General features: G+C 35.3%; 45 protein-coding genes (1 of these 45 cut by a window edge). 20 read left to right on the plus strand and 25 right to left on the minus strand.

Translation table 11 applies throughout. The annotated features are described in order from the left end of the window. Positions 1 to 29 precede the first annotated feature (29 nt). The 4 genes from BLT04_RS15950 to BLT04_RS15965 are packed head-to-tail and all read left to right on the plus strand — an operon-like array spanning position 30 to position 8,799. A complete protein-coding gene (locus tag BLT04_RS15950; RefSeq protein ID WP_089756793.1) occupies positions 30 to 3,935 on the plus strand; it encodes a response regulator in 3,906 nt (1,301 codons plus the stop codon). 5 nt (positions 3,936 to 3,940) lie between these two features. Continuing rightward, positions 3,941 to 4,297, plus strand: a complete 357-nt coding sequence (locus tag BLT04_RS15955) for a response regulator transcription factor (RefSeq protein ID WP_089756794.1) — start codon at positions 3,941 to 3,943, stop codon at positions 4,295 to 4,297. Between the two features lie 6 nt (positions 4,298 to 4,303). Then, entirely contained in the window at positions 4,304 to 5,371 is a 1,068-nt protein-coding gene (locus tag BLT04_RS15960) for a HEAT repeat domain-containing protein (RefSeq protein WP_139166268.1), read from the plus strand. Next, the gene (locus BLT04_RS15965; RefSeq protein ID WP_089756796.1) at positions 5,365 to 8,799 is read left to right on the plus strand and encodes a sulfatase-like hydrolase/transferase; all 3,435 of its coding nucleotides are present in this window, start codon (positions 5,365 to 5,367) and stop codon (positions 8,797 to 8,799) included. Before BLT04_RS15960 ends, BLT04_RS15965 begins: the two co-directional genes overlap by 7 nt. Positions 8,800 to 8,802: 3 nt before the next feature. Here BLT04_RS15965 and BLT04_RS15970 read toward each other — a convergent pair whose 3' ends face one another. The 8 genes from BLT04_RS15970 to BLT04_RS16005 all read right to left on the minus strand — a co-directional run bounded on the left by BLT04_RS15970 (position 8,803) and on the right by BLT04_RS16005 (position 21,365). Then, on the minus strand, positions 8,803 to 10,038 hold the full coding sequence (locus tag BLT04_RS15970) for a YaiO family outer membrane beta-barrel protein (protein ID WP_089756797.1): 1,236 nt from the start codon (positions 10,036 to 10,038) through the stop codon (positions 8,803 to 8,805). A gap of 205 nt (positions 10,039 to 10,243) precedes the next feature. Continuing rightward, a complete protein-coding gene (locus BLT04_RS15975) occupies positions 10,244 to 12,004 on the minus strand; it encodes a flavin monoamine oxidase family protein (RefSeq protein WP_089756798.1) in 1,761 nt (586 codons plus the stop codon). 25 nt (positions 12,005 to 12,029) lie between these two features. Beyond that, positions 12,030 to 13,217, minus strand: coding sequence for an FAD-dependent oxidoreductase (locus tag BLT04_RS15980; protein ID WP_089756799.1), 1,188 nt, complete (start codon positions 13,215 to 13,217; stop codon positions 12,030 to 12,032). A 478-nt stretch (positions 13,218 to 13,695) separates the two neighbouring features. Then, a complete protein-coding gene (locus BLT04_RS15985; protein WP_139166269.1) occupies positions 13,696 to 14,619 on the minus strand; it encodes a hypothetical protein in 924 nt (307 codons plus the stop codon). Positions 14,620 to 14,668: 49 nt separating this feature from the next. Then, positions 14,669 to 16,243, minus strand: coding sequence for an autotransporter outer membrane beta-barrel domain-containing protein (locus BLT04_RS15990; protein WP_089756801.1), 1,575 nt, complete (start codon positions 16,241 to 16,243; stop codon positions 14,669 to 14,671). Between the two features lie 271 nt (positions 16,244 to 16,514). After that, complete coding sequence (locus BLT04_RS15995; RefSeq protein WP_089756802.1) at positions 16,515 to 17,129, minus strand: response regulator transcription factor; 615 nt, start codon at positions 17,127 to 17,129, stop codon at positions 16,515 to 16,517. Continuing rightward, positions 17,122 to 20,136, minus strand: coding sequence for a sensor histidine kinase (locus BLT04_RS16000; RefSeq protein WP_089756803.1), 3,015 nt, complete (start codon positions 20,134 to 20,136; stop codon positions 17,122 to 17,124). The genes BLT04_RS15995 and BLT04_RS16000 overlap by 8 nt, the downstream gene beginning before the upstream one ends. Positions 20,137 to 20,402: 266 nt before the next feature. After that, complete coding sequence (locus tag BLT04_RS16005) at positions 20,403 to 21,365, minus strand: beta-1,6-N-acetylglucosaminyltransferase (RefSeq protein ID WP_228421987.1); 963 nt, start codon at positions 21,363 to 21,365, stop codon at positions 20,403 to 20,405. Between the two features lie 341 nt (positions 21,366 to 21,706). Between BLT04_RS16005 and BLT04_RS16010 the strand changes: the two genes are divergently transcribed. Continuing rightward, a complete protein-coding gene (locus BLT04_RS16010) occupies positions 21,707 to 21,883 on the plus strand; it encodes a histone H1 (RefSeq protein WP_034684091.1) in 177 nt (58 codons plus the stop codon). 751 nt (positions 21,884 to 22,634) lie between these two features. Beyond that, positions 22,635 to 24,071 carry a hypothetical protein gene (locus BLT04_RS16020; RefSeq protein WP_089756805.1) on the plus strand — a complete coding sequence of 479 codons (1,437 nt, stop codon included), beginning with the start codon at positions 22,635 to 22,637 and terminating at the stop codon, positions 24,069 to 24,071. A 45-nt stretch (positions 24,072 to 24,116) separates the two neighbouring features. Here BLT04_RS16020 and BLT04_RS16025 read toward each other — a convergent pair whose 3' ends face one another. Further along, entirely contained in the window at positions 24,117 to 26,240 is a 2,124-nt protein-coding gene (locus BLT04_RS16025) for a Tex family protein (RefSeq protein ID WP_089756806.1), read from the minus strand. A gap of 186 nt (positions 26,241 to 26,426) precedes the next feature. On the opposite strand from BLT04_RS16025, the gene BLT04_RS16030 reads away from it, so the two are divergent. After that, positions 26,427 to 27,104, plus strand: coding sequence for a YceI family protein (locus BLT04_RS16030; RefSeq protein WP_089756807.1), 678 nt, complete (start codon positions 26,427 to 26,429; stop codon positions 27,102 to 27,104). Positions 27,105 to 27,233: 129 nt separating this feature from the next. Here BLT04_RS16030 and BLT04_RS16035 read toward each other — a convergent pair whose 3' ends face one another. Then, positions 27,234 to 29,630 carry a hypothetical protein gene (locus tag BLT04_RS16035; protein WP_089756808.1) on the minus strand — a complete coding sequence of 799 codons (2,397 nt, stop codon included), beginning with the start codon at positions 29,628 to 29,630 and terminating at the stop codon, positions 27,234 to 27,236. A gap of 82 nt (positions 29,631 to 29,712) precedes the next feature. Between BLT04_RS16035 and BLT04_RS16040 the strand changes: the two genes are divergently transcribed. Beyond that, positions 29,713 to 29,970: a DUF1294 domain-containing protein gene (locus BLT04_RS16040; RefSeq protein ID WP_089756809.1), complete on the plus strand. Its 258-nt coding sequence runs from the start codon at positions 29,713 to 29,715 to the stop codon at positions 29,968 to 29,970. Here BLT04_RS16040 and BLT04_RS18970 read toward each other — a convergent pair. Next, positions 29,962 to 30,216, minus strand: coding sequence for a hypothetical protein (locus tag BLT04_RS18970; protein WP_089756810.1), 255 nt, complete (start codon positions 30,214 to 30,216; stop codon positions 29,962 to 29,964). The genes BLT04_RS16040 and BLT04_RS18970 overlap by 9 nt on opposite strands. Further along, positions 30,186 to 30,416 carry a hypothetical protein gene (locus tag BLT04_RS16050; protein WP_170828493.1) on the minus strand — a complete coding sequence of 77 codons (231 nt, stop codon included), beginning with the start codon at positions 30,414 to 30,416 and terminating at the stop codon, positions 30,186 to 30,188. The genes BLT04_RS18970 and BLT04_RS16050 overlap by 31 nt, the downstream gene beginning before the upstream one ends. Positions 30,417 to 30,684: 268 nt before the next feature. Between BLT04_RS16050 and typA the strand changes: the two genes are divergently transcribed. Both typA and BLT04_RS16060 read left to right on the plus strand, forming a co-directional pair. Then, positions 30,685 to 32,490: a translational GTPase TypA gene (gene typA, locus BLT04_RS16055; protein ID WP_089756812.1), complete on the plus strand. Its 1,806-nt coding sequence runs from the start codon at positions 30,685 to 30,687 to the stop codon at positions 32,488 to 32,490. Positions 32,491 to 32,806: 316 nt separating this feature from the next. After that, positions 32,807 to 34,417 carry a glycoside hydrolase family 10-like protein gene (locus tag BLT04_RS16060; protein WP_089756813.1) on the plus strand — a complete coding sequence of 537 codons (1,611 nt, stop codon included), beginning with the start codon at positions 32,807 to 32,809 and terminating at the stop codon, positions 34,415 to 34,417. A gap of 66 nt (positions 34,418 to 34,483) precedes the next feature. On the opposite strand, the gene BLT04_RS16065 is transcribed toward BLT04_RS16060, so the two are convergent. Further along, a complete protein-coding gene (locus BLT04_RS16065) occupies positions 34,484 to 34,810 on the minus strand; it encodes a winged helix-turn-helix transcriptional regulator (RefSeq protein ID WP_089756814.1) in 327 nt (108 codons plus the stop codon). A gap of 113 nt (positions 34,811 to 34,923) precedes the next feature. Here BLT04_RS16065 and BLT04_RS16070 point away from each other — a divergent pair, with 113 nt between their 5' ends. The 4 genes from BLT04_RS16070 (at position 34,924) to BLT04_RS16085 (ending at position 38,831) form a co-directional block, all read left to right on the plus strand. Next, positions 34,924 to 35,697: an SDR family oxidoreductase gene (locus BLT04_RS16070; protein ID WP_089756815.1), complete on the plus strand. Its 774-nt coding sequence runs from the start codon at positions 34,924 to 34,926 to the stop codon at positions 35,695 to 35,697. Between the two features lie 192 nt (positions 35,698 to 35,889). Continuing rightward, positions 35,890 to 36,441 carry a ferritin gene (locus tag BLT04_RS16075; protein WP_089756816.1) on the plus strand — a complete coding sequence of 184 codons (552 nt, stop codon included), beginning with the start codon at positions 35,890 to 35,892 and terminating at the stop codon, positions 36,439 to 36,441. A gap of 143 nt (positions 36,442 to 36,584) precedes the next feature. Next, a complete protein-coding gene (ychF, locus tag BLT04_RS16080) occupies positions 36,585 to 37,676 on the plus strand; it encodes a redox-regulated ATPase YchF (RefSeq protein ID WP_089756817.1) in 1,092 nt (363 codons plus the stop codon). A gap of 87 nt (positions 37,677 to 37,763) precedes the next feature. Further along, positions 37,764 to 38,831 carry a hypothetical protein gene (locus BLT04_RS16085; RefSeq protein ID WP_089757310.1) on the plus strand — a complete coding sequence of 356 codons (1,068 nt, stop codon included), beginning with the start codon at positions 37,764 to 37,766 and terminating at the stop codon, positions 38,829 to 38,831. Positions 38,832 to 38,887: 56 nt separating this feature from the next. Here BLT04_RS16085 and BLT04_RS18805 read toward each other — a convergent pair whose 3' ends face one another. Beyond that, on the minus strand, positions 38,888 to 39,046 hold the full coding sequence (locus BLT04_RS18805) for a bacteriocin (RefSeq protein ID WP_139166270.1): 159 nt from the start codon (positions 39,044 to 39,046) through the stop codon (positions 38,888 to 38,890). A 504-nt stretch (positions 39,047 to 39,550) separates the two neighbouring features. Here BLT04_RS18805 and BLT04_RS16090 point away from each other — a divergent pair. Both BLT04_RS16090 and BLT04_RS16095 read left to right on the plus strand, forming a co-directional pair. Then, complete coding sequence (locus BLT04_RS16090; RefSeq protein ID WP_089756818.1) at positions 39,551 to 40,489, plus strand: helix-turn-helix domain-containing protein; 939 nt, start codon at positions 39,551 to 39,553, stop codon at positions 40,487 to 40,489. Between the two features lie 88 nt (positions 40,490 to 40,577). Continuing rightward, a complete protein-coding gene (locus BLT04_RS16095) occupies positions 40,578 to 41,342 on the plus strand; it encodes an SDR family NAD(P)-dependent oxidoreductase (protein WP_089756819.1) in 765 nt (254 codons plus the stop codon). 162 nt (positions 41,343 to 41,504) lie between these two features. On the opposite strand, the gene BLT04_RS16100 is transcribed toward BLT04_RS16095, so the two are convergent. The 7 genes from BLT04_RS16100 to BLT04_RS16125 form a co-directional block, all read right to left on the minus strand. Continuing rightward, a complete protein-coding gene (locus BLT04_RS16100; RefSeq protein WP_089756820.1) occupies positions 41,505 to 42,653 on the minus strand; it encodes a methionine aminotransferase in 1,149 nt (382 codons plus the stop codon). Between the two features lie 116 nt (positions 42,654 to 42,769). Next, a complete protein-coding gene (locus BLT04_RS16105) occupies positions 42,770 to 44,011 on the minus strand; it encodes a T9SS type A sorting domain-containing protein (protein WP_089756821.1) in 1,242 nt (413 codons plus the stop codon). Positions 44,012 to 44,105: 94 nt separating this feature from the next. Further along, positions 44,106 to 44,756 carry a hypothetical protein gene (locus BLT04_RS16110; protein ID WP_089756822.1) on the minus strand — a complete coding sequence of 217 codons (651 nt, stop codon included), beginning with the start codon at positions 44,754 to 44,756 and terminating at the stop codon, positions 44,106 to 44,108. 5 nt (positions 44,757 to 44,761) lie between these two features. Next, positions 44,762 to 45,481, minus strand: a complete 720-nt coding sequence (locus BLT04_RS16115; RefSeq protein ID WP_089756823.1) for a hypothetical protein — start codon at positions 45,479 to 45,481, stop codon at positions 44,762 to 44,764. 209 nt (positions 45,482 to 45,690) lie between these two features. After that, positions 45,691 to 45,858, minus strand: coding sequence for a bacteriocin-like protein (locus BLT04_RS18975; RefSeq protein WP_170828494.1), 168 nt, complete (start codon positions 45,856 to 45,858; stop codon positions 45,691 to 45,693). Between the two features lie 131 nt (positions 45,859 to 45,989). Then, complete coding sequence (locus tag BLT04_RS16120) at positions 45,990 to 46,721, minus strand: LytR/AlgR family response regulator transcription factor (RefSeq protein ID WP_089756824.1); 732 nt, start codon at positions 46,719 to 46,721, stop codon at positions 45,990 to 45,992. Then, complete coding sequence (locus tag BLT04_RS16125; protein WP_170828495.1) at positions 46,690 to 49,539, minus strand: sensor histidine kinase; 2,850 nt, start codon at positions 49,537 to 49,539, stop codon at positions 46,690 to 46,692. The genes BLT04_RS16120 and BLT04_RS16125 overlap by 32 nt, the downstream gene beginning before the upstream one ends. A gap of 223 nt (positions 49,540 to 49,762) precedes the next feature. Between BLT04_RS16125 and BLT04_RS16130 the strand changes: the two genes are divergently transcribed. From BLT04_RS16130 to BLT04_RS16145, 4 genes are all read left to right on the plus strand, one after another. Continuing rightward, complete coding sequence (locus BLT04_RS16130; RefSeq protein WP_089756826.1) at positions 49,763 to 51,646, plus strand: DNA topoisomerase IV subunit B; 1,884 nt, start codon at positions 49,763 to 49,765, stop codon at positions 51,644 to 51,646. A gap of 206 nt (positions 51,647 to 51,852) precedes the next feature. Continuing rightward, positions 51,853 to 52,191 (plus strand): hypothetical protein, encoded by a 339-nt coding sequence (locus BLT04_RS16135; RefSeq protein WP_228421988.1) that lies wholly within the window; start codon positions 51,853 to 51,855, stop codon positions 52,189 to 52,191. Further along, positions 52,184 to 54,775, plus strand: coding sequence for a DNA gyrase/topoisomerase IV subunit A (locus BLT04_RS16140; protein WP_089756828.1), 2,592 nt, complete (start codon positions 52,184 to 52,186; stop codon positions 54,773 to 54,775). The genes BLT04_RS16135 and BLT04_RS16140 overlap by 8 nt, the downstream gene beginning before the upstream one ends. A 12-nt stretch (positions 54,776 to 54,787) precedes the next feature. Continuing rightward, the gene (locus BLT04_RS16145; protein ID WP_089756829.1) at positions 54,788 to 55,441 is read left to right on the plus strand and encodes a rhomboid family intramembrane serine protease; all 654 of its coding nucleotides are present in this window, start codon (positions 54,788 to 54,790) and stop codon (positions 55,439 to 55,441) included. A 56-nt stretch (positions 55,442 to 55,497) separates the two neighbouring features. Here the strand turns inward: BLT04_RS16145 and BLT04_RS16150 are convergent, their stop codons facing one another. The 4 genes in view from BLT04_RS16150 to BLT04_RS16165 are tightly spaced (at most 6 nt apart) and all read right to left on the minus strand, a layout consistent with a single transcriptional unit that may run on beyond the window. Continuing rightward, positions 55,498 to 55,857, minus strand: a complete 360-nt coding sequence (locus BLT04_RS16150) for a DUF4180 domain-containing protein (protein WP_089756830.1) — start codon at positions 55,855 to 55,857, stop codon at positions 55,498 to 55,500. A gap of 6 nt (positions 55,858 to 55,863) precedes the next feature. Next, positions 55,864 to 56,769 carry a peptide chain release factor N(5)-glutamine methyltransferase gene (gene prmC, locus BLT04_RS16155; RefSeq protein WP_089756831.1) on the minus strand — a complete coding sequence of 302 codons (906 nt, stop codon included), beginning with the start codon at positions 56,767 to 56,769 and terminating at the stop codon, positions 55,864 to 55,866. Beyond that, complete coding sequence (yaaA, locus tag BLT04_RS16160; RefSeq protein WP_089756832.1) at positions 56,770 to 57,528, minus strand: peroxide stress protein YaaA; 759 nt, start codon at positions 57,526 to 57,528, stop codon at positions 56,770 to 56,772. A 5-nt stretch (positions 57,529 to 57,533) separates the two neighbouring features. Next, on the minus strand, positions 57,534 to 57,671 hold the 3' end of the coding sequence (locus BLT04_RS16165; protein WP_089756833.1) for a CPBP family intramembrane glutamic endopeptidase. It continues 564 nt past the right edge of the window; 138 of the gene's 702 nt are visible here — the last part of the coding sequence; its start codon lies beyond the right edge, outside the window; the stop codon is at positions 57,534 to 57,536.

Below are 57,671 nucleotides of genomic sequence, written 5' to 3' on the forward strand. Positions count from 1 at the left end.
AAATGTTATAATGAAATATTGTTGATTATATGAATAAGTATCCAGTTCCTGACAATGAAAACGAGCGAATTAAAAAGTTGGAACTGCTTAATTTGTTAAATTTACCAAAAGACCCTCAATTAGACGTTTTTGCAGAAACCGCGTGTTTGGTTTCAGGCTGCGAAAATGCTCTTATTGCTATAATGGAAAGCCAGACCCAGACGATACAAAACTGTATAGGGATTTCTTTAGATACGGTAGACCGCCAAAATACGGTTTGTCAATATTCTATCGCGAGCGGCGAGGTTTTGATTATCAATGATACATTACTGGATGAAAGGTCACGCGAAAATCCGCTGATTATAGCCGGAGGCATTCGTTTTTATGCCGGTGTACCGCTAATTGATGATGAAGGATTTGCCCTGGGAACGCTCTGCGTTTTTGATTATGAGCCTAAAATTTTGTCGGACAGCCAGATCTCAACCCTTAAAAAATTGGGCGAAGCCGTTACCAAGCTTTTAATCGGAAAGAGAAAGAACATTCAGGCTGAATATTTCCAGCAGATTTTTGACGTCTCCAATAATCCGATATGCGTGCTTGATAATCAGCTTATTCTGAAGGATATAAATCCCGCTTTTAGATTGGCTTTCGGATTAGATAATGATCATTTAACCAATTTGCAGTTTTTAAATCTTGTCGGAGATCAGGATTATAATTTAAAAGAGAAAATAGATCATCTTCTTCAAAAAGATGAAGAGCTCATTATTACCACATCCACAAAAATCAATGAAAACAGCCGTGTCATCATAGAATGGTATCTGAAACAAAATCAAAATAATTCTGAGATTTTTTGCTTCGGAACCAATATTACCCAGCATATTGAAGAAAAGCTCACGCTGGAAAGTTCTGAACGCCGTTTCAGAAGCTTTTTCGAAAATGCTATCGGTTTAATGAGCATGCATGATATGGAGGGCAATATTCTTGAGGTTAACAAAAAAGGCAGGGAAATTTTAAATTATTCCGATGATGAAGTAAGCGCATTGAATTTAAGAAACCTTGTCCCTGAAAAAAACTGGGAATTACTCGATAGCTACATTCAGCGAATTAACGAAAATAAGGAAGATCTGGGGACAATGATCCTTAAAACAAAGGAAGGCGTAGAACTCATATGGATGTATCACAACCGTGTGGAAATCAATAAGGAAGGTAAGCCATATGTTTTAAGCACAGCACTGAATGTGACTGAAAGAATGACTCTGGAAAAAGATCTTTTGCATACAAAGAAAATACTTGAGCAAACAAGCGCTGTGGCCCAGGTTGGAGGATGGGAAGTCAATTTGAAAAATAATTCCGTATTCTGGTCAAAAACCGCAAAAGAAATACACAAAATAAACCCTGAGTTTCAGCCTGATTTTCAGAATGCGCTGCATTTTTATAAAGAAGAAGACAGGCCGAGGGTCGAATTTTTATTCGACAGGGCGGTAAATCAAGGGATTCCGTATGATGAGGAGTTCCAGCTTGTACGCAATGACGGGGTTACAATCTGGGTAAGAGTAAAAGGAATTCCGGAGTTTGAAAACGGGGTCTGCAGCAGGATTTTTGGAATTATTCAGGATATTGACGAATTCAAAAACCTATATCTTGAGCTGGAGAAAAAAGAAGCAATGATGCAGTCATTTGTGACATATGCTCCCGTTGCGGTGGCCATGTTCGACAGAGATCTCAATTATCTTTCCGTGAGCAGCAGCTGGCAGGACGAGTTTCAAATGAATGATATGAAACTGCAGGGAGAAAATCTCTTTGTTATATCACCGAATGTTCCTGAAGAACGCAAGATAATATACCGGAATGCCTTAAAAGGGAAGGCATATAAAAACGAAAATTTTGTCATTAAGGTTGGCCATAAAGACGAGCTTCAGCACTATAATCTGGAAGTAAGGCCATGGTATCTTTCTGATGAAGTAATCGGCGGAATTATTGTTTCTGTACAGAATATAACCCATATCATAAAAACCAATGAAGAGCTTAAAAATGCTAAAAAAATGGCAGATATTGCAAGCAGGGCAAAATCAGAGTTTTTAGCCAATATGAGCCATGAAATCCGTACTCCTTTGAACGGGGTGATAGGATTTTCTGACCTTCTGCTCAAGACGCCATTGAATGAAATGCAGACGCAATATCTCAACTATATTAATGAATCCGGGGAAAATCTTCTTACAATTATCAATGATATTCTTGATTTTTCTAAGATAGAATCCGGTAAAATGGAACTTTTCATTGAAAAATCCAATATATACGATCTGGTAAGTCAGGTGATCAATGTCATTCTTTATCAGTCCCAGAAAAAGAATATTGAGCTCCTTCTGAATATTGAACCGGGATTGCCAAAAATAGTATGGCTCGATGAATCCAGGCTGAAGCAGATTCTGATCAATCTCTTAGGAAATGCCGTAAAATTTACCGAACATGGAGAAATAGAGCTTAAAGTCGAAAAGCTGCATACAGACGGAGAAAATATATCGCTTCGGTTTGCAGTAAGAGATACAGGAATCGGGATACCGGAAGATAAGCAACAGTCTATATTTAACGCATTTACCCAGGAAAACAGCTCTATCAGCAAAAGATATGGAGGAACAGGACTCGGCCTTACCATTTCAAACAATATTCTGAAATACATGGGAAGCCATCTTCAGCTGAATAGTGCTCAGGATAAAGGATCTGTATTTTTCTTTGACCTGGAAGTGCCTTCCGAAGTGTCCGAAGTAACCAATGATGAAGAAGTGCCCGTACAAAACGTACTTATTGTAGATGATAATGAAGCCAACAGGGTGATTCTGCAGCATATGCTGGCCTATAAAAATATTGATTCAAAATTGGCAGCCAACGGAATGGAAGCATTGCAGATCTTATTGGCCGGAGAACATTTTGATGTTATTTTGATGGATTATCATATGCCTATCATATCGGGATTGGAGACCATAGAGAAAATTAAAGCGCTGTTCCGTCAGCAGAACAAGGTTTCTCCGCTTGTAATTCTTCATACGTCCTCGGAAGAGCATGATGTGATTAATTCTTTCCGGCAGGAAGAAGATTCATATTTTTTATTGAAACCTATAAAATCACAAGAATTATATAAAACCCTTAAACGCGCGGTAGAAGAAAATGAAAAGGCAGCTCCGACGATAGTTTCGCAGGATCAGCAGCCGTTATTGGATATACCAGATCTTAAAGTACTTCTTGTAGATGACAATCCGGTAAATATGGTCCTGAATAATAAAATGATGAAATATCTCATCCCTAATTCAGAGCTTACCGAAGCTGTCAATGGCCTGGAAGCTTTAGAATTATGTAAAGGCAACCATTTTTCTCTTGTTCTGATGGATGTTCAGATGCCTGTAATGGATGGCCTGGAGGCAACAAAAGAAATCCGTTTGCTGCCGGGATATTTGGATGTTCCTATCATAGGAGTTACGGCAGGCACTATTTTGGGCGAAAAGGAAAAATGCCTGGAATCCGGAATGAATGACTTTATTTCCAAACCATTACGGCAGTCTGACCTGCTGGAAATGTTGAAGAAATATCTTCCCCAAGGAGATGCTGAAGCTGCTGTCATAATGGAAAATCATCTCGACATCAATCTTTTAAAGGAACAGATAGGAGAGGATGATGAGGATTTTAAAGCCATGTTCTTAAACTTAGTGATTAACGAGCTCAGCCTGGCAGAAGACAACATCAATAGCGCTGTTGCAGAAAGAAATGTGGAAAAACTGAAAAATATACTTCATAAGCTCAAAGGAACCGCCGGAACCGCAGGATTGGTAAAACTTGCAAAAACCGTTTTGCTTTGGGAGAGCACTGCCGCGCAAAACATGGATTTTTCTTCCATGCAGAAAGAAGTTATTCATGAAATATCAATCGGACTAAATTTAATTAAAGCTTTACTAAATAAAAACTAAAAATTATGTTGATTCTAATCGCTGAAGATGACGAGCTGATTTTAAAAACAATTGAACATAAATTGTTAAAAGAAGGGCATGAGGTTATTTTGACCCGTAACGGGAAAGAAGCCATCGACACCTTAAGAGAAAAGGACGTAGATCTTGCCATTACTGATATTATGATGCCCTTTGCTTCGGGAATAGAAATACTTTCTTCGATAAAGACAATGGGAAAGCAGGTTCCGGTCATTATCCTTTCAAGCATGGGCCAGGAAGAGGTTGTGCTTAATGCTTTTGATCTGGGAGCCTCGGATTTTATTGTAAAACCTTTCAGTCCTAATGAATTGATGCTGAGGATTAAAAGATTTATTCCAAAATAAAACCCTATGCTTTCAACTCCTTCAATACATTTTTTATTTATCGTATTCCTGGGAATATTGTCATTGGTTGTGCTATTCATTGTAATGGTGCTTTTTTACAGCTTTCTCCAGTATCAGAAATCGCTGCGCGCATCAGTTTGGTTAAAAATAATCAATCAGAAGATATCCGAAACCATCGTTTATGATGAAAAGGAGGTGCTTTCAGATGCAGATTTTTATAAATTCTCTAAAATTCCTTCTTTCCGGAATTTATTTCTTCAAAAGCTGATTGATTCTGAAAAAAAATTTTCCGGAACGGCAAAAGATAAAATAAAAGATCTCTTCCGGCAGTACGATCTTCACCACGAAGCGAAAAAAAAGCTGTATCAGAAAAAAGCGTACCTCATCGCCGGCGGTATAGAGGAGCTTACGGTCATGGATTCTAAAGAAGATGCAACAAAAATTTCCACTTTTTTATCCCATCCGTCTTCACAGGTTTATCAGGAAGCCCAATATGCTATGGTAAGCTTAAAAGGGTTTGAAGGGCTCGATTTTCTGAATACTGCTAAGCATACGATATCAGAATGGCAGCAGCTCAGGCTACTGCTATCTATTACAAGCATACCCGAAAACTCCGAAGAGAAAATAAAAGACTGGCTTCAGAGTAAAAATGATTCGGTTATTATTTTTACTTTAAAGCTGTTGCGAAAATTTCAGCTGTTATATTTTTACTCTGCAACGATGGATTTGATGGAGCATCCTTCTGATGAGGTAAGAATTCAGGCTGTGCAAACCCTTCTTTCTCTGGAAAATCCGGCAACGATTGATTCTTTTATTGAAAAATATCCTGACCAGCCTGTTGAGGTTCAGTCTGAAATTCTTAAGGCCGTAAAAGCTTCAAAAGACCGGATCAGTACAGATTTACTTAAGAAAGAGCTTATGGATAATAGCGTTCCCGGGATTAAAGTTGTGGCTGCAGAAGGGCTTATCGCATTGGGACATCAGGAATATTTAGTACAGTTGGCACAGGATGACAGCTCATCCGAAGAGCTGATTCAAATTATTAAACATGCACTTTTGGAAAAAGTATGGTAGAATTTTCACATATTGTTTATGAAATTATCATATGGCTGTTCCTGCTGTACGGAACTGCTGTAGCGCTTATATATGGTTGGATTGGGATTTACGCGCTGGGAGCCGTGATACGCTATAAAAAAGAAAATACATTTACCGATTACAGCATTATAGCAGCAGATCCTAATGCTCCGGTTTTCAGTCTTATTGCTCCGGCGTATAATGAAGGAATGACCATTGTGGAGAACGTAAGGTCTTTGCTTTCATTATATTACCACAATCTTGAAATTATTATTGTAAATGATGGCAGTAAAGATGATTCTTTACAGAAATTAATAGATGCTTATGAATTGGAATGTGTGCATTTCTTTGTACAGGGGAAAATTGAAACCAATAAAATAAGAGGAATCTATAAAAGTAAAAATCCGGCGTTTAAAAAACTTATCATTGTAGATAAGGAAAATGGCGGGAAAGCCGATGCCCTGAATGTAGGGATCAATGTATCTTCCGGTGAATATCTGGTTTGTATTGATGTAGACTGTATTCTGGAACAGGATTCAATTCTTAAGCTTGCAAAACCTTTTTTGCAGCAGACCGACAAAAAAATCATTGCCTGTGGCGGAGTTATACGCCTTGCCAACAACTGCGTTATTGAAGATGGAAAAGTCGTAAGTGTAAACATGCCCAGAACATTGCTCGGCAAGATTCAGGCGCTTGAATATATAAGGGCTTTTGTTTTGGGACGGATGGCCTGGTCAAGAGCCTCAGGATTAATTTTAATATCCGGTGCATTTGGAGTTTTTGACCGTAAAATTGTTTTAGCATGCGGCGGGTACGACAGAAATACAGTAGGAGAGGATATGGAGCTCGTGGTGCGTATGCGAAAATACATGGAAGAGCAGAAAACGCCCTATGAAGTATGCACAATTCCTGACCCATTATGCTGGACCGAGGTTCCTGAAAGCAAAGATATCCTTAAAAAACAAAGAAACCGGTGGATGAGGGGAACCATGGAAACCCTATGGAAACACCGAAAATTAATGTTTAACCCGAAATACGGCAAATTAGGCATGGTAAGTCTTCCCTATTGGTTCTTTTTTGAATTTCTGGGGCCGTTGGTAGAATTTCTGGGCTATATCGTTTTTATTGCCTTTCTTTTGCTGGGAATTATCAACTGGTCGTTTTTTGTCATCCTTTTTGCGCTGGTAATCTCGCTGGGATTTCTGTATTCCATTTATTCCATATTGGTCGATCTTGTAAGCTATCAGGTTTATACCAAAAGGAAAGATTTTCTTACTTTAATCGGAACTGCTTTTTCAGAACCTTTTTATTTTCACCCTATTGTGGTAAAAGCAGGCGTCAACGGATTTATTGATTATTTTAAAAAATCCCATGGATGGGGAGAAATGAAAAGGCAGGGCTTTAACCAAAGTACGGAAAATTTGCCTTTCAAAACGAGAATATCCGCCATTCTTCAAAACGGACTCAAAAAATGGGGAATGCTTTCTGTTGTTTTCTTGCTGTTGTTTTTAGTGGGAATTACTGCCGAATGGCTCTGGTACAGATATTCTCTTCCGGGCCTCGATATGGATGCTGTTCTGGCAAATCTTTTCTTTCAAAATCTCTTATTCACCTGTAAGCTGATATTCGGGCTGGGAATTATTTACCTCATCATTAATTTTATAAAAGAAAGCTGGGCAAAAACAATAGGCATCACCGCATTTGCTTTTGTTGTCATGATGCAGTATATTCTGTTTTTATATTTTTCGGTAACCCAAAATACATTGGGAGCCGATATTTTGTACTATACGAAGGATGAGATAAAACAGATTTTAGCGTCGAGCGGAATGCTTAGCTTCCAGAATATTGCTCTGCTGATAATCCTGGCGGGAGCCACAATAATTCCCTTATGGATTGCCGGAAAATCTGGTTTTAAGTCAGTATATGTTACAATAATATTCTTCTGTCTCGGTCTGCTGGCATTTTTTGTTCCGGAAAACAGCATGGAATTTAATGAATCAAAATACTCCAATACGCTGACACAGACTGCAGGGCAAAGTAAATGGGACTATTTCTTTACCTCCAATGAGGATAATTTTATTAATGATTATCCGGAAATCAGAGATATATTTGAAAGTACTGAATTGTCTGCAACGAATGCAGAAACAATCGATCAGGCATTTCCTTTCTGGAGAAAAGAAACTACGCCGGATTTTCTGGGACCTTATTTTAATCAGTCTTCAAAAGCTCCTAACCTCGTTTTGGTTGTGCTTGAAGGATTTGGGCATGCTTATACCTCGCCTAAAGGATATGTTGGAAATTTTACACCTTTTCTAGACTCCTTGTCTCAAAAGAGCCTGTTCTGGGAAAATAATCTGAGCTCGGCCGGAAGAACTTTCGGGTCTCTGCCTTCGCTTACGGGATCTCTTCCTTTTGGAAAAAACGGATTCCTGGAAATTGATAAAACACCGGAAAATTTTAATCTCTTCAATATATTAAAAGCAAACGGATTTGAGACGGGCTTTTATTATGGAGGAAATGTTTCATTTGACAGATTTAAAGAATTCCTGGATTATAGTAATGTAGACCATATTGTCGATCAGTCATCATTTGGAAAGCAATACAAAAGGCTTCCCGCCAATAACGGTGAAAGCTGGGGATATGAAGATCAGGCGGTTTTCAATAAAATGCTTGAACCCAAAACAGTGTCAGAAAGACCTTATTTTAATATGGTTTTAACGCTTTCCACCCATAATCCTTTTCTGATCAATAACCCATCGTATTATGAAAAGCTTTACAACGAGAAAATGAAGTCGAACGTGTTATCGGCTGAACAGAAAAAATGGGCTTCTACATTTAAAAACCAGTTGGTTTCGGTTGTTAATGCTGATGATGCTCTGAAAAAGTTCTTTGAAAATTACCGTAAACGCAAGGATTTTGAAAACACCATTTTCATCATAACGGGTGATCACAGCATGCCGGAAATTACCTTACAGTCGCACATTGACAGGTTCCATGTTCCATTGCTGATTTATTCACCTTTACTTAAAGAAGCTAAACGTTTTAAGAAAATAACAAGCCATTTTGATGTGGCGCCTTCTATTCTGGCATATTACAGAAATAATTATAAAATAAAAACTCCGTCGACCGTTGCATGGCTGGGAAGAGGCTTTTCCAGTGATACGGAAATCGGTAAGGCAGATATTCCGGTGATGCAGAGCAAGGACAAGATGATTGATTTTATTTCAGGGAATTATTACCTTCATGACGGGCAATTATTCATTATTAATAGCTCAGAATCAGATGCTTATCGTGATGATGCGGTTTTTAAAAGACTTAATCAAAAATTTAACCAGTTCAAAACCATGAATTCAAGTTTTTACGCCACCAAAAAGCTGATGCCGGATTCGGTGATGATTAACTTTAAGAAAAAATTCAGATCAAAATAATATTTAGAATTTTCTGGTGTAGCCCAATGTGACATCAAATTGATTGCCTTTCGTATTAGGAAGGTATTCCTGATTGTAATACATAGTTCCCAAAGAAAAAGCATTCTTTTTTACGGAAAAATTATATTCTGCACCTATTTTAAATGTTTTAAGCTTATAGGTTTCATTTTCCAGCAGGTTATTGCGGTTTTCTTCCGGGCTGATTCCGGTTCCGATTTGAAAAGCAATATAATCCTGTGCGCTTTTGGTATAATATCGTATTGTTCCTGTGTAGGAATGCGAAATATTTTTGTTGTCAGGAGTAATATAGGTGCGAAGATTAAACCAGAAATTTTTGTAATATTTGCCTACAGATGCCGTGTACATCCAGATATTGCTACTGAAATAAAGCTGTCGGTAGCCGATTTCCGCTTCAAAGCTGTGGGGAAGATTGGCATTCAGGGAAATTCCCGTGCGGTATTTTGGAAACAAGCCTACATCCCCGGAATAGGCTCCGCCCACATATAAATAAAACATTTTAGATAATCTCGGATAGGCTTCAAGCTCAATCTGGGTGCCGTTCTGGGCAAATTTGTTGGCGTAATTTCCTCTGAGAATTACAGAGCCAATGGGAGTTACTCTTTTATAGCTTACCCCTACAATATGCCAGTCATCATCAAACTGCTTGTCAAAATGGGAATAATTATAGGTAATGCTTACGGCATTTTTTGAGGTTAATTCATTTATTTTAACGGCAAGACTGTTTGCTTCAGTATTCTTTGGATTAATGGCTAAAGTAGCTTTAATCGCTTTCTCAGATTCTTCAAACTGATTGTCGGCATACAAGACCTTTGCTTTTAGCAGCCATAATGCTTCAGACTGAGGATGGTAAGATAAGCCTTTATTCAGTATTTCAATGGATTTGGCATATTGGTCGTTCCAGTACTCGAGAGAGGCATATGCCAGGAAATAATCCTCATCCTGAACATCTCTTTTTGCAAGCCCTTCAAAAACGGCTCTTGCAGAATCAATATCCTTATTCCATGTATATAATCTTCCTAAAAAAACTGAAATATCGGTATAGTTGGGAGATTTTTCTAGAGCTTGCTGAGTCAGCGCAATTGAGGTTGTATAGTCTTTATTTTCAAATGCGGCTGTTCTGGCTTTCTGGAATAGTTCTTCAGCAGACAGATTTTGTTGTCCAAATATTTGTAACGGAAAAAACACCAATAGAGCCAAAGATCTAAAATATATTTTCATGAAGTGGTTAATTAATTTTTAAACTGAATATTATTATGTCTTATAGCAAATATATAGAACTTTTAAAATGTAAAAGAGCTAATTGCTAAGTTTTTTTTGAAAAAACGGCCTTGAATGCGGTAAATAATAAACAACAGCACCACTCATGATGCTGTTGTTTAATTTTATATTCATTTGAATTATTTAGATGATATCTGAATTTATTTTACCATCCCAGATAATAATCCGGGCTCAGCCAGATCGGGCGATGCATTCCAAAATATTCCTGAAGCATTTTTTCGGCTTCACAAAAAGCGCCTTCCACCCAGCCCTGCTGATCAGAATAAGCTTCTCCGCAAATATGGATCTGCTCATCGGCAACTGGCTTTCTCATGTATGGCATTACGTTTTTAACAGAATAGCCTGCTTTCCAGGCGTGGTATCCTGCTCCGAAAGGATCTTCTGTCCAATCTTTGAAATATGTTACATAAGGTTCAGGAATCGTTACCTGATCTCCGTGAAGCTCCCGAAGCTGATTCATCAATTCGTCAACCATTAATTTGGTAGCCTGAACATCATCCAGTTCATGTAATTCTTTCAAGGATGCTGATTTTGCAGGTTTTACTTCAAAAAGTACCTTATCATCAGTAAGGGCTTTCCAGAAAGTCTCAGTTTCCATATCTCCGTAGCTTCCCAGCAGCATTGAGTTGTCGGTATGCTCGTCTGTCCCGAAATAATAGCACTGTCTCATCGGTAAATCGGTGATCGAGTGCCCGGAATCAATTCCCAGCTCTTTCCACCAAGGATATGGGAAGCCCATTAATATTTTAAACGCCGGCTCCATAATGACAGAACGGATATTGTAATTCAGGGTTGAATTTTCATTAATATTAAAGAAGAAATTATTCTGATCCAAAAGCTCCAGAGATTTTCTCGGCATTGCAAGAACGATCGAGTTCGCATATACTTTCCATTGTGTATTGGTTTTCAGGTTAAGAAAAGTAAGCTCGTACTTATGAGTATCTGTCAGAGGATGTGCTTTTGTGAAGGTAAGTAATTTATTTTCAGACCAGATGGTCGCTCCTTCATGCTCCATATAAGCATTTGCAAGCGCATACGCGATGCTGTCATACCCTTCTTCAATGGTTTTATAAATCGTTCCTGCAGAGAAATCTCCCACCATATAAGGAAAAGCCTCCGCGGAATTCCAGTTGATGGTGTTTGAATAATATCCACCTGCATTGGCTAAAAACTCATAGCCTTCTTGTGAAACCTGATCTTTGATTAAGTTCCAGAAACCAAGGTCGTTTACTTTACGTTTGTCGTAAGGCGAATTCGGGAAATTATAAACCAGCTTAGGCTTGATATCATCCCAATCTCTGCTATCCAATTCAAATGAATAATCATAGATTGTTTTTCCTCTTTTTATTTTTTTTCCGTATTTCTCTGCAACCCAGGGATCTGCCATTAAAACATCATAAATAACTTTATTAAATAACTGATCTGAGCTAAAACCGAAATCATCATCATTTAAATAATATCTTGTGGTAAGCTTTTTACCTTCTGCCTGGGCAACATTCCATGCATCCTGTTTGCAGCGGTCTTTTCTAAGGTACATCAATAATTTTGAAGAATCACCCATGGGAAAAGGAATCGGCGTCATTTGATCTGTTAAAACGGGGATACGTTTATTGGGATCTTCCGGCGGCGCATATCCTTCAATTAATGTGGTTACAATTTGCTGAGAAGTCAGATACCGCATGCCTCCCAATTCTCCCCAGAAATCCATTCCCGGCATAACAACAGAGTCCAGCCTTCCGCCCAGCTTACTGTTCATATCAAAAACCTGTACATCGCCGGCTTTAAATTTTTTATCAGTTACTAAACGATAAGCCGTATATAATCCGGAAGTTCCGGCACCGATAATAGCGACTTCAATTTTTAAATCAGGATGTTTTCCCGGATTTAAAGGCGTGTTTTTGTTCATGGTATTTTTAGTTTTAATTTAGTTTTTAAAGTGCTTTAAAATATTTTCTTCCTAATTGGAAAGGCGTAATATCAAAGTTTGTATGCCCGTCCAATACAAGATCGGTCATTACTTTTCCCAGAAACGGAGTGAATTTTGCGGCCCAGCCCGTAGCATACAATACGATATTTTTATGATTCGGAACATAATTTGGGGCAAAATCGATCAATAATTCTTTGTTCGCGATTTTACTTAAAGCGATAAGGCATGTCGAGGTATATTCAGGTTCTGTATTTAGGCCTGTCATGTGATTTTTTATCCATTCGGAAGTATATTCAAGTTCCTGCTGATTGGGAATTAATGTTCTGTCGCTCGGTTCTTCCAAAGGAGTGATTACAAAATCCGGCGCCACACGAATGTATTCCGGATGATCCCAGTCAACGGAAGGAAAACCGTAAAACTGATTTCCGTTTTCACCGATTGCATTTTGAAATACAAACCATGTCGGATATTGAATATTCGGATCTGTCTTTTTAAAATAAGCCGAAGACATATTCCAATAGGTTGCTTCAATTTTAAAATCCAGTAAATTGATCACACTGTTGATGTACGGACCGGGAATGATGGCCAGCTTTTTAGTGATATAGCTTCCATTGGGAGTAATAATTTCAAAAAGATCGCCCATTTGCTCGATTTTAAGAACAGGTGAATTTTCTTCCAGATCAACGGTTTCCGATTTTTTACAAAGATCTAAAAGTGTTTCAATAGTTGCTTTAAAATTAATGCTGGCGCCGTCCGGCTGAAATAATCCTGTGTATGTTTCGGGAAGGTTTCTGAAATGGTATTTTTCTTCGATTTCTTTGGAAGTAAGGGTGGTGTAGGGTACATTTAATGCTTTTAAAGCCTGCTCTGCTTCCGCAATATTTCCTTCAGTGGAATGTACATTCGGGTCTCCAAACCAAAGGGTTCCGACTTTATCCAACAATTGAGTATCAGTTTGCTTTTGAAGTTCGTCCCAGTAAGGCTCTGCATCCAGGGCCATTTGCACCATATATTCTTGAGGATACGGAATCCGGAATTGCCGGGAAACCCCTGCTGAGCTTCCCAATTGATTCACAAAGGTGAATTGTTCCAGAACTAAGGTTTTTGCATTGCGTTTGCCGAGATGATACGCTGTTGCCAGGCCGATTGCTCCTCCACCAATGACGATTACGTCGTAGTTTTCTTGAGTCATGTGTTATAGTTTTTAGCTTTTATGGTTGATTGGAATAGGCATACAGAACGCTACAATGTGTTTGTTTGTCAATTATTTATGTAAATGTTCCAGTCGTCCAAAAAATGAATATTTTAAGGTTAATGTTAAATGCTTTTTCGCGGTATAATCATGAATTTTCCCGGAAAATTGTTTTTTAATAAGCATTTCAAAGGAACAAAGAAGAATGCAGATGTTTTACCGTATAAATGACCAATTCCCGGATTGAGTAGAAATACTTATTAATAAAATATTTGAAAACGGAGATGATATTTTGATAATTATTTCATTAACAATGGTTTACTGAAAATAAAAAACCACTTCTGAAAGGAAATGGTTTTATTGGATGATCAATATTAATCTAAATTAGAATCCTCCTGTTTTTGTTTGGGAACGTTTTCTTTCTCATCATCTGTAAATTTTTAATGAGAACAGGAGGATTAACTAATTATATTTAAGTTTAATTTGCAATTTTATATCCGTAGAGCGAGCTTACGACCACCTGATAGACACTGCCGCTGCTTACTGCCGCTACGGAGGCCATGCTTACGGTTTCTCCGGCATTCAGATAAGTAATGCACGAAACATTTACACCGACAAGAGTTCCCGGGTTTGGCTGAAAAGACTGCACCAGTACGTTATTCGGAGTGGTGCTGAAATTTTTAATCAGATAAAGCACAGCAAAATTAAATGTTGGAGTTCCTGAAATCAGGCTGTTATCAAATTGGGTAGAGCCGTAGAACATATAATATCCGTTTGTGGGAGCCGTAAAACGACCGTTTGATGTATTTAATGCATTTCCGGTGTTTATCACAGTTCCCTGCGGATAATTGATTTCGGAACCAATGTATGGGCCTGTAGTCGCAGGAAGAGTCTGCCTCGTGGTAGTGCTTACCGTAGAAAACGCATAAGTGGATGCCGCTGCAGGAAGACTGTCCGAGCTTGAAAGTAAGATAAGCTCCCACGTTGTTCCCGTAGTTGTTCCTTTACTGATAAAAAAAGCATAATATCCCGGAGGTACATTCACAGACGAAACACCCGCTCCGCTTTGATTATCAATGAGCTCTGTTCCGCTTGCAGCTACTGAAAGAGTTGCTGTTCCTGTATTTTTAAAATGGTAAGTTCTTCCGATAAAATTTCCGGATCCGTTTATGGCCGCGGGTAAAGTTAATGTACCGTTGGTTGTGCCATTATAAGCCACATAATAATCATTGATCCCAACATTTCCGCTTGCCGAAGCCTGCCTGTATGTAGCGGCAAATGAACCGCTTACGGTAAGATTGCTTCCGGGATCTGAAGTATTGATACCGACATTACCTGCCTGTGAATAAAATAATACACTGCTTAAAGTAGCAATTAAGGCTAAAAGTGAATTTTTTTTCATAAGATAAATTAATTGTGAAAAAGATTTTTTACGATTGAAATCCACACCATTAATTCTGGAATTTTACAAATTGTAAATAAAATCCAGGGTTACCTATATTGAATCCTACCGGTACAGTGGCATTGGTTTTTACAGCTAAAACGGGATAAGTGCCGGGAGCTGAAAAATAAAGTACACGATTTTGATCTCGCGGAGACATCATTTGAACGTCTGCAACATTACAATAGGTTCTCCAAATATCACCAATTCCGTTAATATAAAATCCAAAGTCATTACAATTTGATTGTATAGTAATTCCACTACGGAAAAAATACCAGCCTTTTGCAGGAATAGTTACTGAGATCCCTGTTGCAAGACCGCCTCCCTGAACTCCAGTAAAAGGGTTAACCAATGTCCCGGTATAAGAAGTCCAGTTATTTGCAAATGCTGTTGTAGTCGTAGAAGACCATGTGGCAAGACCGTTGGCATCACTTGTCAGTACGTAACCCAGCTGCTGTGTGCCGTCTTTTATCTGTAACGCGCCGTTTGTCGTGCCGTTATCGATGACAAGCTTGGAGCTTGCTGCTCCTGCAGGAACTGTATTTGTGCCCACCAGAATTTTTCCGCTGCCATTTACACTAAGGTTATTTCCTGCGTTATTAATATCCGTTGCCTGCGAAAGTGTACCTCCCAACTTTACATCAGTGCCTGTCATTGTAAGACCGTTGCTTGAGGTGATATTATTGTTAATTACTGTCGTTCCGCTGCCGTTACCCCCTGAAAGCTCGGTGATAGACATGAAACCGATACCTGGATTTAACTGTGCTGTTCCTGCACCTCCTAATCGTACTTTTACAGAGGTATCAACAGTCGGCCGGTAAATCGCATAGGCTTCAGGCTGTCCGCCAATTGTTGTTGCAGGATAATTATTTATTGCATCCACAACGCCGGTAGTGCTTGTAGGAAGGACCGAGTTATTTGAGGCATCAACCCATTCATAAATGAAAAAACCGCCTGCTAATGAGAAATCCGTAGCATGCAGCTGGCAGCGCAAAACATATGTTTTACCCGCTTTCAGATTAAAAACTCCTGCATTATAGGTAATATTATTGGCGATAAGCACCGATCCGAAAGTCACATCTGATCCTGTAGACACAGTTTGGGCCGCATTGGGCTTCACGATAATATAGTCGCCTGTGGAAGAAGAGCCTAAAGAAACAATTTCCCAGGTAGAATTTGCTCCGGTAAGGCCTGTATTGATTAATTGAATACTTTGATTTGCCGGAACAAAAACACTGGCGCTTCCGTTGATTGTTTCGGGCGTTGCAGAATTTACCGTTACTGTGAAGTTTGTATTATTCTTAATAGTATACATTCTTCCTTTAAAATTTCCTGTTCCGCTAATGGCTGCCGGAAGATTAAAAACAGCATTCGAAGTGCCATTGTATGATACGTGGAAATTTGATGAGTTCAAATTGTAGGATGCTGCATTTACCGCAGTATAATTTGCAGCTACAGATCCGTTGATATCCATTGTAGAACCTGGATTTGGAGTATTTACTCCTACATTCCCAACTTGAGCAGAAGCGAAGCAAGAACTGAAAATTCCTACTGCCATCCATACTTTTGTAAAATTTTTAGACATTTATTTTGGTTTTTAAATAGCTTAGTTTCTTTATTCAGTTAATTATTTCAGAGATATAAACAATGCACAAGCATTTTTTTAATAGATAGATAGTATTTCGTATGTTTTATTGCGAAATTATCATATAATTAATGAATATTTAGGTGTGTTTTTAATTATAATGTAAAATTATAGAATTGTTTCTACAAAAAATAATGTATTTTGTAGAATAAAATAAAGGTCTTTGTAGAAAATTTTCTACAACGTGTGAATTATACTGTAAATAAGAAAATCAAGCTATATAAGTTTCATACAGCTTAATAAGATCAGGCAGATTGCTGGTTTTTAATTTGGTGTAAATTCTCTTTTTATAGGTGCTTATTGTGGGCATCTGTATTCCCATTTTATTTGAAATCTCAAGATTGCCGTAGCCTTTTACCATTAAAATAAAAATTTCATATTCGCGTGCCGACAAATTTTTAATGGAGTCTAAAGGTGATTCCTGAAACAATTGCGCCACAATATTGGGAGGATAATAAAACCCCTCAGAAAATATTTTATTCACGGCTTCCGATATTTCTTCGGATTTACTGAGTTTACTGACATATCCGTTGGCTCCTTCTTTTATATATTGTACGGCAATTTCCTCTTCATAAGCAGAAAACATCAAAATTTTTATGGCGGGATCTAATGCTTTGATTTCAGAAATCATTTTTTTGTTCTTGCTTTCCGGCATATTGATATCCAAAATAATAAGATCATATTTTTCTCTGGAAATTTTCTCCAAAGCTTCCGGATAATCTTCTGCCAGATCTATGGCAACATCTTTAATTTTTGATTCTAAAATTAAGCTTGTCCCTACCAGTACAATATCGTGGTCATCGGCAATGAGAATTTTTTTAATCATTTTTTTTATTTACTAAAATCAGTTTGAAGGATGTTCCTTGTAATGTATTTTTTTCGAAAATAATTTTTCCGCCTATCATTTGCAGCAATTGCAGGACAAGATGAAGCCCCATCCCATATTTTTGCAATAATAGTTTTTCGTTCTCAATATTATCCTGAAGCCTTGTATAATATTCTATTTTATTTTCATCCATACCAATTCCCGTATCTTTTATAAGTAAAGTAATTTTTTCTCCTTCTGTAATGCTTTCAATGGTTATAATGCCGTTATTGGTAAATTTTACCGAATTATCAATTAAATTATGAATAATTGCCGACAAAATATTTTTACTGATCCAGACGGATAATGTTGGGTCTACATTATTGATAATTTCGGTATTGTTGGTTTCTGCTATGGTGTTAAAAAGTATTTTTTTCTCCTCAATCAACGAATGTAATGAATAAAGTTCTTTTTTATCAGACTGGTAATGCGAATAAATATCTGCATATTCTTTTAAAGTAATGGTGAAATTATAAAGTTGATCTGAAGATTTATAAATCGAATTAACAATTTTTTCCTGCTGTTTTTCATTAAAATCATTTTTATTGAGAAGCTCTTTTGCGGTCATGGCAATAAATTTTACAGGGGTCGTGATATCATGCGTAATGGTTCCGATGAGTTTTTTCTGCTGCTCGATTTCTTTGTGAAGCTTTATTTTTGTAATTTCTAATTTTTCTACCGTATCAGAAAGGCTTTTGGTGCGTGAGCTTACAATTTTTTCCAGTTCGTGGTTTTTCTTTTCCAGAAAATGTATCCGCCATCTTACCACAAGATAGAGGAGAATTATTAGTAAAGATAAAGTGAATATTTTAAACCATAAAGTCTGATAAAAATAAGGAGGAATAACAATATTTATTCTTTTATAGATATATTTTCCGTTATCTGCGATTAGCATTCTTACAATAAATGAATGATCTCCATAGCCGAGATTTGAGATTGAAAATTTTCCGTCTTTTCCGACAGCTTCCCATTTTGAACCTGCATTTCCCGTTAATTTTGCTTCTATCACAAGATTGTCAGAATTTGAATAATAAGGAACATCCACGAATATATCTGCACGGCCAAAATCCTGCTTTAAGTGTAAAACTTTGTTAAACCGACTTTCATTATTGTCAATAATTGCTCTCTCAACATACATATTTTCAGGATAATACGTATTTACTTTTAAAGGATCAAAGAAAATAAGACCATTTAAAGAAGGCAGCACAAATTCTCCGTTTTTTAAAATACCGCCGCAAATATTACTTCCTCCGTTAAACTCATTCGTATTAAAACCGGAATCTTTTGAAAAGCGGTAATAATTCACCTTTATTTTTTTATTTTGTGCATACTGTAAAAGCTGATTTTCAGGAACCCTGTACAGTCCGTTATTGGTGGGAATCCAGAAGAAGCCGTTTACGTCTTCCAAAATGGTATGTGATGAAGAAATATTATTGTTTATATCATAAGGCATTTTGATAAGGTGGTCGTTTTTCAACAGATAAAAGCCTTTTCCTAAGGTCATTACCCAGAAATTACCGTCTTTTGATTTGATGATATTTCTGATAGACACTTCATTTTTGCCTGTTATATTATAAATTTTATTGGTTTGTAATGATACTTTATACAGCGCTTTTACCGTGCCTACGAGGATGTTATTTTGGTCAAGCCTTATCAATTTTGTCGGCTCACTGTCAAAAAAGAATTTTTTTTCCGGAAATTTAAAAGATTGGTCTTTATATAGGGTAAGAATGCCGTTAAATTCTGGGGTGCTGTTGTTTTTAGGTGTGCAAAACAATCCATAATATTTACTTTTATCAAAAAAGAAATCCCTTAAAAAATTATCTTTTATGGAAATATTTTTTCGATATGAAGTTAATTTTTGATAGATCATCAGATCATAATCTTTCACCATCATCATATTTCCTTGATGATCATAATCCATAAAGAAAGGACTGGGATTGTTAAAATTTTTACTGCCTGCAAAACCGGTTCTGTCATAGATTTCACCAAACGGAGTGATAACGGAAGAATCGCTGAAGGGCAAAAGCGCATAAAAGTTAGATTCAGATTTTGAAGGTGGCCTTGTTACGGCCGTGAAATCAGACAGGCTGATAATTTGTAATCCGCCAATGCTGCTTCCCAGATAGATCTTTTTATAATATTTATCATAATAAGCACTGATAAAATTTTCATTTTTATCTTTATTTAAATGAAAAAGTCTGGTGATTTTTAATTCATCCATCACATATTCGCAAATATAGATTGTGTTTTGATTCACAATAAAAACCTGATTATTGATCTGGCTCCAGAGAATTTTACTTCTCGTATCCGTTAATAAAGGTAAATTATAAGATTTTTTAATTTTTCCGGCTTCTATTTTTACTACTTTTTTAGACTTAAAATCAATGTAAAACAGCATTTGATTGATTGCGAAAATTCTTGGGACATTTTTATAAATAGGTGTGATTTTTAAATTTTCCTTTACCTTGGATCGGTTATCAAAATAGGTTAAATCATTTTCTTTAATATAGTATCTGCCTTTTTTAAAATTCATGTAAAAATTTATCCCCGGCGATGTAGAATAATTGAAATTAGAGGAATACAGAAAATAATTAATATTATCCTTAACCGTAAAATTGGTGAAATTTTTTAAGTTTCTTATAATTTTCGGAAATTTGCCGTGCAATAAGATTGTTTTTCCGTAATCACCTGTGGTATAAATACTATCTTTCTCGGGATGCCCATAAAAATAGGTGAAACGTTGCGTGGTCAGGGCAAAGTTTTTATAGACTAAAAATTTCGTTCCGTCATATCTCACAATTCCGTTTTCGGTGGTAAGCCAGATAAAGCCGTATTTATCTTTTATAATATCTTTTACACTGTTTTGAGGAAGCCCGTTATCGGTATTAAACAACTGGATGCTGTATTGCTGGCTGTAAATAAGAGAAAAAAGACAGAGAAAAAAGACAGAGGCATATTTTTGCACGAATCTATGTATTAGTATTGCCACAAAGTTATTATCTAATATATAATAAAAAAATATTTGATAAGCGTTTTTTTGGTTTACATGAATAATATACAGATTTTTGAGTTTTGATATTAATTAAAAAATATCCTCAAAAAAGGGATGTTTTTGTGTTTTTAGAATCGAATCTCATACAAATTCTGCCTGTAATAGGAAACATGTGACGTATAAAAATCGAAAATACAAAGCCTGAATTTCAAGCTTTTTGTACTTAAATGTTCTTATTTTTAATTTAAATGATTAAAGGTTTTATTGAGACTTTTAATATCAATTATTTTTGCAAAAGTTTTAAAAGGCTGATCATATTGAGTTTTAATATTGTCAATTATTTTATCATCAACATTGTCGTCAAACTTTCGGGCAAAAAGATGATTTCCTGTCTGGAGGAATTTTAAATCAGTTTCTGTGAACGTTTTTGGGCGCAATTTAATGTCTCCATCCGGAATCCAGATAATAGCTCTTTTATCATCGTTAATCAAAATACCATTAAAAGAAGTATTCATCAGCACTGTCTGAAAGAAAGATTCATCAGCAATTAGGGTATTAAGGTAATATTCTTCAAATTTTTTCACTTCTATATTATTGGTGATAAATTCGCAACAGCTTCTTGTTAAGATCATCCATTGTCCTCCGATGTAAGGAGTTACGTTTTTCATAAAATCTCTTTTATGGGTTTTATCTGAAATTCTGTCTCCGGTTTCCTCAAAATAATTTTCAATCCTGTTCATTGTTTCCGGTCTTTTTTTCTCCTGATCGACAACTTTTATATAATTTTTTCCGTTGTTTTGGGATAAGAATTCCCGGATGATTTTTTGTGATTTTAAAGGGTAATCCTGCCCACTCAGATTAATAAAATAGTCCCATCTGGTGTCCATTTCCAATAAATATTTCATGCCGTCCAATTCAGCCTGCACCATGCTGTAACCGCCCCAAATTACATTTTCACTTTTAAGAATATGTGCATTCGGATAATTTTTCAGGAAATCGGTGACTTCTTCTCCGATCTGTTCGCTGGCTTTTTTGTCAATATGGATAAGATAAAAATTGGAAGGTTCATAAATAGCTTTAAAAAGCTTTTTGAATTGATCGGGCAAGCGGTGTACCAGAATTAAATAAGCAATATTAATAGATTTTATGGGAATATTTCCGATGATGTGCTCATCACTTTCGCCCGTGTAAACATTTTTCAATTTTTTTTATTTTAAATTATTAATGTTTACAACTCATTTTATAAAGTATTAATAGACATTTTTATAAATATACAAAAATTAAACAATATTATTATGATTAATTGTTTTATAGAATTAAATTAATACATAAATTATAAATGAATGGAATGTTTCTTTAATGAGATTAAATATAAATAAAAATAATTTCTGTATTGATTAAATTATACAAAGAAATCGCTGTTTTAAATTATTGTTAAAAGGAAGAATAAAAGATTAAATTTAATTAATTATTACATTTTTTTTTGATCAGATTAGGCTGGAATAACCATAAAACCTATATTTGCAGCCTAAATTTTAAAATAATGAAAGAACTAATTGAAAAAATCAACGCAGAATTTGAGGCGTTCACAACTGAGGCAAACCAACAAGCAGAAAAAGGAAACAAAGCTGCAGGAACAAGAGCTCGTAAATCAGCTTTAGAACTTAGCAAATTGTTCAAAGATTTCAGAAAAGTATCTGTTGAAGAATCTAAAAAATAATTTTATTTAAACCGGCTTTTACAGTCGGTTTTTTTATTCTTTCAATTCTATCAGAAATTCAAATAATAAAGTATAAGGCTTAAAAAATATCTTGATGTTCTCTTAATTCATCTTAACCTCTTGCATTTTCTTAATGGTTAAGTAATTTTTTAATCAAAACCTTGATTGTAATTCTACATCTGCCATATAAATTCTGATATCTGCGTATTCCTTTCCTTTTTTTTCCAAATTCCTTTATCTTTAGCCCAATCAATGATGATAAAGGCCAGGCTACAAAATGGCCCGAAGTAAAGCAGCCGAGAAGAGATTCTAAGGATTTTAAGTAAACTTTTTTTGAAGCCATTTGATTTTGTTTTAGTTATATTTTTTATTTGAAGCTTTTTCCCGCTTTCCATTGCAATCTTTTTTTGCAAAAAAGGATTTCCATTGCAATCGGGGCTAGGGTCGTTGTCGGCTATTTAAATATTTTAAAAATATTAACAAAGTTTGTCATCCTGAAAGAATCCACGAACCTTTCCATATCATTTTTAATACGATAGAGGTTTTACAGAATAATTGTTGAGTTATATTCTAAAATTTCTGAAAAAATAGGGAATAAATTATTAAGCATAAAAATTCTTAATAAAGCTGTAATAATTCCAAAATGATAATGAATACTAAAAAATAATACGTCAAGTTTCGTCGCTATAGGCAGTTACATTTGTTTAATAAAATTCTTGCAAGAATCCTAACTTTTTAAATTTTAGAAATTATGAGCAACACATTAGATTTATTAGAAACAAATGACTTTCCTACACAAGGTATTACAGATTCGTTTGTTACATTGATTGATAGCCAAACCAAAGAATTGGTAAACTTCGTAAAACTTTCTCCAACACCGATTCCAAGCCCCACTATAGATGGTGTTATGTATTTACAGGAAAATACTACTAACCAAGTGTATAAAAGAGTGTATAATGGCGTTATTAATCCCGAATGGTTTGGTTCAGGAAAAACCGATGCAGAACTTCAGACGGCAATTAATGCTGCTGTTGACAATGATACTATTATTATTAGAGGTTTATACAGATGCGCCCATCAAATTATCATTAATAAGCCATTAACACTTTTGGGGCAGAATTATATAAACGGAAATGATACTGGATATGAAAACTCACGTATTTATTTTGGGGACTTTGAAGATACTTTAGCAACGGCATGTATTGAATCTAACAACAATTTAAATATTAAAAATTTAGTTGTTGTTGGAAGTAATATTGAAGGAAAAATAGGTTTAAAATTAAACAATGTTTCACTTACTCTTGATTCTGTCACAATACAGAGCTTTGAAACAGGAGTTGAAGTCACAGGTGGATATTACAATAAATTTGTTAATTCCGCCATTGTCTATTGCCCGACCTGTCTGGTTTTAAATAATTGTTATAATACAAATGCTACATCGTTATCAGTAAGTGCAGGATACGAGTCTGGTGATACAAATACCAAAGGAATAGTGTTAAATGATGGTAGTAATTTAAATATGTTCGGAGGAAGCATTGAAGGATTTTCCGAATCAGGAATTAATCTTTCCGCATCGAGAGCTTCATTTTATGGAACTTACTTTGAAGGAATATATGATGAAGTAAATATAAATTCCTGTATTACAGTTGAGGATGATCATTGTAGGGTAAATGCAGTCAATTGTCATGTTTACCTGGCTTTTGGCAAAGCAAATACATTCGTTTATATCCCATCAACAGTTACTTCGGCGCATATACATTCTAAAAATAATTATTTTGAATACGAGCCTGTAAGTGATTGGTATACTTCTGTGTATAGGTTTGCTGCTACAGATTTTACAAGCTATAGCATTGATATTTCAGGAGACAATTATAAGAATGATTTGGTGAATACCGGATCTTCATATATTTCAATTACTTCTGCCTTACTTGAAAAAGGAAATGGGATTGTTCAGCTTATCTATCCTTCAGGTCATGAATTAGCAGGCATACATCTTACTAATTTGAATACGATTTCTCCGTATCAATATAATGACGATATTTTAAAGCTTCAAAATGGAACAATAACTACTTTTAGGAATAATGGCGGTTTAGATGATGATCCATTGCATCTTCATTTTGGAAGCTATGGTTACAATCCTTACACGGTTATTATGGAAAATGGGGAATGGAAAAAAATTCCTAATTAAAATATAGAACTGAAAAAGCCTCAATTTATTGAGGCTTTATTTTTATCATAAAATCATACTTAATTGCACTCTTTTTCTCGCTTCATCAACCTCGGTTACCCTTACCTGAACGTGCTGATGTAGTTTTACGACTTCATTGACATCAGAAACAAAACCCTCTTTTAGCTGGGAAATATGCACCAATCCGCTTTCTTTAATTCCCAGATCAACGAAACATCCGAAAGCCGTAATATTATTAACAATTCCGGGAAGAATCATTCCGATTTTTAAGTCTGTGATCTTTTTGACGTTAGGATCAAATTCAAAAACTTTGGCTGCTTTTCGGGGATCTAATCCGGGTTTTTCAAGCTCTTTTAAAATATCCTTTATTCCTAAAATCCCAATATCTTCGGTGATATATTTTTCAGGTTTAATTAATGCGATTTTCTCTTTGTTGGCAATTAATTCATTGGTTTTAATTCCTAAGTCTTTCGCCATTTTTTCTACAATTCCATAGGCTTCAGGATGTACGGCTGAATTATCCAAAGGGTTTTTAGCATTATTAATTCTCACAAACGCTGCCGCCTGCTGAAATGCTTTTTCGCCCAGTCTCGGTACTTTTTTAAGCTGTTTTCTATCCTCAAAAGCTCCGTTTTCAGCACGATAGTTTACAATATTTTCAGCCATTTTCTCACCGATTCCTGAAACGTAGCTTAAAAGGGATTTGCTGGCTGTATTTAAATTAATTCCAACTGAATTTACACATTTCATCACCGTAGAATCCAGTTCGTTTTTCAATTGAGTCTGATCTACGTCGTGCTGATATTGTCCGACACCGATTGATTTAGGATCTATTTTCACCAATTCAGCCAGAGGATCGGCGAGCCTTCTCCCGATGGAAACCGCACCACGAACGGTCACGTCATATTTCGGGAATTCTTCTCTCGCGATCTTGCTTGCCGAATAAACAGATGCGCCGGCTTCAGAAACTACAAAAACCTGCAACGGCTTGTCAAACGCAATTTTTTTAATGAAAAACTCGGTTTCACGGCTTGCGGTTCCGTTTCCGATGGAAATTGCTTCAATATTATAAGCATTGACCATAGAACGGATTTTTTTCATCGCCATTCCTGTTTCATTTTGCGGAGCATGAGGGTAGATCGTTTCATTGTTTAATAAATCACCCTTTTCATCAAGACAAACTATTTTACAGCCACTTTTGTAGCCGGGATCGATCGCTAGAATTCGTTTTTCACCTAAAGGAGGAGCAAGTAATAATTGAGTTAGGTTTTCAGAGAAAATTTCGATGGCTTTTTTATCGGCTTTTTCTTTGGCTTCCTGTAAAGTTTCATTTGAAATGGCCGGTTCCAATAATCTTTTATAGCTGTCTTTTATGGCTAATGAAATCTGTTCTGCCGATTCGTTATTTGACTTAATAACTGCATTTTCTATAAAATCGATAGCCTCTGCCTTGTCAATATCTATGCTGGTCTTTACAAAACCTTCGGATTCAGCTCTTAACATGGCTAAAAGCCTGTGAGAAGGCGTTCTGTTTAAGCTTTCTTCCCATTCAAAATATTGGGAGAATTTTTGAGCATCTTCTTCCTCTTTTTTTGATTTAACAACTTTAGAAGAAATAACTGCTTTACGCTGAAATAGCCGGCGAAGATTTTTTCTGACATACATATTTTCGTTGATCCATTCTGCCATGATGTCCCTTGCGCCCTGAAGAGCTTCATCTTCGCTTGAAACGGCGTCATTTACATATTTTGAGGCCAGAGACTGCAGATCCTGAGCTTTCTGGCTCATAATGATTTTTGCTAAAGGTTCCAGGCCTTTTTCTTTTGCGGCATCGGCTTTGGTTTTTTTACGTTTTTTGAAAGGTAAATATAAATCTTCAAGCTCTTGAATGTCAAAGCTTTCTTCGATCCTTTGTTTTAATTCCGGACTTAAGGCGTTTTGTTCTTCAATAGATTTTAAGATCGTTTCTTTACGTTTTACAATTTCTTCAAACTGTTTATTAAGCTTTGCAATGTGTTCGATTTGTGTTTCATCCAGATTTCCGGTTTTATCTTTTCTGTAACGTGATATAAAAGGAATAGTGCAGTCTTCAGACAAAAGCTGTAGAGTTGCGTTAATACTTTTCTCGGAAATATTTGTTGTTTTCCGGATGAATTGGATAGTGTTCATTCGATATTTTTTGAACGGCTAAAATAGGAATTTTTAATCCCGATATAAAGAATAAGGAATGCTATATTTAGTGAAAAGAAAATAATAAATACTGTTAATTTTCATTTCTTGATATATGATAAGATGATAACCAGCTGGCTTTTTCTATCTTAGCAGATCAAAACATTAAAAAATAGACAATTAATTATGAAAAAAATTAGCGTAATTGCATTAGTGGGCGTAAGTCTTCTTACAGCATCTTGTAATAAAGAAAAATCTGCGGAATCAGCTGCTACAAGCACTGAAAAGACTGTTGCAGAAAGCAAAGGTGAAGTTTTAGCAGTAGATAATGCAACTTCTGTAGTAAACTGGAAGGCTTTCCACAAAGGAGGAATGGCGCCACGTTGGGGAACTTTAAGTGTAAAATCAGGAGATCTAAGTGTTGAAAACGGCCAGGTTACAGCGGGTAACTTCACTATTGATATGAATTCTATTAAAGTGAATCCGGCTTCAGTAACTGAAAAAGACAAAAAGCCTGAAGAGCTGGAAACTCATTTAAAAAGCGCTGATTTTTTTGATGTAGCAAAAAATCCTACTTCAGATTTTAAAATTACAAGCGTAACAGATCTGGCGGAAGCACCAAAAGATGCCGTTGCAGGAGCAAATAAAACAGTAAGTGGAAATCTTACACTGTCAGGAAAAACTGTAAACGTAACTTTCCCTGCAAAAGTGGATGTTGTTGAAAATTCGGCTTCTGTTCAGGCTAAATTTACGGTAAACAGAGCAGATTGGGGAATAAAATTCGGTACTTCCGAAGCAGATCCTGCAGAATGGATGATTAGCAAAGATATTGAAATTGCTATCGATGTAAAGGCTAAAAAATAATTGTTAGAATTTATATAAAAGAAGCTGCTTTTCAATTGAAGGCAGCTTTTTTTAATGATGTCAGTTTTAATTAATAAAAAACAGCATGGCTAAGAATAGCTATGCTGTTTTTAATATTATTTTTAAATTCTATTTAAGAATTTCATCATAATACAACGGAACATCGTTATTTCTGTCGTAGCCTACAATAATTACTTTATAACTTTTTGCGTCATCATTATTGAAAAACTCTACGTTAGTCGATTTATCTGATTCTACCTGTAGATAAGGATTCCAGTAAAGAGTGGTTCGGGTATCATTCGTAATACCTTTAAAGCTTTCTTCATCATACATTGGAGAAGTAAAAGGGTCTTCTTTGTCATAACCTGTCAGGCTTATTTGTCTTAAAAGTGATGGTTTGCTTGTATCTGTTGTCGCGCCGCCGCCTCTGCGGGTATAGATAACGATTGCCCCTGTTCCGCCTCCAAAGTTTCCGGCAAAAGCACCTTTAATGACTTTTACCATTGCGATATCCGATATAGAAATACCTGAAATTTGATTGGCATCTGATTGCATTTCGTCAAGATATAAATTGATATTATCACCCCTTAAAGTAGGAGTATAAGTCCCGTTTTTTAATTGCAGCTGTAATCCTGCGACTCTTCCCTGTAGCCATTGTAAAACATTGGTAGAACCCATGGCCTGTGGATTATTAACAAAATCAAAAACTTCTTCATTTGCACTTCTAAACAAAGCACTGCTCAGCTCACTGTTTAATTTTTTAGTGCTGTTTTTCCTTTCCCCTTTAATTTTAACCTCTTCAATCATATGAACTTTTTCATTAATGAATTTCTGATTATTAATTGTTGATACGGAGCGGGAAACCTCTGCAGGTATTGGATCCTGAGCTGTACGATCGGCAAGTTTAAACTGGCTCATCGGTAAACTTTTTCTATAAGGAATAAACTCAAAATTAGGTTGAAAGAAGACTGAAGATTCATTTTTAAGTTCTTTTTGATCAGAATTTAACTGATAAGAGAATTTCATGGTGTCTTCAAATAATAAATTGTTTAAAACAAAAAATCCGTTATTATCTGTTTTTACCTGAAAAAAATTTGTTCCGCCCGATCCTTTATCAAATAGAAGATTGAGGTCTGTATTGGGAGCCGGTTGTCCTTTGATATTTACTTTTCCCTTGTAGGAAAGATAACTTACAGGGTTGTATTTTATTATTGGATATGTTCCGGACATGATGGATTTCCATTCAAATCGTTTCCATTTTTCGGAGATTAAAAGTGCATCTAAAGCATCTACATTTCTATTTTTTATAAAATATTGTGAAGGATTGACGATTTTAGATGTGATGTCACCTGTAAGCCATAATGAGCTTAACAGATTCTGCTCATCTTCTGAGCTTTCCGCGTTAGAATCGAGAACCAAAATAGTGTAATCCGAATAATTCGGGTCTTTTGTAATGGTAAACGAATTTTTTCCGCGAGGTGCATTATTTATAGATAAATTTTGTAAAGAGGGCTGTTTTATCTGCAATAGTTGTGGCTGAACGAAGGAAAGCCTTTGTGCCACTACGTTTTCTTTATCATCAAAAACGGTTAGCTGTAATATTCCATTAATCAGCTGAGCATTTGGAATTGAATACGATGTTTCGTTGGCTATTTTATTGATACGGGCTTTGTACACAAGCTGATTGTTGATCGTTCCAAGTACTTTATATGATGCAGATTCGGGTAAGTTTTTATATTTTAAAGTATATTTGATATTGTCGGGATTGCTTGTCACCTGCATGCTGATCCCTGAACCTGCAACTTCAGGGAGATCAATGTTCTGCTTCTGAGCTTTATCATCCTGTATAATAAGCTGATATTTTTTACCAGCTTTCGGAATCATGCTGAATGAACCTACATTTTGATCCAGTCCTTTGAAAGTGGTAATATTTATACCCGGATTTTCAATATCAACGACAGATCCGTTCCAGTTTGACGGCAAAACGCCTTTTGATTGTAAACGCACGGCAAATTTTGTACTAATTCCGTCAATAAAAGTTCCGCCTTCAGGATATGCCGCAGCATTCCACATAGAAGTGTTATCAATAATTAATTTTTGTGGAGACGAAGGATTATAGATTGCAATAGGCTTTACCAACTGAAAATCTTCGCTGAAATTTGCCATCCAGGTCGTATAAGCTCTGATGTAATAAATATCTTCTTTCAGGCTTGCGGGTAAAGCGATGCTTCCGCTTCCTTCCCCGTTAAGCAAGGGAATAATTTTTTTACTGATCTGCTTTTTATTACTGTCATACAATTCGATAAATAATGAAGTAGAAATGGTTGACGGGTTATATCCTTCAAATACGAAAGATTTAAACCAAAGATTTTCTCCGGCTACAAAATTATTTTTGTTAAACAGCAAATGAATTTTTTCCTGAGGATATTTTTCTTCAAACGTTTTAAGGGCCTGCTCGGCTTTTTCCTGTGAATTAAAATGGTTAAATGCGGCAAAGGCAAATAATAGTATTAGTTTTTTTGACATAATTAAGTAAAAATTTGTGTTTTGAAATTTTAAAGCGGTAAAATTACATTTTTATTATTTTCTGACAATTAAATTTTATGGGATGATATATTGTTTTCTGTTAACAAACCTTTTTGCATTCATAATTTTCGGTTATGACAAATTTTTAGCTAAAAATCATAAGAGAAGAATCTCTGAAAATATTTTATTATTCATTACATTTTTGGGTGGCACGATAGGTTCAGTATTAGGAATGCTGATTTTCAGGCATAAAGTTTCTAAGCGGTCATTTTTGTTAAAATTTGGTTTTGTGATTTTAATTCAGGTTATTTTGATTTGCTTTTTTGAAGTCTTAAAATAAAATGCCTCTCAAAAAAAGAGGCACTGTTTTCTTTGAAATTAATTTATTTCCAAAAGCTGAAAGTAGTAGCACTAACTGCTCTTCGATATAAGTATTTGTCGGATTATATGGAATAAAAGCTTGAACAATAACCGGAATGCTATTGTAATGTTTAATTCTCTCATTTTTTACTAATCCGATAAAGTTTCCCACATATCTTGGATCGGGAAATGCATTTACGCTTTCAAATTCTGATTTTCCATACAAAATTTAGAAGGCGGAATCAGAGTGTAATTCGGATTAGGGCCTAAAGTAGAATTCATAAAATAATAAATTCCCCAATCCGTATATCCTGAAAATTTATTTCCTTTAATTTCAAGATTAATAAAGTCTTCTGGCGAAGCATCTCCTACAACTAATTCCGTCACACATAGAGTCCGTAATTGGGTTTCCATTATAAGTTTCATTTGTTTCTAAAAATTTGTCCATTCTCCCGTGAACGGATCATTTAATTCGATTGTTGCCATTTTTTTTAAATTTTTTAAATTAATAATTGTGATTATCCTTGCAAGAACTATAAAGCAAAAGTACAGGCAGACAGCGACAGAACCCGACGTATTAAATTATTTTTCAGGGAATTAATTTAATTTACTCATTATGAATTTGTTAATTAATAAAACTTGTTGCTGATTATTTCATTAAAAATCACTAATTTTGCACCCGTAAAAATCTTTTATGCAAAACATTAGAAATATTGCGATTATCGCACACGTTGACCACGGGAAAACGACTTTGGTTGACAAGATCATTCACGCTACCAATATTTTCAGAGAAAATCAGGAAAGCGGAGAATTAATTATGGATAACAATGACCTTGAGAGAGAAAGAGGGATCACGATCTTATCTAAAAATATTTCTGTTACTTATAAAGACGTTAAAATTAACGTAATCGATACTCCCGGTCACGCCGATTTTGGTGGGGAAGTAGAGAGAGTTTTAAAAATGGCTGATGGTGTAATCTTGTTGGTGGATGCCTTCGAAGGGCCGATGCCTCAGACAAGATTCGTACTTCAAAAAGCGTTGGAATTAGGCTTAAGACCATTGGTTGTTATCAATAAAGTGGATAAGCCAAACTGTCGTCCGGACGAAGTTCACGATCAGGTATTTGATTTGTTCTTTAACCTAGAAGCGACTGAAGAGCAGTTGGATTTCCCAACTTTCTACGGATCTTCTAAACAAGGTTGGTTCAACACTTCATTAGAGCAGACAGACAATATTTTCCCATTATTAGATGGTATTTTACAATATGTTCCGGAACCGAAAGTTGAAGAAGGAAACTTGCAGATGCAGATCGTTTCTTTGGATTATTCTTCTTTCTTAGGAAGAATCGCTATCGGAAAAGTAATCAGAGGAGAGATCAAAGAGTCTCAATGGATCGGGTTAGCTCAGGCAGACGGTAAAATCCTTAAAGGAAAAGTAAAAGAATTGTACGTTTTTGAAGGATTAGGAAAGAAAAAAGTTACAGAAGTAAAAGCAGGTGATATCTGTGCTGTTGTAGGTTTTGACGCTTTCCAGATCGGTGATTCTTTCGTAGATCTTGAAAATCCTGAACCGTTGCCAAGAACGGCTATTGATGAGCCTACGTTGAATATGACGTTCTCAATCAACAATTCACCTTTCTTCGGAAAAGATGGTAAATATGTGACTTCTAATCACTTGAAAGAGAGATTGACAAAAGAATTAGAGAAAAACTTAGCATTAAGAGTTGAGCAGACTGATGATGCAAACACTTTCCTTGTTTTCGGTAGAGGTATTCTTCACTTGTCAGTTTTAATTGAAACAATGAGAAGAGAAGGTTACGAAATGACCATCGGGCAGCCACAGGTTATCTTAAGAGAAATCGACGGAGAAAAATGTGAGCCTTACGAATCTTTAGTGGTAGATGTTCCTGAAGAATATGCTTCAAGAGTTATCGACTTGGCTACTCAGAGAAAAGGTGACCTGCACATTATGGAAACTAAAGGGGAGATGCAGCATATGGAATTCGAAATTCCTTCAAGAGGTTTGATCGGATTGCGTTCTCAGATGTTGACGGCTACTGCAGGTGAAGCTATTATGGCACACCGTTTCACAGAATACAAGCCTTTTAAAGGTGCGATTCCTGGAAGAAGTAATGGAGTATTGATCAGCAAAACTCAAGGTCCTGCTACAGAATATTCTATCGCGAAATTACAGGATAGAGGTAAGTTCTATGTTGATCCGGGTGAGGAGATTTATGCAGGTATGGTTATCGGTGAACAAAACAAGCCGGGTGACTTAGTTGTAAACATCGTTGAAGCAAAACAATTGAACAACATGCGTGCTTCCGGAAAAGATAAAGATACTGGAGTTGCTCCAAAAATCTTATTCTCTCTTGAAGAATGTATGGAATATATCCAGGCTGATGAGGCCATCGAGGTAACTCCTAACTTCATCCGTATGAGAAAGAAAATCCTTTCTGAAGAAGAAAGAAAAAGAATGGAAAGAGGAGCGAAAGCCTAATCAGATTCTTTTATATAAATTAAAGCCTCGATTTTTCGGGGCTTTTTATTTTTACGCTCAAAAGCATCAATAGGAGCGGACTTTAGTCCGGTTTCAATAGTAAAACTAATAATTTGGCTTTAGCCAAAACTTTAAAATAGTATAAATTTAAAATATCTTTTAGGCCTTAGCTAATTAAAAAAGATAGTAGCCAAAAAATCTTTGTGTATTTTGCGTTAAAAATAATTACGATTTAAATCAGATATACATTAAAATTCGATTTTATTATTGTAATTTTTAAAAACGGAAAAAATAATTTAATGTAGTTTTGCAGACTATGAAAGTGAATAAAATAAAGCTGGTTTTTTTATTGGGGATTTTTGCGTCTTACAGCAGTTCGTGCTCTGTTCAGAACAATGTTGTAAAATCTGTTCCCACGAAAAGTACAACAAAGCCAAACAACAATATATCAAATCCAAAAGAACCTGTTGCAGTTACAAAACCTGTTGTAACTCCGCCAACCGAAGATATTTTTAAAGTTAACCTTCCCGAGATAAAAAGAGAATTTCGTGGTGCGTGGGTTGCGAGCGTAGCAAATATCAACTGGCCTTCAAGAAATAATTTAACGGTTGATCAACAGAAAGCTGAGGCGATTAGCATGTTGGATATGTTAAAAGATAACAACTTTAATGCAGTAATTTTCCAGGTCAGACCTTCTGCAGATGCTTTGTACACAAGCAATATTGAACCTTGGTCATATTTCCTGACGGGTGAAACAGGAAGAGCACCTTATCCAAATTACGATCCTCTGCAATTTTGGATTGACGAATCTCACAAAAGAGGCCTTGAGCTTCATGTTTGGTTAAATCCTTACCGCGCGCATCACACAAACGGCGGCTCTCCAAACAGTTTATCGATGGCAAATAAGCTTTCCGATATTGTTATTAAGTTAAAAAACGGAATGTATTGGTTTGATCCCGCCGATCCGAAAACGCAAGGCCATGTTTCCAATGTTGTGAAAGATATTGTGAAAAGATATGATATTGATGCAGTACATTTTGATGATTATTTTTATCCGTATGCAACTTACAACAAAGGGGCAGATTTTCCTGATAATGCAACATGGAACGCTTATGTAAATAATGGTGGAACACTTTCCAGAGGAGATTGGAGAAGAGATAACGTCAATAAATTTGTTGAAAGAATCTATAAAGAAATTCACGCAGAAAAAAACAACGTACGATTCGGGATCAGCCCGTTCGGAATCTGGAAACCCGGTTTTCCGGAAGGAATTGTTGGTTCATCTCAATATGATGAATTATTTGCTGACGCCAAATTATGGCTAAATAAAGGCTGGGTAGACTATTTTTCTCCACAATTATACTGGCCGATTGAGTCTAAAGGGCAAAGTTTTGGAGCTTTGTTAAGCTGGTGGAAATCAGAAAACACAATGAACCGTCATTTATGGCCCGGTTTAAATACCGTTGAGGTTAAATCATCCGACCGGCCGGCAGAAATTAAAAATCAGATCGAACTTTCAAGACAGATTTTAGGAAATGATGCAGGAGAAGTTCATTGGAGTATTGCAGGTTTAACAAAAAATTCAAACATGCTTCCTAGTTTGAAAAACGGACCCTATAAAGAAAAAGCATTAGTCCCGAAAAGTCCGTGGATAAAGGCTGTTCCGTTGCAAACACCGACTTTATTTACAAACGATAACGGAAGTTTTGTTCAGGCAAGCTGGAGCAGTAAAAATATAAAAGATGTCTTCCAATGGGTGCTTTTCACGCAATATAACGAAGTTTGGGAAACCGAAATTTTAACTTTAGAAAATCTTTCAAAAGATATTCCCAAATTCAAAGACGGAAAAACATTAAATGCCATCGCCATTAAAGCAATCGACAGATTAGGAAACGAAAGCGATTATATGGCTAAAAAGGTAAAATAATCATTTTGCCGTTGATGGATAAATATGAATTCTGTATCTCAATGGAACAAAATTATTTGCGTAATATCAGATTACGTATTCAACACCCCATTTATGCAGTTCGTTGATAATAGGCTCCAATTTTTCACCTTTTGTTGTTAAGGTATATTCAACTGTTGGCGGAACTGTTGCAAATACCTTTCGAATAACAATACCGTTGGCTTCCATATTCTTCAGCTCTTTCACCAGCATCCGGGTACTGATGTTGGGAATAAGCCGTTCTAATTCGCTGAAACGTTTTTTACCCGTAAATAATGCATATATGATGGACATCGACCATTTTCCGCCAATAACTCCTAAGATTTCCTGAAGAGCACATTTTTCTTCGGTTTGCTGCAATTTTTTTTTGGCCATAACTAGCTGATTATGTTTAATACTTTACTTTATGTTATTACTATACGTTGGTGTAACTACTTGCAAAAGTAAAGTATTGTGGTTTACTTTGCAATACATTTAAAGAAAAAATTATGAATAATGTATCAAAAGGAAAAGTCGCTCTGGTAACGGGAGGTACAAAGGGCATTGGTAAAGCAATTGCCGATCAGTTAAGTAATGCCGGTATTCAGGTAATAATAACAGCGCGTACTGCTCCCGGTGAAAGTACGGCGGGACAATATTTCATTCCGGCAGATTTGGCTCAACCTGAAAGTGCGGAAACAATTGCCGGAGAAATTTTGGGAAAATATGGAAGAATAGATATCATCATCAATAATACAGGAGCCAATTTGAGTCCGGGTGGAGGATTCAGTACCCTTTCGGATGAGCACTGGAATAATGATTGGCAAACGAATTTTATGTCGGCTGTTCGTATTAACAAAGCATTATTGCCTGCCATGATCGAGCAAAAAAGTGGGGTAATCGTCAATATTTCTACCGGAGCCGCAAAACTGCCGCTTTGGGAAATGACAATGTCATATTCTTCAGCAAAAGCAGCCTTAAACGCTTACAGCAAAGCATTGGCGAATGAAGTTGCTACATATGGAATACGCGTAAATGTAGTTTCGCCCGGTTTGGTAAAAACACCTCTAATGTCAGAATTCATTGAAAACCTTGCGAAGTCATCAGCCGTCACATCAGACGAAGTCCATAAATCTGTTATAGATAAGCTAAACGTACCAATAGGCAGAATGGCAGAACCTGAAGAAATTGCCAATCTTGTAACCTTCCTGGTTTCTCCGGAAGCAAAATATATTACAGGGGTTAATTATTCAGTTGATGGTGGGGCTTTACCAACTATATAGAGTAATCTTGTTTAATTAAGAATACTAGAGCATAAGTTTTACCTATCAGTTTAGAATAACTATAAATTATTAGGCTAAAATAATGTAATTCAATAAATTATAAATACAATTAACTTTTATAGTTAAATTTAAAAACTTCTCGGAATCATTTTTGCATCATCATTTCATAATCACACAAAAAAAATATACATTATGAATACTAAAAGACTTTCCGATACTATGGAAAAAGCATTAAGTGATCAGATGAATAAAGAAATTCACGCATCACACGTTTTTCTATCTTACGGAATCTGGGCCGATGATAAAGGATATCAGGGAATTGCAAACTTCCTTTACAGACACGCTCAGGAAGAAAGAAACCATTCTATAAAATTCATGGAATATGTTCTTAACAGAGGGGGGAAACCAAAAGTAGATGCCATTCCGGCACCGCCTCAGGACCCGGAATCACTTTCTGCTTGTTTTGATGGTGTTTTTAAACATGAAGTAGACAATACAACATCAATTTACAGGTTAGTAGATCTTGCTTTGGAAGAAAAAGACTGGGCAACCTGGAATTTTATGCAATGGTTTGTTCAGGAGCAAATCGAAGAGGAAACTTTAGCCTCAAATTTAATTGACAAGTTAAAAATTGCCGGTGGTGACCGCGCTACAGACGAATCTTTATTCACTTTGGATAAAACGCTGCAAAATGCACCGAATGACGTTCCCCTGGCTCAGGATGCGACCGGTGATAATCCTTAAACTTAAATTTATAGTATTAAAAATAATAAAATCTGTCAAAAAACTGGCAGATTTTTTTTATTATGAAACTCACTCCAAAATCACTATCTTTGCACACCTTTAACAAGCAATAGTGAAAGCTATTTCTAAAAAGCTAAGAAAATATGAAATGTGGAATCGTAGGCTTACCGAATGTTGGTAAATCAACTCTTTTTAACTGTCTGAGCAATGCAAAAGCTCAATCGGCAAACTATCCTTTTTGTACCATCGAACCAAATTTGGGAACAGTTTCTGTACCGGATCATAGATTGTTTGAACTGGAAAAATTAGTAAATCCCGAAAGAGTTTTACCGGCTGTTGTTGAGATCGTCGACATCGCAGGTTTGGTAAAAGGAGCAAGCAAAGGAGAAGGTTTAGGAAACCAATTCTTAGCAAATATCCGTGAGTGTGAAGCGATTATCCATGTTTTAAGATGTTTTGATAACGGAAATATTATTCACGTTGAAGGTTCGGTTGATCCAATGAGAGATAAGGAAATTATCGATATTGAGCTTCAGCTGAAAGATTTGGAAACTGTTGGAAAAGCCGTTGAAAAAGCCAAAAAATTCATCAAATCAGGAAAGAAAGATGATATTTTGACCTATGAAACACTTAAAAGTCTTGAAACATTTATCGAAGACGGAAAAAATGCAAGAGAATTTCCTATGGATGATTTTGCAAAATCAATAATTGGTGATGTTCAGCTTTTAACCAATAAACCGGTTCTTTACGTTTGTAATGTTGATGAAAATTCAATCAAAAACGGAAACGACTGGATTGCCAAGATCGAAGAAATGGCTAAAAATGAAGGCGCAGAAGTTGTAGTTTTGGCAGCTCAGATCGAAGCAGATATCAATGAGTTAGAAACTTTCGAAGAAAGACAGATCTTCCTTGAAGAGCTTGGTCTTGAAGAGCCGGGAGTTAACCGTTTGATCAGAAAAGCTTACGATTTATTGAAGCTTCAAACCTATTTCACGGCAGGTGTGAAAGAAGTAAGAGCCTGGACAATCGGACAGGGCTGGACTGCTCCTCAGGCTGCAGGGGTGATCCATACAGACTTTGAAAAAGGCTTCATCCGTGCTGAAGTTATTAAATACAATGACTATGTGAACTATGGTTCTGAAATTAAAGTGAAAGAAGCCGGAAAATTATCTGTGGAAGGTAAAGAATATATCGTTCAGGACGGTGATATTATGCACTTCAGATTCAACGTATAAGAGAATATTAAAGTTAGTTATAATAGAAAAACGCTTCCGATGTATTTTGGGAGCGTTTTTTGCATTCATATGGGAAACTTTTTAATTATGAAATTTTTTTATTTTCTTGTTTTTGCTTTTTTTCTTTCGTGTACCAAAAGTGTGGAAGACAGATGTTTTATTAAAGACGGAGATAAGTATTTTGAACCTTATATTGAGCAAAAGCCTTTTACCGTAAATCAGATAATTGAGAATAAACCTGATTATCTTGAAGTTATTAATTTGAAAAAATTCAGACGCTTCAAACAAGATAGTTTATATTTTCATGATTCTAAATGGGAAAACTATGAGGAAATTATGAAGGATTATGTCATTTTTAAAGAAAAGTTTTCAGGTCAGTTTATGTGTTTTGGAAGACAAACAGATGGTAAAATTCAATATTCTTTAGGTAAAAATAATTTAGGCTATTGGCTGTTAAAGATTGAAAATAATCAACCTTCTGCCTATTTTTTAGGATTAAGCTTTAGCCACTATTATATTAATGAAATTCAGAGTGAGCCAATTATTAAAGATGGTTTTCTGCAGGTTGAAGGGAGTTTGGTGGAAATTATAAAAGTGGCAGGACTTCCAGGTTATGATGATTATTCAGCAATTGGAGAAGGAAAATTATTTAAACTTAATTTAAAAGATCTAATAAAAGATTCTGATAATGATGGTTATAATGATATTTTTGAAGAAAGCTTTGGTTTAAACCCAAAAAGCAAAGATTCTGATGGCGACAAAATCAATGATTTTGACGACATGAATCCAATGTTTAAGTCTGAAAAAAATAAGTTTAGCGAGCTTTATCAAAAATTATTGCCTGATTATGCTGCAGCACCTGATTTCAAAAAAATGCATTATGAGTTTGAGGTTTTTGAAAGTGAGTGCGATTATTTTCATCAAGTAAATCCTGACTATAGAATATTATTTGCTTCAGAAAAAGAAAGTGAACAAACTGATTATATAAAAGTAACTGATGTTTTTCATCATGGAATTTCGAAGATCAAAAGGGATGAAAAATATCCCGAAAGGTTTTACATTTCTAAATGGGGCAGTAGTTTTGTAAATGATTATGCAGCAGAATACAAAAACGGAAAATGGGAATTAGAAATGATTGGTGGTACAGTTTCCTGAAAAAACACCGCTCAAAAACTGGGCGGCATTTCTTGAAAATATATTACGATCGGATGTTAAGGCAATTCTGGTCTGCATTGCAATTGTGCGCAGCCCATTGAGATTATTCTGCAGCCGCCGGTTCTGGCGTCGATGCAGTCCATGAGACCACCTTTGATGGTTCTCAATTCTTTTTTGTTTAATTTTTTTCCTTTTGGGGCATTTTGATTTTTCATAGTGCTTGATTTTTAGTGAGTTAGTTTATAACTAAGATATAAAAATTATTTAAAATAAATCACAATTAATGGAAAAATTTGAATGTAATAAATAATACCTGACTTTTTAATCAAAAAAATACCGCTCAAAAAACTGGCGGTATATTACTTATGTTTAATGAATAATTATAATGGTCTGCAATTCACCTGTCCACAAGATTTGGAGATTGTTATACATCCATATTCATTAAGAACAGGGCAAGGAGGATCAATTGTTGGGCAAATAAGGCAATTGATTAACCCTCCTTTAATTGATCGTAATTGTTTGTTGTTTAATTTTTTTCCGTTGCTTAAAACTTGATTTTTCATAGTGAATAATTTTTATTGATTTGACTAATGCTAAAATAAAAAAAAAATAATTAATATATATCACAAGTTCGAGAAAAAATATTTCATTATTTCAGAATACAATGATTGACAACCAAATAATTTATTCCGTATATTTGAATTGTACAAATTTCAGGTATGGAAAAAATTACCCGCACATCTTTAGATGATTTTTATAGAGAAATATCCGCAAAGCTTGGGAAAGATATAGAAAGTATTTTTCCTAAAGGATTGCATAAGGATATTGGGCATTTCAACGTTTTTGATATTGCTCAGACTCTTGATAAAGTAAAACGAACTTCCGAAATGCCTTATAATAGAAGAAAATACTATAAAATAAGCCTTATCAGAGGAAAAAACAGAGCAGAATATGCAGATCGCATTATCCAGATTAAGAAGAATGCTTTGTTATTTGCCACTCCGAAAGTTCCTTACAACTGGGTCCCAGAAGATGCCGATCAGTCAGGGAGTTTCTGTGTTTTTACAGATGAATTTTTCATTAAAAATAAGAGCCAGAATATGTTGGAAGATCTTCCGCTGTTTCAGCCGGGAGGATATCCTGTTTTTGAAATTGATGATGAGCTGGCTGATGAAATCGAAATTTTATTTTCAAAAATTAAAAAAGAAATTGATTCCGATTATCTTTTTAAATATGATCTGATCAGAAATTATGTATTGGAATTGATTCATTACGGGCAAAAATTACAGCCTGCCGCCAATATTTCGACATCACAAAATGCTTCAATGAGAGTCGTTTCTTTATTTGTAGAACTGCTTGAAAGACAGTTTCCTATCGAATCTCCCGACCAAAGGTTACAAATGAAAGTGGCGAAAGATTATGCAGACCGATTGTCAATTCATGTGAATTATTTGAATAAAAATTTAAAGGAAAACACAGGAAAAACAACAACGGAATTGATCGCCGACAGAATAATTCAGGAAGCAAAAATTTTATTAAAACAGACAAAATGGAATGTCTCTGAAATTTCATATGCATTAGGATTTGAAGAAATTGCCCATTTTTCTAACTTCTTTAAAAAGAAAACTTCATTGGCCCCGCTGGAATTTCGAGCATGATTTGAATTTTGCAAATTTCAGTTTGATTAAAGCAAACACTTCATTGTAAAAAAGTCTGAACTTTGTCTCATCAAAAACAAATAAAAAAATGGATACAAGAACAAAAATCGCATTAGTTACAGGCGGAAGCCGTGGATTGGGAAGAAATTCTGCTATAAAAATTGCTGAAAAAGGCCTTGACGTAATTATTACGTATAAAAGCAATAAAGAAGAAGCCGATAAAGTGGTTGAGGAAATTCAGGCGTTGGGAAGAAAGGCTATTGCTTATCAATTAGACACAAAAGATATTAAAAGCTTTGATGCTTTCGTGAAAAATGTAGGCGATCATCTGGAAGAAAATACAGGAAGCCGAAATATCGATTATCTTGTGAATAATGCAGGTACAGCTTTATATTCGCCAATTTCAGAAGTTACGGAAGAGCAGCTGGATGATGTTGTTGACATTCATTTCAAAGGGGTATTTTTCTTAACGCAAAAATTTATACCATTTATGAATGACGGCGGCGGAATCGTTAATATTTCTTCAGGACTGGCAAGATTTGCTTTACCGGGATCATCGGTTTATGGTTCAATAAAAGCAGGTGTTGAAATGTTGACAAAGTACATGGCGAAAGAATTGGGCTCAAGAAAAATCAAAGCCAACGTTGTTGCGCCGGGTGCCATAGAAACAGATTTCGGAGGCGGAAGAACAAGGGATGATAAACATATGAATGAAATGGTAGCGAGTATAACTGCTTTAGGAAGAGCAGGTTTACCGGATGATATCGGTGGAGTTGTGGCGTTTTTATGTACCGAAGATGCCCGATGGATTAACGGACAAAGAATTGAAGCTTCCGGCGGAATGTTTTTATAACACGATGTTGAAAAACTCAGCATGATTTCGCGCAAGTTTTAAAATTTTTAGAGAACAAAATTTATTTTTAGCTGACAGATCCAGTCTTGACTTTTTGTTTCTTTTGTGTTAAGACAAAAGAAAAGATAATAAAAAAGCAGTAGAACTTCTACTGCTTTTATTTTATAATTTCGACAAATTCTCAATCGCTCTTTCCAGTGTTTCCTGTTTTTTCGCAAAACACAGTCGGATCACATTTTCATTTAATTTATTTTTATAAAAAGATGAAAACGGAACGCTGGCAACTTTATGATTGACAGTCAATTCACTGGCGAACTCAAAATCATTTTTATCGGAAATTTTATCATACTTCAAAGCCTGGAAATATGTTCCTTCACAATCTAACAGTTCAAAAGAAGTATTGGCTAGTCCTTTTCGTAAAAAGTCTCTTTTTTCCTGAAAAAATTGGCTTAAACTGTTGTAATGATCATCATTTTTCATGTATTCACCCAACGCCAGCTGAATCGGAGTGTTTACTGAAAAAACATTGAACTGATGAATTTTTCTGAATTCGTCGGTCAACATTTTCGGAGCTGCACAATATCCCACTTTCCAGCCTGTAACGTGGAAAAGTTTCCCAAAAGAGGCAACGAGAAGACTTCTGTCTTTCAATTCAGGATATTTGCAGATACTTATATGCTGTTTTCCGTCAAAAATAATATTTTCATAGACTTCATCACTTAAAATAAGAATGGAAGTTTTTTCTACAATTTTAATTAATTCCTGAATATCATTCTCTTTTAAAATCTTTCCTGAAGGGTTGTTGGGATTGTTTAGAATAATCATTTTAGTTTGAGCTGAAACTAAATTTTTCACCGCATTCCAATCGATTTCATAATCTGGAGCTTTCATTTCAAAACGCTTTACAATTCCTCCGAAAAGCTCTACTGTAGGCTCATAGCAGTCATAAGCAGGTTCAAAAATAATCACTTCATCATCTTTTTTAACGAAAGTCGCAATGGCTGTAAAAATCGCCTGGGTTCCGCCTGCGGTAATCGTTATTTCAGAATCAGGATTGTAAATTGCCTGGTGAGAATTTTCAATTTTTCTTGCAATTTCTTCCTTTAAACCTATCATTCCGCCCATTGGAGCATATTGATTGAAGCCTTTTTTGATAAAATGATCGACAAGATCCATTAATTCGGAATCGGGCATAAAATCCGGAAATCCCTGTGATAAATTGATGGCTTCATTTTCGTTCGCCAATTGCGTCATCTGGCTGAAAATGGTGGTTCCTACATTAGAAAGTTTAGATAATGGAAGTTGTATCATTAAAGTGAAAATTTTACTTATATCGAATTTAGGTTATTTTTATAATGAAAAAAAATAATTCCATAAAAAAGACTATCCTTAACGGATAGCCTTTACTAATTTTAATTCTACGTTGATTATTTTGAAATCAGCAATTTCTGAGAAGAAGTTTTACCGTCTGATTTTATTTCAACAATATAGGCGCCCTGTACAAGGCCTTCAGTATTAAGCTTAATGCTTTGGCGGCCTGTTTCTACTGTTTCGGTTTGATTGATCACCACTTTTCCGGAAACATCGATCACTCTGATGGCAACTGAACCTTTTTTAGAAAGATTGGTCTGTACATCGACATAGCTTTTTGCGGGATTCGGAACCAAAAGATATTCTTTAACACTGTTTGAGCTTAATTCGCCTCTTGCAGCTTCAGAAATAGCTTTCAAAGGAGACGTCAAATTGCTTGTGTTTTTACCCTGTCCACTTTCGGCCGGCTTAGGAATACAGATGACAAGGCAGGTTGTACATTTTGGTTTTCCGTTTTCAAATTGAGTTACACACACTTTGTAAGTTCCAGGGTTTGTGTACACATGAGAGGTCAAAACGTCTGATGTTGCACCATCTCCCCATTCAACTTTATATAAGCTTGGCGAGTTTGTGCTTTCCAAAAATACCTGTCCGATTGTAAATCCGCCGGAAGTGCTTGTCGTTGTCTGAAGCTTGAAGTTTGAATTACAGTCATTACAGTTATTGCATGGTTTTACACAGATATTATCAAAATAAACCACTTCCTGTTGTGTAGAAGTCATATCCGGGCTTACTGACAATGTAGTGGAATTCATCATAATCTGGTCAAAAATCACAGGATTTGGGCTAGCCATCGTCCATGCGCCTTCAGAATTGCTGGGTAGGGGGCCGCCGTTTGCAAATTCGATAGGAGCTTTCACACGCACCCAGCCACTACCCGGAGTTACCGTGATATTGGCGACAAATGTTGTGCTGTTTGTACCGTCAGAAAGGGTAATATTCGGGTGATAAGGCATGCCGTAGCCGCTGTCATTTTCAAGGTAAAAATCAAAATAAAGACATTGTCCTTTGAATTTTTCACCTAGATTTCTATAATCTTTGTTGTTTTCGTACCATGAACCTCCGGATTGGTCTTTTAAAATGAGAAATTGCGACCCGTCAAATGTGTTGGCAGTTCCGAATCCTGCGCTTACATTGTCATTTGGGGGCGGAGCCGGAGCCCAGTTTCCTGCCGGGTTAACGGGATCGTTAAAATCTGAACATGGTGCCTGCTGTGCATTGAATAGTAAGCTGCCCATAAATAAGGACATTGCTAAAAAATACATTCTTACCATAATGTTGAAGTTGATTTTATACATCAAAAATCAATAAAAACTTTAATTAATACTCAGTTAGTTTGGTTTTGGCTTTCGCCGGTTGATTATTAGTTTTTCCAAAATGTTTGGAAATGGTTTATTTTATCCACTCAAAAATCTTTGTGGCTGTATTGTTTTTTTCAAAGCCATCTACGGGAAAATAAGTCAGCGTATCTTTTTTTAAGATTTGTTTTGCCATTCCGATGAGACTTTTTTTACGTTCAGACATGATTTCTATATTGCTTTTTTTAAGTTCTATTACGATGTATTCCGAACAGTAATAGGCTTTATTATTTTCATCAAAACTGTAATCAAAAAGAATATTTTCTTTTTCTGATTGTTCTAAAGTTTTTTTTATTGTATTAAATTTTTCAGTATCAATATTCTTAAGCTGCCATAGAGAAAGATAATTTAGGTCTTCAGGTTTAATAAATTCATCAATGCTTTCAGTATAAAGATTATTGTTTTTTTGATTTTTATCTACATATACGTGATAGATTTTCAGTGTATTATTTTCCATAAAACCAATTCCCAAATGAGAAGCATATTTATTCTTTATATTGTAATCTTTAGCCAGGTTTCCCAGCTTTCCGGTGGTTCCTCTTTGTATTAAATAAATGGTTTGCTCTTTAAAATCTAGGTTTTTAATTCTCGTATTTAAAGAAGAGCTTTTTCGGAAAGAGAAAATTACTATTATGAGGAAAAACCCCATAATAGTAATAAGATATCTGAATTGTTTGCGATTCATGATTTTTATTTGGCACCGACAATTGCACCGACAATAATTCCGCCGACAACGCCCACACCGGCACCGACAAGTGCGCCAACAGGTCCAAATGCCAATCCTCCGACAATACCTCCGCCTGCCATTCCGATCATCCCGCCTGTGATCCAGGCTGGTTGTTTATTCGTAGCAATCGGGCTTATCGCGTAATTGCCTTGTTCAACGTTAAATTTAAAATCATTTAAATTCTTGATCATTGCTTTTTCGGTGGCTGGTAAATTGGCAAACTGTTGATTGATTTCAATATGAGAGATAGACCCACTGTTATTGATTGTTATTGCTAATGATTTTGCCGCGTCTGAAATATTTACCTGCTGGATTGCCTGCTCAAAAGGCATTTGCATCATACTCATTATTTTGTCGATAATAGCATTCATTTGATCCAGCGTTAATCTTTCACTAGGATCGATTTGTGCTTTGTCATAAAAAATAGTAAGATCAGTCTGCGTTAAAACATAAGATGATCCTGCCTGAGAAACTCTTTGCTGCATAAATGCAAATGCAGCATTGATCGGCTGCGGATTAACGAAATAATTTCCGCTGACAAAAGTTGGCGAAGTTTTTAAAACACTTAAAGTAGAGGATGTACTATTATCCTGCTGTGCATTTAAAGTATCTTCACTGCAAGAATAAAATAATGATTGTGAGGTTATTAACCCAATAACGGTTAAGAATGTTTTTGTTTTCATGGGAATTGATATTTTATGTTGGTATTATAAAAGTATCCCGATATTTAACATCACGTTATTGTGAATTAGCAAGTGTGAAGATTTTATTAATAAGTGTTCATTCATATCTCTTAAATGTGATTTAGGTGATTTTATTTAATTTTTGAAATAAAAAAACCTCACAAAATCTGTGAGGCCCTAAATAATATTTTAAAAAAATGTCTTGAGTTTTAATTTACGTTTGGCTTTACGGGTTTTAAAATATCCCACATCTGGCAAACGCTCACGCAGGTTTGGGCTAATAGAAATTCGCCCGCATAATCGGTGCCACAATAGCAGGAATAGCCGCCACTTACTGATTTCATTTCGTTTCTGGATAATTTTTTTAGATTTTTCATAATAATTTTAAATTAATTGTTGTTCATTACTTTGAATAATCAAAAATATAATCAATACAACTTTGCTCCTATAACAGATAAGTAAGTGTGGAGAATTAGCTAATAAGTGTAATCATGCTTTTAGAATATTTTTAATCTAAATGTTCAATTTTATATAAAAAATCAGTCTTTTTCCTTACAGAAACGTCTAAAATAGAATTGTCTGTCATAATTACCTGTCCGCCTTTTCCTTTAATATATTCTTTTAAATGACTAAGATTGATCAGATGTTTATGATGAATTCTGAAGAAATTATATTCTGAAAGATGTTCTTCAAATTCATGTAACGTCTTGGACACCATTATCTTGGTTTTATCAGCCAGATGAAAGGTTGTATAGCTGGAATCTGCTTCACAACGGACGATATCGGTAATATTTGTCAGTTTAAAACCCTGTAAAGTCGGTAAGCTGATTTTATTGTTATTTGTCGAATTTGTAGAATGATTTTTACTTCTTTTAATATTTTCCAACGCTTTATTTACGGCGGTAATAAAATCAATTTTTTTGATCGGTTTTAAAAGATAATCGGTCGCTCCATTTTTAATGGCCTGAATTGCAAAGTGCTCAAAAGCAGTAATAAAGATGATTTGAGAGTCAATTTCCCTCAACCTTGACAAAAGATCGAAAGCGGTTCCGTCTTTTAGCTGTATGTCTAAAAATAAGATATCCGGCGTATTTTTTGTCAGATAAATATAAGCTTCTTCGACGCTTGAAGCCTGAAATGCATTCTGAATTTGGGGAAATTCATTTTTCAATAGCAGCGAAATGTAATCTCTGCCGTCCTGTTCGTCATCAATGATGCAAACCTGTGCTTTTGTTCTCATAAGGCGTAATGTAAATTTTAATTTGAGTTCCTGGTTGGTTTAGTTTTTCTGAAAGGTTATTTATTTCTAGAATAATTTTAGTTTCGAAGAGTTGTTTAAATGTTTCTATTCTTTTTTGTGAAAGTTTTACTCCAAAAGAGTTTGTTTTTAGAATAGATTCAGGTTTGTTGTCTATTCCGACACCATTATCTTCAATGGTTATGCAAAGTGTTGATTCATTGTAAGTAAAAGAAATGTCGATCTGTCCTTTTCGGTCTTTTAAACCCGCAACACCATGTTTTATAGCGTTTTCCACAAAAGGTTGTATTAATAATGAAGGGATCTTCCAAAGAGGGTTTACGTCATCCGAAACAGTAATTTTATAATCAAAAACATCTTTTAACCGTAATTTTTCCATATTTAAGTATAAAGAAAGATATTCTACTTCTTCACGTATCGGCATAAAAGTCTTCTCAGAATAATACAGCGTTTTTCTGATCATCTGAGAAAAAATATCAAGATAATTTTCGGTTTCCGGATAGTCTTTTTTATACAATAAAAACTGGATGGAATTAAGACAATTATAAATAAAATGCGGATTGATCTGCGCCTTAATAGCCTGCAATTCAAGTTCTGCAATTTTTTTCTCGTAATACAGAGTTTCTAATTTTTTATTGCGTTTTTTCTGGAAATAAACGGTAATAATCAGCCATATCAAAAAGATTCCCAGAAGTGCTGCAAATGCTCTGAATATCCAGGTCTGCCAGAATTTAGGCTTGATTTCAAAAGCTGCCTCCGTTGCTGTAAAAGACTGTTTTCCATTGTAACCGATTCCATAAACTTTAAAAATATATTTCCCGTGCGGAATAGAATTGAAAATGATTTTGGAAGAAGAGCTCAACTGCCAGTCATCATCCAGCCCTTCGATTTTATATTTGTAATTTATTTTTCCTTGTGAGGTGTAATCGGGAAAGCTTAGATTAAAAATAACTTCATTGTTAGGATTTTGTGCTACAAGTCTTGCTTTCAGGTTAAAATATTCTTTATTACCAATTATAATTGAATTAATAGTGACTTTTTTATTAATAAATTTCTGTTGATTGAGTAGTTTGCTGATAGAAAGAATTCCTAAACCCTTTGAGGTTCCTACGAAAATACGGTCTTTTTTAATCACACATCCGGCCACCACATTAGAAGGAAGACCATCGGATTGTGTAAAATTATTAATAAGAAAATTTTTCTCTTTAATTTCAATTCTGCTTAAACCTGAATTGGTGCTTGCCCAGAAAATATTTTCATTCTGAACATCTATTTTCTTAATCTGGCTTGTGGATAAACCATCATTCTCAGTGATTTTTTTTAAAATTTTTTCTTTATTGAAAATTATAATTCCGTTAAGATTTGTGGCACCAACGAATAGGTTTTCCTTTAATTTTTTTAGGTCAGTAAAATAATAACCTTCTAGAAATAATTTTCTCTTTTTTGTTATAGTATTAAACTTATAGAGATCTTTAAAAGTTCCGACAAACAGGCTGTCTTTATGATAGGAAAGAGCCGTATAAACTCTTTCCCGGGGTAGGATTTCTTTAAATGTATTCTTTACAAAATTATAGACGGTTAAATTTTCTGATGTACAGAATAATACAGAATTGTCAGAATAAGGAATAATATTCTTTAAATTGAATGCTTTTATGGAATTAATTTGTTTGGTGATTGTATTATAGCGGAAAATCCCTCTGCTTAAGCCAAAAATTATGATATTCCCTTTAGCAAATATCGCTTTATGCTCAATTTTCCTGTTTTTCTCAAGGATGATATCCGTAATGTTTTTAGAATGAAAAATACCTCCTTTCGCTTCATTATATCCTAAGATAATGTTGTTGTTAAGACTTGAAATTGCGGTAATATAAGATGAATTATTCTTAATGGGTAATTGTATATAATTCCTGAAAAACTTATCTGTAATAAAATAAATTCCGTTGTTTCTGGTAGAAAACCAAATATTATTATCTTTATCTGCAAGAATGTCATTAATAATAAAATTATCTAAAAGCTTAACCGGGGACGAAAAATTTACGTTTTCAGATAAAGGCTGGTCAAAATACAGCACGCCTCCGTTTTCGAGGCAGACCCACAATCTGTTATTTTTGTCAAAAATAAGCTGATGAATTCCTTCACGAATAGATAAAGATTGAATTTTCCTAAAATCTGAATTGTTTTCTATCTTATAAATATCAATTTTTCCATTGTTTCTGCAGGCAAAAAAATGATCTTTTTTATACACATACGTACCCTCTTTAATTTGAATATTACAGGATGTTTTCTTTTTGGTGAGAATATTGTAAACCTCCAGATTTCCATTTTTATCAGCGCTATAAAGTGTGTTTTTTTCGGGATCAAATGCAATGATATAATGGTCTTCTTTACTTAGTAATAATGGGATATTGTGGACATTACCGTTCTTATAAATGTAAATATTTTTGGGATTAAAACGGGTGTATAAAAAGACAGAATCTTTTTTTGCAATGGCAACCGGATTTTGCCCGAACTGGATTATTTCTTTAAGCTTTTTATTAATATCGGAATTAATGATCTTTCCATTTTTCAGGTAGGCAAAATCACTTAAAAACGGGACGATAAAAATTTCTCCGTTGGATAGAGGATTACAGGAAAGAACGTCAAGATTCTTAAGTCCGTCTTTTTTGGTATATTGCTTAAACTCTTTTCCGTCGAATCTGAAGAATCCGTTATCGCTTCCGATCCAGATAAAGCCGTTGTTATCCTGGCTCAACTGGTAAGTGTACGAGCTGTTGAGTCCGTTTTCTTCACTATAATTCACCAATCCTGGGATTTGTGTTAAAAACCTGGAAATAGGAAATAAAATAAATGAAAATATAAAAAATAGAGTTAGTTTTTTCACATAATATTGAATAACAATGTAAATATAAAGTTTCGTTGATAATAATACAATACATAGTGATAAATATTGAGAAAAAATGAAAAGGAAAAATTCGGATATTTTTGTTCAAATTCGTATTTTTGTATGTTTTCTGAAATAGTATATGTCACAAGAAATAAATCCGGTATATTCCGAAGATAATATCAGAACCCTCGATTGGCAGGAGCACATCCGTTTACGCCCCGGTATGTACATCGGGAAGTTGGGGGATGGATCGTCTGCTGACGATGGTATTTATATTTTGCTTAAAGAGATTCTAGACAACTCGATTGATGAGTTTAGAATGAAATCCGGCAAAAGAATTGAGATAAAAGTAGACGACGGTAAAGTTACCATTCGTGACTTTGGCCGTGGGATTCCGTTGGGAAAAGTGGTTGACGCTGTTTCCAAAATGAATACCGGAGGAAAATACGACAGTAAAGCCTTTAAAAAATCTGTAGGGTTAAACGGGGTCGGTACAAAAGCCGTAAATGCTTTGGCGGAGTATTTCCGTGTAAGGTCTTTCCGTGAAGGAAGGATGAAAATTGCCGAGTTTTCACGCGGTATTATTACCGAAGATCATGTGGAAAAAGAAACTTCGGAGAGAAACGGAACCGAGATTTCCTTTGTTCCCGATGGAGAAATTTTTCTTAATTTTAAATACCGCAAAGAATATATAGAAAGGATGCTGCGTAATTACGCCTATCTGAATCCTGGGTTGAAAATTCTTTTTAACGGGGAAACATTTTATTCTGAAAACGGGCTTAAAGACCTATTAGAAGAAGAAATGGAAAGCGAAATTCTGTATCCGATCGTTCATTTGAAAGATCTTGATATCGAATTGGCGATCACTCATTCAGATAAATCCCAGACAGAAACTTATTTTTCTTTCGTAAATGGACAAAATACGACACAGGGAGGAACACATTTAAATGCTTTCCGTGAAGCTTATGTGAAAACCATCCGTGAGTTTTTTAATAAAAATTTTGATGCTGCAGATATAAGAAAATCGATCATCGCAGCGATTTCCATTAACGTAGAAGAGCCGGTTTTTGAATCTCAAACGAAAACAAAATTAGGCTCAAACGATATGGGACCCAACGGGCCGACGGTAAGAACTTTTATCATTGATTTCTTAAAAAGTAAATTAGATAATTTTTTGCACCAGAATCCTGAGATTGCAGATGCTGTTCAACGAAAAATTTTAATTTCGGAAAGAGAAAGAAAAGAACTTTCAGGAATCCAGAAATTAGCCAGAGAAAGAGCCAAAAAAGTATCTTTACACAATAAAAAGCTTCGTGACTGCAGACAGCATTATAATGATCAGAAGGCTGAAAGAAAAGGAGATACGCAGATTTTTATTACTGAAGGAGATTCGGCATCCGGTTCAATCACCAAATCAAGAGATGTAGAAACGCAGGCCGTATTTTCATTAAAAGGTAAACCTCTAAACTGTTATGGCTTAACAAAGAAAGTGGTGTATGAAAATGAAGAATTCAATTTATTACAGGCAGCGTTAAATATTGAAGAAAGTTTAGAAGATCTAAGATATAATCAGGTAATTATTGCGACTGATGCCGATGTCGACGGGATGCACATTCGTCTGTTGATGATTACGTTTTTCCTTCAATTTTTCCCGGATCTGATCAAAAACGGCCACCTTTATATTCTTCAGACCCCTTTATTTAGGGTAAGGAATAAAAAAGAAACGAGATACTGTTATTCTGAAGCAGAAAGGGTGAAAGCACTGAATGAGTTGGGAAAGAATCCTGAAATTACAAGATTTAAAGGGTTAGGAGAGATTTCGCCTGATGAGTTTAAACATTTTATCGGCAAAGATATTCGTCTTGAGCCGGTTGTGGTAGGTAAAGATCTGACGATTGAGCAGCTTTTAGAGTTTTACATGGGAAAAAATACACCGGACAGACAAGTTTTTATTCTTGAAAACCTGGTAGTTGAAGATACGGATATTGATAAAAAAGAAATATTGAGTGAAGCAGAAGAATAAATTTTAAATAAAAAAACAACACAAACACAAACACAAACACAAAAAAAATTATGAGACTAAGTAACCGCAACAAGGCATCTGTTTATAATTTTATAAATACTTTGTTGATAATGTTCGTAATAGGGGGCATTGCATGCTTTTTTTTAGAAGAATACAGGTTTAATGTACTGGGCAGGGAAAGCTATTTATTTATAATAATTCCCATTTTGTTATTGACTCTTTTTTATCTTAACGGAAGACAGATTTTCGAGTATGATAGTGACGGAGAGGCACTTAACTTTAAAAACAGAAACATTATCCCTTTTTTAGACAGACCGCTGCATGATGAGTTCCCTAAATACAAATTGATAAAATATGAAGTTGTACATATACTTTTTGTCAAAAGATTATACGTTACTATTTCGAGCAAAAATACGGGTTCTACCATGTTGAAGTATGAAGTTTCGTATTTAACAAAAAAAGAAATAACAGATTTAAGATTCTCTTTAAATAAAGTCGTGAAAACTAATAACGATAAAAAAGAACAAAGATTAAAAAATGACTGAAGAACACTCGCATGAAGGTGAGAGCTTGAAAAAAGTTTCCGGGCTGTACAAAGACTGGTTTTTGGACTACGCTTCTTATGTAATTTTAGACAGGGCAATTCCTTCCGTTTATGATGGTTTTAAGCCCGTTCAGCGAAGAATTATGCATTCCATGCGAGAGCTGGAGGATGGCCGTTACAACAAAGTAGCCAACATCGTGGGGAATACCATGAAATACCACCCTCATGGGGATGCTTCCATTACCGATGCGATGGTCGGGATCGGGCAGAGAGAGCTTTTAATTGACACCCAGGGAAACTGGGGAAATATTTATACAGGTGATTCTGCAGCGGCCGCAAGATATATCGAAGCACGATTAACACCGTTTGCGCTGGAAGTTGTTTTTAACCCGAAAACCACGGAATGGGCAAAATCCTATGACGGCAGAAATAATGAACCCATTGATTTACCCGTAAAATTTCCGTTGCTTTTGGCACAAGGCGTTGAAGGAATCGGGGTTGGTCTTTCCACAAAAATTCTTCCCCATAATTTTAATGAATTAATTAATGCTTCTGTTGCCTATTTAAAAGGAAAAAAGTTTGAGCTGTTTCCTGATTTTCTGACGGCAGGATTTCTGGATGTTTCAGAATACAATGATGGTCACAGAGGCGGAAAAGTAAGGGCCAGAGCCAGAATTACACAAACTGACAAGCATACTTTGGTCGTTTCTGAGCTTCCTTTTTCTAAAAATACCGGTGATCTTATCGACTCGATTTTAAAAGCCAATGAAAAAGGGAAGATTAAGATTAAAAAAATTGAAGATAATACCTCGGATAAGGTAGAAATCCTGATCCATCTTCCTAACGATTCTTCACCTGATAAAACAATCGATGCGCTGTATGCTTTCACCGATTGCCAGGTTACGATCTCACCAAATGCCTGTGTAATTGTAGGTGATAAACCCATGTTCCTGAATATTTCCGAGATTTTAAGAATGAATACGGATCACACTGTTTCTTTGCTTAAAAAAGAGCTGGAAATTGAGCTCCACGAGCTGCAGGAAAGCTGGCATTTCTCTTCATTAGAAAGGATTTTCATTGAAAACAGAATTTATCACGATATTGAAGAAGTGGAAACTTGGGAAGACGTTTTAATAACGATCGATGAAGGACTAAAACCACATACCAAACATCTTTTAAGAGCTGTAACACAGGAAGATATATTGAAACTAACTGAAATCAGAATTAAAAGAATTTCAAGATTTGATTTAGATAAATTTAAAGAAAATATCGCCGCCCTTGAAGGAAAAATTGAGCAGGTAAAACATCATTTAGAACATCTGATTCCGTATGCAATTGATTATTATTTAAATATTCAGAAAAAATACGGGAAAGACAGACAGAGAAAAACAGAGCTTAGGATTTTTGATACTATTGATGCGACTAAAGTTGCCGTTGCCAACGAAAAATTCTATGCTAATTTTGAAGAAGGCTTTATAGGAACTTCTTTGAAAAAAGATCAGTATTTATTTGATTGCTCGGATATTGACGACATTATTACTTTCAGAAAAGACGGAAGCATGAAAGTGGTAAAAGTGGAAGCCAAAACCTTTATCGGTAAAGATATTCTCCACGTTGCGATCTGGAAGAAAAATGATAAAAGAACCGTTTACAACATGATTTACCGTGAAGGGCGGGACGGGCCTTATTATATGAAACGTTTCTCCGTAACAGGCGTTACAAGAAATACGGATTATCCTTTGGCCTCGGATAAAAAAGGATCTGAAATGCTTTATTTCTCAGCAAATCCGAATGGTGAAGCAGAAACAGTGACCGTTCTTTTAAAGCCCAATCCACGGATCAGAAAAAATAAAATGGATGTCGATTTTTCGGAATTAGCTATAAAAGGACGTGATTCCAAAGGAAATTTAGTGACAAAATATGCCATTAAAAAAGTTGACCTTAAAGAAGAAGGCGTTTCTACACTGGCACCGAGGAAAATCTGGTTTGATGATACGGTAAGAAGACTGAATGCAGATGGAAGAGGAAGGCTTCTCGGAAATTTTAAAGGAGATGATAAAATATTGACAATCAATACAAATGGTGAAGCAAAATTGGTGAGTTTTGATCTCGGAAACCGTTTTGATGATCAATATTTAGTCCTAGAAAAATGGAAGCCGGAGCAGCCCGTAACGTGTATTTATTTTGATGGTGAAAAAGATATTTATTTCATTAAAAGATTCTTATTTGAGAATAATATTAATGTTCAGACCTTCATGCCTTCAGAACATCCCAAATCATTTATTGAGAACGTTATTGTAGCCAATGGTGCAACAGCGGAAATCATTTTTGCGAAAGATAAAGGCAAAGAGCGTGAGCCGGAAACTGTAAATATCGATGAATTTATTACTGTAAAAGGAATCAAAGCCATTGGAAATCAGTTTACTAAGTTTAAAGTGAAAACCATTAATGTCAATGTTCCGGAACCGGAAGAAGAAGAACCTGAAATATACGAAAACCCCGATCCGACGGAAGGCGCGGACGACGACGGCGGGACGATCGGCGATTTGTTTCAAAATGACGAAAATGAAAATACAGAAAATTAAAACGTTGAAAAAATGAATATTCTAATATTAATAATAGCTATTACCGCAATCATTAGCTTTATTGCGCCCAATGGAAGCGCTAATTTTGAGAAATATAAGTTCAGTGTAGGAGCGATTATGAACAGAAAGGAATACATTCGTTTGCTTTCTGCCGGTTTTCTTCATGCAGATCTTATGCATTTGATATTCAATATGTTGACGCTGTATTTCTTTGGTCCTGTTGTTATTGAAGGTTTTGGAAATTTAGGTTTTATCATCATTTATTTCGGATCGATTTTACTTGGAAATATATTTTCATTATTTATTTATCAAAAACAGCCTTGGTATTCTGCAATTGGCGCGAGCGGAGGAGTTTCCGGGATTTTGTTTGCTTCGATCGCCCTATATCCTAGTATTGGAATTTATATGTTTTTCATTCCAATTCCGATTCCTGGTTATATTTTTGGCTTGGTTTATTTTGGGTATTCAGTTTACATGATGTTGAATCCGAGACAGCATGATAATATCGGTCATGCTGCGCATCTGGGGGGTGCATTTTTCGGTTTGGTTTATGCGGTTGCCAATCAGCCTCAGGCTGCGATGGGGAACGCATTGTATATTGGTATTATGGCGCTCCCGTTAATTTATTTAAGCTATGAAATCTTTGTGAGAAAAAGAATAGGGTAGTTTTTTTAACTAAAATTTATAAACCGGTTAATATTTTTTGCCGGTTTTTTTTATAATTATCCGGATATTTTCTCAATAGCTTTTTCAAGTGTCTCAACAAAATTGATGTGTCGGGTTTTATTACTTTCATAAATAAAATCCTTCATGCTTTTGCTTTCATATTTGCTGAAATCTCCTACAATGGCTAATCTTACACGATAATTTGAAAATTTCTGAAGAATTTCACCTGCGATTTTTGTCTTCAGATCGAAAAAATCAGGCGTAATATTTCTTTCATAAATAATAACTTTATCAAAATCCTGATAATAGATGTTTCCCAAAAGATCCAGTCCGTTCTGAGCAGATTGAATGACTATTTTATCAGAAATAATTTCTGCGATTCTGGTATTGTTTACTTCGTGTGCCTTGATTTGCATTTTTATTTATTTTATTCCGAAAATAAAACGGTTATTTTCAGATAAATCTTTGATTAATAGCGCTTCAGAGAAATTAGCAGTATATAACTCCAAGGTTTCAGGACCTAATTTTTGATTAATTTCTAAAAACAGCAAACCGTTTTTATTTAAATATTTTTCAGCATCTTCTGCAATCTTTTTATAGAAAATCAATGCATCGGAAGTTGGGGAAAAAAGTGCCATTTTCGGTTCGAATTCCTTGACAGAATCAGCAATTTCAGGCTCTTCTTCAATCCCGATATATGGCGGATTTGAAATGATAATATCAAAATTTTCATTTAAATCATAAGTAAGATAATCACCATAAATAAATTTTACATCAAGTTGATGAAAACACGCATTTTTTTTCGCAACTTCCAATGCTTTTTTAGAAAAATCAATTGAAGTAACCTCTGCTTCCGGAAAATGCTTCTTTAAAACCAAAGGAATGATTCCGCTTCCGGTTCCGATATCAAGAATTTTCAACGGTCTTTTTGTCATTTCGACGGAGGAGAAATCTTTAGATTCTTCATTCCACTTCGTTTCATTCTGAATGACAAAACTGTGAATTTTTTGAATCGCCATTTCCAGCAATTCTTCCGTTTCCGGACGGGGAATTAATACATTTTCATCTACAAAAAAAGTCATTCCGTAAAATTCTGCCTCACCTAAAATTTGCTGATAAGGCTTATTGCTTTTTAATGCTGAAATAACGTTTTGAAGCTGGTTTTCATCATCAGTTGATAATTCCTGACCCGCAAATTTTCGTTGATCAAAATTATCAAAACCGACGATTTTCTGAATAAAAACAGCGGACAAAAAATCTGTTTCCGAATCTGTATAAATTCCGAAAAGCTCTTTTCTAAAGTGATTTTTAAATTCTGAAATTGTCATTTATCTCGTAAAAACCAGTTTTGTATCGGTAGATTTTTCTTCATCAATTAAATAACCGTCATAGTTGAAAGCCTTTACATCATTCAAAGTCTGCGCATTGGTTTCCGCGCAAAACCTTACAACAAGGCCTCTTGCGTGTTTCGTGTAAACTACGATTGTCTTTAATTTTCCGTCTTTTAATTCATAAAAATCAAAATCGATGACCTTATGATTCAGTTTTTTTCTGTCAATCACTTTTCCGTATTCTGTGCTGCATAAATGAAGAAGGATCTCGTTCTTTTTCATCTCAGAATTCAACTGTTCTGTTATTTTCTCTCTCCAGAATTCGTACAGATTTTTGTATTGATCAAATTCAAAATGACGTCCCATTTCCAGCCTGTAAAGCATTACTTTATCAGACGGCTTCAGCAAACCATATAATCCGGAAAGCATTCTGTAGTTTTTCTGTAAATAATCTACTGCTTTTTTATCTAATGTTTTGGCATCCAGACCTCTGTAGACCTCACCTGTGAACGCAAACATTGCCGGAGCTGATTCTTTTGCGCCAGGTTTTGGTTTCCATTTTTGATTTCTTTCCCAATTTTCATCCGCCAGTTTTGTGGAGATTTCCATTAGTTCGGAAAGGTATTTTGGTGATTTATGCTTTAAATAAGAGTGTATAAAAGTTGCTTCTTCAATGAATTTCGGAGTGGTAGATTTCAACAGATCCGTTGAGTTTTCTACATTCATTAATTTTGCTGGAGATGTTATTATTTTCATAAGGTTTAAAAGGCAGATAAATGTTTGATATCAATAAAATTCATCATCATTAAAGACACAAAATCATACATGAAATGACAGATAATGAGGATTTTGATATTGGAATATAATTTATAAAATAGGGCAAAGACGCATCCGATAAA

Source organism: Chryseobacterium soldanellicola (assembly GCF_900100115.1).
Classification (GTDB): domain Bacteria; phylum Bacteroidota; class Bacteroidia; order Flavobacteriales; family Weeksellaceae; genus Chryseobacterium; species Chryseobacterium soldanellicola.

Coding starts and splice junctions, on each gene's coding strand:
- BLT04_RS16025 (WP_089756806.1), bottom strand. CDS start 26,240: ATGAACACTATCCAATTCATCCGGAAAACAACAAATATTTCCGAGAAA.
- BLT04_RS16145 (WP_089756829.1), top strand. CDS start 54,788: ATGAATATTCTAATATTAATAATAGCTATTACCGCAATCATTAGCTTT.
- prmC (WP_089756831.1), bottom strand. CDS start 56,769: ATGACAATTTCAGAATTTAAAAATCACTTTAGAAAAGAGCTTTTCGGA.
- typA (WP_089756812.1), top strand. CDS start 30,685: ATGCAAAACATTAGAAATATTGCGATTATCGCACACGTTGACCACGGG.
- BLT04_RS15990 (WP_089756801.1), bottom strand. CDS start 16,243: ATGTCTAAAAATTTTACAAAAGTATGGATGGCAGTAGGAATTTTCAGT.
- BLT04_RS16095 (WP_089756819.1), top strand. CDS start 40,578: ATGGATACAAGAACAAAAATCGCATTAGTTACAGGCGGAAGCCGTGGA.
- BLT04_RS16090 (WP_089756818.1), top strand. CDS start 39,551: ATGGAAAAAATTACCCGCACATCTTTAGATGATTTTTATAGAGAAATA.
- BLT04_RS16100 (WP_089756820.1), bottom strand. CDS start 42,653: ATGATACAACTTCCATTATCTAAACTTTCTAATGTAGGAACCACCATT.
- BLT04_RS15995 (WP_089756802.1), bottom strand. CDS start 17,129: ATGATTAAAAAAATTCTCATTGCCGATGACCACGATATTGTACTGGTA.
- BLT04_RS15970 (WP_089756797.1), bottom strand. CDS start 10,038: ATGAAAATATATTTTAGATCTTTGGCTCTATTGGTGTTTTTTCCGTTA.
- BLT04_RS18805 (WP_139166270.1), bottom strand. CDS start 39,046: ATGAAAAATCAAAATGCCCCAAAAGGAAAAAAATTAAACAAAAAAGAA.
- BLT04_RS16060 (WP_089756813.1), top strand. CDS start 32,807: ATGAAAGTGAATAAAATAAAGCTGGTTTTTTTATTGGGGATTTTTGCG.
- ychF (WP_089756817.1), top strand. CDS start 36,585: ATGAAATGTGGAATCGTAGGCTTACCGAATGTTGGTAAATCAACTCTT.
- yaaA (WP_089756832.1), bottom strand. CDS start 57,528: ATGAAAATAATAACATCTCCAGCAAAATTAATGAATGTAGAAAACTCA.
- BLT04_RS16120 (WP_089756824.1), bottom strand. CDS start 46,721: ATGAGAACAAAAGCACAGGTTTGCATCATTGATGACGAACAGGACGGC.
- BLT04_RS15960 (WP_139166268.1), top strand. CDS start 4,304: ATGCTTTCAACTCCTTCAATACATTTTTTATTTATCGTATTCCTGGGA.
- BLT04_RS16140 (WP_089756828.1), top strand. CDS start 52,184: ATGACTGAAGAACACTCGCATGAAGGTGAGAGCTTGAAAAAAGTTTCC.
- BLT04_RS15955 (WP_089756794.1), top strand. CDS start 3,941: ATGTTGATTCTAATCGCTGAAGATGACGAGCTGATTTTAAAAACAATT.
- BLT04_RS16030 (WP_089756807.1), top strand. CDS start 26,427: ATGAAAAAAATTAGCGTAATTGCATTAGTGGGCGTAAGTCTTCTTACA.
- BLT04_RS15980 (WP_089756799.1), bottom strand. CDS start 13,217: ATGACTCAAGAAAACTACGACGTAATCGTCATTGGTGGAGGAGCAATC.
- BLT04_RS16040 (WP_089756809.1), top strand. CDS start 29,713: ATGATATATTGTTTTCTGTTAACAAACCTTTTTGCATTCATAATTTTC.
- BLT04_RS15950 (WP_089756793.1), top strand. CDS start 30: ATGAATAAGTATCCAGTTCCTGACAATGAAAACGAGCGAATTAAAAAG.
- BLT04_RS16020 (WP_089756805.1), top strand. CDS start 22,635: ATGAGCAACACATTAGATTTATTAGAAACAAATGACTTTCCTACACAA.
- BLT04_RS16075 (WP_089756816.1), top strand. CDS start 35,890: ATGAATACTAAAAGACTTTCCGATACTATGGAAAAAGCATTAAGTGAT.
- BLT04_RS16065 (WP_089756814.1), bottom strand. CDS start 34,810: ATGGCCAAAAAAAAATTGCAGCAAACCGAAGAAAAATGTGCTCTTCAG.
- BLT04_RS15985 (WP_139166269.1), bottom strand. CDS start 14,619: ATGAAAAAAAATTCACTTTTAGCCTTAATTGCTACTTTAAGCAGTGTA.
- BLT04_RS15975 (WP_089756798.1), bottom strand. CDS start 12,004: ATGAACAAAAACACGCCTTTAAATCCGGGAAAACATCCTGATTTAAAA.
- BLT04_RS16130 (WP_089756826.1), top strand. CDS start 49,763: ATGTCACAAGAAATAAATCCGGTATATTCCGAAGATAATATCAGAACC.
- BLT04_RS18975 (WP_170828494.1), bottom strand. CDS start 45,858: ATGAAAAATCTAAAAAAATTATCCAGAAACGAAATGAAATCAGTAAGT.
- BLT04_RS16070 (WP_089756815.1), top strand. CDS start 34,924: ATGAATAATGTATCAAAAGGAAAAGTCGCTCTGGTAACGGGAGGTACA.
- BLT04_RS16110 (WP_089756822.1), bottom strand. CDS start 44,756: ATGAATCGCAAACAATTCAGATATCTTATTACTATTATGGGGTTTTTC.
- BLT04_RS16085 (WP_089757310.1), top strand. CDS start 37,764: ATGAAATTTTTTTATTTTCTTGTTTTTGCTTTTTTTCTTTCGTGTACC.
- BLT04_RS16105 (WP_089756821.1), bottom strand. CDS start 44,011: ATGTATAAAATCAACTTCAACATTATGGTAAGAATGTATTTTTTAGCA.
- BLT04_RS16050 (WP_170828493.1), bottom strand. CDS start 30,416: ATGAAACTTATAATGGAAACCCAATTACGGACTCTATGTGTGACGGAA.
- BLT04_RS16035 (WP_089756808.1), bottom strand. CDS start 29,630: ATGTCAAAAAAACTAATACTATTATTTGCCTTTGCCGCATTTAACCAT.
- BLT04_RS16010 (WP_034684091.1), top strand. CDS start 21,707: ATGAAAGAACTAATTGAAAAAATCAACGCAGAATTTGAGGCGTTCACA.
- BLT04_RS16115 (WP_089756823.1), bottom strand. CDS start 45,481: ATGAAAACAAAAACATTCTTAACCGTTATTGGGTTAATAACCTCACAA.
- BLT04_RS16150 (WP_089756830.1), bottom strand. CDS start 55,857: ATGCAAATCAAGGCACACGAAGTAAACAATACCAGAATCGCAGAAATT.
- BLT04_RS15965 (WP_089756796.1), top strand. CDS start 5,365: ATGGTAGAATTTTCACATATTGTTTATGAAATTATCATATGGCTGTTC.